Here is a 56,275-nt window from a genome sequence, read left to right as displayed (position 1 = left end):
AGCAGATATTTGAACGCGAAGACGTTGCTTACATAGGGTTGCTTGATGACCACTTCCTGAATGCCGCGTACATCGCCGACCTTCCAGTCGGTCTTCGGGCTTTCCGGATGGCTGTTATGGCATGCAACACAGGCTTGCCCCATGAGCACGGGCGTAATGAACCGCACGGTATCAGTCAGTCCGACGCGGGTGAGGTCGTTCAGCGTCTGCTGCGGATTGGCGCGCAGCTCGGCCAACGCTCGTCTCTCGAAATCGTCGAGCTCGTGGGATGCGCGGCTCTTGAACGGCAGGTCGGAGACGAAACGGTAGGTGATATTGGCCTGCTGCTCCTTGATGACGTCGCCGAGCTCCAGGGAAAGCGTGGCCGGCAGCGGAATGGCGCCTGATATATTGGCGTAATTGTGGGAGACAACCGTGCCTGCAGTTGCGCCGCTGGCGTGCGCGGCCAGGACGCGCCCCACGACATTGGCGGAATAATACGAGCGGATGCTTGATATCAGCGAGCTCATGTCGCGCGCCTGGCGCCTGAGCGTGTTTCCGGAGAGATCGCTGATGTCGAGCCAGACGGCAAGCGGCAGCCCGGCGAGCATTGCCAGAACGACGACAATCAGCCAATAGCCGCTGCGGCGCGCGGAGGTTTCCGAAATCACGGGAGCCTCTCATTATCTCATCTAAAACGCATTCACCCTTCGATCGTTACAAGAACATTTCGTTCCTCGCCCGGCAAGATCGGACCCCTTGTCGTCCAAGCAAAAACTTAGCCGAACTGGCGGCGGCGCTGAATTTGAAGATGCTGTTGCGCCGGTGGACGGAAAGAAAAGGCGGGAAACCGAAAAGAAGCGCCTGGAGCGCAGGTGCGAATGGCGTTCGGGCTGAAAGCGGCGTAGCCTGTCAGCCGGCAGTGCGGGGCCGCTCGAGCGGCCGTGGGAGGGACAGCCGGTGAGATCATGACGCGCGAGCAGCAAATCGGTGTCGTTATCGGTCTGATCATCGTGACTCTGCTGACGATGCTGCGCGCCGGCGATCCCGGGATGTTTAAGCTGATCCGCGGCGTGACGTTCGATGAGTATCAGCGGCTCGTTCCCAGGATCTTCGAGCCGATGCCGGTTCGTGTCATCGACATCGACGAGACTTCGCTCAGCGAATTCGGCCAATGGCCGTGGCCGCGGGATCGGCTGGCCCTGTTGGTGGACCGGCTCTCGGAAATGGGTGCCGCGGCCATCGCCTTCGATGTTCTCTTCTCCGAGCCGGATCGGTTGTCGCCGCGCAATGTCGTCCGTGAGGTGGTCGGGGTCGATCCCTCGCTTGCCGAAAAGCTACCCGACAATGACGAAATATTCGCCCGTTCGATTGCCGACAAGCCCGTTGTGCTGGGCTTCGGTCTTTCCAACGCAGGCAATTACCGGCCGCCCGTAAAAGCGGGCTTCGCATTCACGGGCGAAAGCCCCGTCTCGGCCCCGCCCCGTCTCGGCGCTTCGACGCCGCTCAGACCGCAACTGGAGGCCAACGCGGCGGGCCTCGGCCACATCAGCCTCAACCCGGGAAACCCTTCGCCGGTGGTGCGAGCGGTCCCGCTGTTCCTGACCGATGGGGAACAGCTCTATCCGAATCTCGCGGTCGAGGCGCTGCGCGTCGCGCAGGAAGCATCGACCTACGTGGTATCGGGCGCGCCCGACCACGCGGGTATCATGACATCGGCTAAGATCGGCGATTTCGTCGTGCCGCTGACGGCGGCGGGCGAGCTCTGGCTCTATGTCACTCCCGACCGGGCCGAGCGGTATATCTCCGTCCGTCAGGTGCTTTCGTCAGGTGGCGCCTCCGCAGAAGTCGAAGCCGCCATCGCCGGAAGCATCGTCTTCGTCGGCACATCGGCGGCCGGCTTGCAGGACATCCGCGTTACCGCACTGGGCGAGAACGTTCCGGGTGTCTCGCTGCATGCGCAAGCGGTGGAGCAGATCCTCTCCGGCCAATTCCTATCTCGGCCCGACTGGGCGGATGGCCTTGAAATCCTCGTCATCGCAGTGCTTGGATGCCTGCTCGTTGTGGTGACGACTTTCGTCAGCCCCGCCGTCGCGCTCGTCTGCGGTTTGCTAATTACCGCTATGGCGCTTGTCGCGTCGTGGCTCGCCTTTCTTTATGCAGGACTTCTCTTCGATCCGCTGGCGCCGATCATCAGCGGATCGATCACCCATTTTGCCGCGACCTCGTTCAAGATCCTGGTGATCGATCGAGAGCGACGCGAGGTGCGGCGCGCCTTCGGACATTATCTTTCCCCGTCGCTGCTCCACCGTATCGAGCATAATCGCGATGCATTGCGTCTCGGCGGAGACGATCGCGAGTTGACGATGATGTTCGTCGACGTCAGGAATTTTACCGAAATGAGCGAGCGGCTGGCGCCGACGGATGTCGTCGCTTTCCTCAACACGCTGCTCGATGCGTTGAGCCGTCATGTCGTGGCGAATGAGGGCACGCTCGACAAGTTCATCGGCGACTCGATCATGGCATTCTGGAATGCGCCCGTCGATGTGGCGGATCATGAAGCCAAGGCTGTTCGCGCAGCGCTTGCCATGCGCGAGACACTCGCTGAATTGAACGCCGGCGACGCCTTTGGCTTCGGGCCTGATCAGGAGGTCAGCATCGGTATCGGCATACATACTGGCCTTGCCTGCGTTGGCAATATGGGCGCCAAGACCCGCTTCAACTATTCGGCTGTCGGAGATGCCGTCAACGTTGCGGCTCGGATCGAGTCCTCCTGCAAGGAGGTCGGCTTCGATATCCTCATCTCCGACAGCACGGCACGGTCAGTGCCGGAAATGGCGCTGATCGAGGCCGGCGCGCTCCCGCTAAAGGGGAAGAGCAACCGCACACAGATCCTCGCCGTTGTCGGCGATGAGCGGGTCGCGGCATCTCAGGAATTTGCCTCGCTCAAGGTCGTCCATAACCAGTTGATGCAGGCCCTGCAATCACACTCAAGGAATAGCCGGAAGCTTATCGGTACGGCAAAGCTCAGGGCTGTGCAGGTGATCGGCGGTCTGGCTGAATTCTACGAGCGCGTATACCGCAGGGCCGATCATTTCCGCGAGGTGCCGGAGGAGGTCGAAAAAAGCGCCGCAGACTGACAGGCCTCAGCGACCGCGATTGAAATTATGACCCCTGTCGTGGTTCCGATCGTTGTCGTGATCGCGATCTCTATCATGGTGGCGCTCGTGCCCCCGATGATCCAAACCGTGATTTCCGGGCTTGCCGTCATCGTCATGCCGGCCATGGCCATCATGCTTGTCGGGCCTGTCCGGTTTGTCATGATGGGGCTTATCGTGGTGCGGCCTGTCATGATGAGGCTTGTCATGATGCGGCTTGTCGGGCTTGTTCGGTCGCTCCTTTTGCGGCTCGGCCTGTCTCTGTGGCGGATCCTGCCTTTGCGGAGCAGGCGCAACTGCCGGTGGAGGCCGCGTTCTGTCTTTTCTTTCCGGCGCAACGGAGGCCATATTGCAGCCGCCGAGCATGCCGATGCCGCCCGCAAGTCGCTGATTGCCGGAGAGGAAGGGTAGGGCGCGCTGATTTCCGAGCGTCGCGAGGATGCTGGGGTCGACCCGGCGCGCCGCGGACATATCGCCATTCGGCTTGGCCACCACGCAATCGCAGCGTTGCTGCAACTGCCGGCAGCCGCCGGGGCCGCAGAAACGGGCAGCACCATTCAGCAACACGATGGCGGTCGTGCCATCCGGGCCGACGTAGAAATCGAAAGCGGTGCCACGTACGCCGATCGTGCCGGCGGGAGTCAGGATCTGGTAGGCCGAGGAGTTGGAATTGCCGCTGACCCAGCGGAATGTGCCCTTTGCCGCCCTAATCGTCAGTTTCTTGACCGATTGGGAATCATCGAAGACATATTTGTCGATCACGACCGACGAACCCCAGCCGACCGCGAGCTTCGTGCCGTCACGAAACACGAATTGGCCAAGCCCCGATTGCGACGTCTTGATGCGTTCGTTGCGATGAACGCGGGTGTCGACCTCGATCGGCCCACTCTGTCCCGTCACCTGCGTCTTGACGACGACGGCCTGGCCGACCGGCTCGGCGGCGAGCGCCGGCCATGCGCCGTTTAACGCGATGCAAAGCGTCGCGACTGATACTGAGCGCCAACCCCACATGATACACATACCCCACAACATGTGATTGTTAACATTTTAGTAATTGCTTGTCTTCTAACCCTCTTGGGTTAGGCGGCCGGTCGACGGACAAGCAGAAACGCTGCCGCTTGCCTCATTCGCCTGAAGCGGCATTCTCTTCAGCGTGTCGAAACCAAAGCTCTCGCGCGTCGCAAAAGAACCGTTGTGCCGCATTTGGATTTGCGATTTGTATGAGCGCGGAGAACAAGCCCTTTCCCGAAGGAGAAGAAGGCGGATGCGGAAATATTCGGTTTTTGCCGTGGCACGGGAGGCCCTTCGCGGCCACAGGGGCTGGGAGAAGCAATGGAATTCGCCTGAGCCGCGCGCCGAATACGACGTCGTCATCATCGGCGGCGGCGGCCACGGGCTGGGTGCTGCCTACTATCTCGCCAAGGAGCATGGCATTACCAATGTGGCGGTGATCGAGAAGGGCTGGCTCGGTGGCGGCAATACCGGGCGCAACACCACCATCATCCGCTCGAACTATCTCTACGAAGAGAGCATGCACATCTACGAGCATTCGATGAAGCTCTGGGAGGGGCTTTCCCAGGAGCTCAACTACAATGTGATGTATTCGCCGCGCGGCGTGATGATGCTCTCGCACAATATTCACGACCAGCAGTCCTTCAAACGGCATATCCATGCCAACCGGCTCTACGGCATCGATAATGAATGGCTGACGCCGGAGCAGGCGAAGGCCTATTGTCCGCCGCTCGATATCTCGGCCAGCGCGCGCTACCCGATCAACGGGGCGGCACTGCAGCGGCGCGGCGGCACGGCCAGGCACGACGCGGTTGCCTGGGGTTATGCGCGGGCGGCCTCAGACCGCGGGGTTCACATCATCCAGAATTGTGAAGTGACCGGCATCCGGCGCGGTCCGGACGGACGGGTAACCGGGGTCGAGACCTCGCGCGGCTTCATCGGCGCCAAAAAGATCGCCGTCTCGGCGGCCGGCCATACGACAACCATCATGCAGATGGCTGGTGTGCGCGTGCCGCTGCAATCGAGCCCTCTACAGGCGCTGGTCTCCGAGCCGCTGAAGCCGATCTTTCCCTGTGTCGTCATGTCGAACACGGTGCATGCCTATATCTCCCAGTCCGACAAGGGAGAGCTCGTCATCGGCGCCGGCACCGACCAGTATAATTCCTATTCCCAGACCGGCGGGCTGCAGATCATCACGCACACGCTCGACGCCATCTGCGAGCTCTTCCCGATGTTCCGGCGCGTCAAGATGATGCGGCAATGGGGCGGCATCGTCGACAATACGCCGGATCGTTCGGCGATCCAGTCGAAGACGCCGGTTCCCGGGCTTTACGTCAATTGTGGCTGGGGTACCGGCGGCTTCAAGGCGACGCCGGGCTCGGCCAATCTCTTCGCGCATCTGATTGCTCGCGACGAGCCGCACAAATTCAACGCCGGGCTGACGTTGGAGCGCTTCCGCAGCGGCCGGCTCATCGACGAAGCGGCGGCGGCGGCGGTGGCGCACTGATGTGGACGGCGGCTTTCCTGACGATCGGGATCAGCGGCGCGGCAATGCCGGCCGGTGACGTCTTTCCCGGCGTCGGGGATTTCCGCCTGCAGGAGATCCACAGGGCTGCCGGCGAAAGCGAATGGCCCTTCGTTGCCGAGAGCGGCACGCTGCTTTGCGCGATGGTCCTGCGCCAGCCAGCCGTCTATTTCGTGCCTGATGTCGGCGAAACGCCGGGACGTGCCTTCGTGATCGACAACGATATCGCCAAGATGGCCTTCGCGAACATCGGCATGACCGGTGTGCTGGAGCCCTATGACAATTTCGAACAGCTTCTCAAGCGCCTCATCCCCTATGTGACGATGGGAAAGCGTCTCTGCAATCAACCTCCTGGAACCAATGTTTCCGGATCGGAACTCTAAGACGGGTAACACATGCTGCTGATCTATTGCCCCTACTGTCAGGAAGAGCGCTCCGAGCTCGAATTCCGTGGCGCGGGTGACGCGCATATCGCGCGGCCCGCCGACATCGCCTCGATCTCGGACGAGGAATTCGAGGCCTATTTCTTTCTGCGCGACAATCCGAAGGGGCTGATCTTCGAACGCTGGCGGCACATCCACGGCTGCGGGCGCTTCTTCAATGCGGCGCGCGATACGGTGACCGACAAGTTCATCGTGACCTACAAGGCGGGTGAGCCGAAGCCTGAGATCGGCACGGCGGCCCAGCAGCATGGGCCTGTCGAAACATATGAAGCCGTGGAAGGAGAGGCGCAATGAGCGGCGTGAACCGTATCGCCGGCAAGGGGCGCCTGACACCGGCCAGAACCGCGCGCTTCAGCTTCGACGGCAAGAGCTATACAGCGCTCGAAGGCGATACCGTCGCCTCGGCGCTGATCGCCAATGGCGTGCATCTTGTCGGTCGTTCGTTCAAATATCACCGGGCCCGGGGCATTCTGTCCGCGGGCGCCGAGGAGCCGAATGCGCTTATCGACGTTTCCCGCGATACGGCGCGCAAACAGCCGAACGTGCGCGCCACCGTGCAGGAAGTCTTCGACGGCATGATCGTCAGCTCGCAGAACCGCTGGCCCTCGCTTGCCTTCGACATCGGCGCGGTCAACAACCTGATGTCGCCGTTCTTCGCGGCCGGTTTCTACTACAAGACCTTCATGTGGCCGCGCGCCGCCTGGAAACACGTCTATGAACCATTCATCCGCCGCGCCGCCGGCCTCGGCGTCGCGCCGACGGAGGAGGATCCGGACCACTATGCCAGCCGCTATGCGCATTGCGACGTGCTGGTGGTCGGCGCCGGCGTGGCCGGGCTTTCGGCGGCGCTGGCTGCGGCCGAGACCGGTGCCCGGGTGATCCTTTGCGACGAGCAGGCGGAAGCGGGCGGCGCATTGCGTTACGGCGCCAGCATCAGGATCGACGGCGAGGACGGCAATAGCTGGGCGCAGAAGACCGTGGCGCGGCTGAAGGCGATGGACAATGTCGAGGTGCTGGTCCGCACGACAGCTTTCGGCTACTACAACCACAATTTCGTCGGTCTTGCCGAGCGCGTCACCGATCATATCGCCAAACCTACCCGCGATCTGCCGCGCGAGCGGCTTTGGCAGGTCCGGGCGAAGCGCGTGATCCTTGCCACCGGTGCGATCGAGCGGCACATGGTATTTCCGAACAACGACCGGCCGGGCATCATGCTCGCCTCGGCGGGGCGGATGTATCTCAATCATTACGGCGTCGCCGTCGGGACCAAGGTCGGCATCTACACGGCGCATGATTCGGCCTACGAGGCGGCCTTCGATCTGAAACGATCGGGTGTTTCGATTGCCGCCATCGTCGATAGCAGGCAGGCGCCGGGAGCGGCAGTGCTGGCGGAGGCGCGTGCGCTCGGCATCGATGTTCTGGCCGGCCAATCGGTCGTCAACACGTCGGGGCGGCTGCGCATCTCGTCGATGACGGTGGCTCGCAACGGCGGCAGTTCGCCGCGCAAGATCGCGGTCGATGCGCTGCTGGTTTCGGCCGGCTGGACGCCGTCCGTCCATCTGTTCTCGCAGTCGCGCGGCAAAGTGGCCTTCGATGCAGAAAGCCAGCGTTTCCTGCCCGGCTCCTATGCGCAGGACTGCCTCTCGGTCGGCGCCTGCAACGGCACCGACGATCTGCAGCGGACGATCGAGGAATCGCTTGCCGCCGGCGAGCTGATGGCGCAGGCCACCGGCAGAAGCAGCGGCGAGAAGATCGCAATTTCGGCCGAGCAGGCTTATGACTGGACGGGCGGCATGATCGGCGCTGCCGAAGGCGCCGGGCCGAAGACCAATGCCAAGGCCTTCATCGACTTCCAGCACGACGTCTGCGCCAAGGATATCCGCCTTGCCGTGCGCGAGGGCATGCATTCGATCGAGCATATCAAGCGCTTCACGACCAACGGTATGGCCTCGGACCAAGGCAAGCTCTCCAACATGCATGGCCTGGCGATTGCCGCCGAAATGCTCGGCAAGGAAATCCCGCAGGTCGGGCTCACCACTTTCCGTGCGCCCTATACGCCGGTCACCTATGGTACGCTGGTCGGCCATTCGCGCGGAGAGCTGTTCGATCCGACACGCAAGACGCCGCTGCACGCCTGGGAAGAAGCTCATGGCGCGGTCTTCGAGGATGTCGGCAACTGGAAGCGCGCCTGGTTCTATCCACAGGCCGGCGAGAGCATGCACCAGGCGGTCGCTCGCGAATGCCGGACGGCACGCGAGGCGGCCGGTATCTTCGACGCCTCGACGCTCGGCAAGATCGAGGTGGTGGGACCGGATGCGGCGGAATTCCTAAACCTCATCTACACCAATGCCTGGGATACGCTGAAGCCCGGCAAGGCCCGCTACGGTATCATGACCCGCGAGGACGGCTTCGTTTATGACGACGGCGTTGTCGGACGCCTGGCGGACGACCGTTTTCATGTGACGACGACGACCGGCGGCGCGCCGCGTGTTCTCCATCACATGGAAGATTACCTGCAGACGGAATTCCCGCATCTGAAGGTTTGGCTGACCTCGGTAACCGAACAATGGGCTGTCATCGCCGTGCAGGGACCGAAGGCGCGCGAGATCGTCGCGCCGCTGGTCGAAGGACTCGATCTTTCGAACGAAGCCTTCCCGCATATGAGCGTTGCCGAGTGCACGGTCTGCGGGGTGCCGGCACGGCTCTTCCGCGTCTCCTTCACCGGCGAAACCGGCTTCGAAATCAATGTGCCGGCCGATTACGGCCAGTCGGTGCTCGAAGCGGTCTGGGCCAATGCCGAACCGCTCGGTGCCTGCGTCTACGGTACGGAGACGATGCACGTTCTTCGCGCCGAGAAGGGTTACATCATCGTCGGGCAGGATACCGATGGGACCGTGACCCCCGATGACGCCGGACTTTCCTGGGCGGTTTCGAAGAAAAAGACGGATTTCGTCGGCATTCGCGGGCTGAAGCGGCCGGACCTCGTCAGGGACGGACGCAAGCAGCTCGTCGGCCTCGTCACCAAAGATCCGAAGCTGGTGCTCGAAGAAGGCGCGCAGATCGTCGCGAGCCCGAACGAGCCGAAGCCGATGACCATGCTCGGCCACGTCACATCGGCCTATTGGTCGGAAAATTGCGGCCGGTCGATCGCGTTTGCGCTCGTCGCCGGCGGCCGGGCGCGGATGGGCGAGACGCTCTATGTGCCGATGCCGGACCGGACGATCGCCGTCGAAGTGACGGATCTGGTATTCTTTGACAAGGAAGGGGGCCGCATCCATGGCTGATGTCGCAATTCGCAAACCGGCGCTTGCCGGACGTTTCGGCGGCTCCGCAGCGGTGCGGCTGACGACCGCTCCCACTGCCAGCCGGGTGGCGCTGCGCGCGCCGGCGGAATCGCTTGCAGCACTTTCCTCTGCTCTCGGCCTGGCGCTGCCGGATGCCCCGAAGACATCCGGCCGGGCCGGCGCCCGATCGGCGCTCTGGATTGGGCCGGACGAGTGGTTGGTGATCGACGAGGCCGGCGCCGATCTGATGGCAACACTTTCCGGTGCCGGCACGCTGCATTCGGCGACCGACGTTTCCCACCGCAATGTCGCGATCATCGTCTCGGGACCGGGTTCGGAGGCGACGCTTTCGGCCGGTTGCCCGCAGGATCTGTCGCTTTCTTCCTTTCCGGTAGGGGCTGCATCGCGCACGGTGTTCGGCAAAGCGGAAATCGTTCTTTTCCGTACGGAAGAAGACACGTTCCGAGTGGAGTGCTGGCGGTCGTTTTCGGATTATGTCTTCGGGCTGCTGAACGAGGCGGCTGAAGACGCGGGGCACTGAGTCTCAGCCATCGCGGGCGTGTGCTCATTCAAGGAGTAAGCGAATGCTGCACCATGCCTCCCTCGGCGTTTCCGACATCGAGTGGTCTGCGGCATTTTACGATGCCGCCCTCGCCGCGCTCGGTTATGTCAGGGTCTGGGACGATATCAGGCCGGGACAAACGGGGCAGGCCGTCGGCTACGGCCTTCCCGGCGGCGGAGATAAACTGGCGATCAAGCATCGCCCGGATGGCCAGCGTGCGCCCGGTCCCGGCTTTCATCTCGCATTTGCTGCTCCGAATCGGCAGGCGGTCGATCGGTTTCATGCGGCGGCAATCGCGCATGGCGGCAGTGACAATGGCCGCCCCGGCCTGCGGCCCCATTACGGTGAACACTATTATGCTGCGTTCGTCATGGATCTCGACGGACACGCTCTCGAAGCCGTGTTCAATTCAGCCGAGTAACAAAAGCAGTCTTGTTCAGACGTCCTCGGGACGGTCCTTCGGGTCGAATTGGATGATGGTGATCCATTTTGCCGTCAGCGCCGGCTTCTTCTCGTTTTCGATCTCGATCGTGACGTCATAGGTGGTCATCAGCATGCCGGCGCCGCGGAAGCGGGCTTCGGAAAGCAGGAACCGGCCGCGGACACGGGCGCCGCTTTTCACCGGCGTCATGAAGCGGACGCGATCGAAGCCGTAATTGATGCCGAGGGTCTGTTCGCGCACTTTCGGCAGGCAGTTGTAGTTCATCGTCGACAGCAGAGACAGGGTCAGGAAGCCGTGGGCGATGGTACCGCCGAACGGGCTCTCGGCCGCCGCGCGCTCAGGATCGACGTGGATGAACTGATGGTCGTCGGTCGCCGACGCGAAGGCGTCGATCATCGTCTGGTCGACGGTGACCCAATCCGAAAGGCCCGTCTCCATGCCGATCAATCCCCGCACGTCGGAGAGAGAAATTTCCGTGACCATGAATTCCTCGTGAAATTAGCCGCCGCGGCAAAGCCTTATCGTGCATTTGTGACGATTGCGACAAGGATTTGCGCAAGCGAGGGGAGGCGGTCAATTTTCTACGAAAAAGGCAATCGAGCGCGGCTCGACGATTGCGCGGCCACCGGTTTTCTTCACTCCATCCGGGGCCAACTGGCGCCAGTCCGGTTCGCCCTCAGAAGGCAGCGTGAAAAATTGGCGGCTCCCCGAGCGATTGAAAAGCACACCGAGCCGGGTCTGCCCGCCGCGAGAGGAGCGGTCACCGGTCGACAACAGCATGCCGAGGGTGGAGAGCGACGGCGTCTCCCATTCGGCAACGGTCATCGGCTCACCGGAGAGCGAAATCCATTCGACATCGCCGTTTCCTGACAGGAAGCCCGGTTCGGAGAAAACGGTGAAGCGGCGGCGCAGCCCGGCAACGAAGGCGGTGTGGGCAATGAGATCCCTGTCCAACGCCTTCCAGTCCAGCCAGGTGATCTCGTTGTCCTGGCAATAGGCGTTGTTGTTGCCGTGCTGGCTGCGGCCGCCCTCGTCGCCCGCCGTCAGCATGATGCTGCCGCGGGTGGCAAAGAGCGTTGAGATCAGCGCCATCACATCGTCCCGGCGGCGCTTGCGGATCGTCGGATAGACGGTTTCGCCTTCGACACCATTGTTCCAGGAATGGTTCTCGTTATGGCCGTCGCGATTGTGTTCGCCGTTGGCGTCGTTGTGCTTTCCGGCGTAGGAGACGAGATCGATCAGCGTGAAGCCGTCATGGGCGGCGAGGAAATTGACGCTGCGCGTTTCCTTGCCGCCGTTGCGGGAGAAGATGTCGGAGGAGCCGGCGAGTGCGGTTGCCAGCGCGCCGGTCTTCCAATCGTCGCCGCGCCAGTAGCAGCGCAGGTCGTCGCGAACCCGGTCATTCCATTCAAGGAAGGGCGGCGGGAAATTGCCGAGCTGGTAGCCGCCGGGGCCGATATCCCAGGGTTCGGCGATCATGATCCGGTCGGCAAGCACATCGTCGGAGAGGATCGCGGCCAGTGTTCCGTCGCGTTCGAAGCCCGTCGCGGTGCGGCCGAGCACGGGGGCGAGATCGAACCGAAAACCGTCAACGCCGGCGTTGAGCACGAAATGGCGCAGGCTGTCGATCACGAGGCGGCGAACTTCGGGATGATCGCAGGCGAGCGTGTTGCCGGTGCCTGTGTCGTTGACGAGTTCGCCCGGGCAATTCTGAGCGTGGCGATAATAATGCAGGTTGTCGAGGCCGCGCAGCGACAGCGTCGCGCCGTAACGGTCGCTCTCGCCGGTATGATTGAAGACGAGGTCGAGGATGACGGCGATACCTTCGGCATGGAGGGCCGCGACCGTCTCGCGCAGCTCCGTCATGCCGCCGGGGACGAGCCGCGGATCGAGCGCCATGAAGGCGACGGGATTGTAGCCCCAGCCGTTGGTGAGGCCGAGCGGCGGCAGATGGCGTTCGTCGATCCAGGCGGTGATCGGCATTAGTTCGACAGCGTCGACACCGATCCGCTTCAGATGCGCGACGACGGAAGGATGGGCAAGCGCTGCGACCGTGCCGCGTTGAGCCTCCGGTACGTCGGGATGAAGAATGGTGAAGGGCCGCACCGCCACCTCATAGATAAAGCCGCCCGGCTTGAACAGCGGCTTGCCGATCGCGGCTCGGGTATCCGTGGTGACAATCGCCTTCGGCATCAGATCCTGGCTGTCCTCGCCATAGATGCCGAGGCGGGGATCGTAGCGGAACGGCCTGTCGATCTCCTTGGCGTAGGGATCGATCAGCAGTTTGGAAGGATCGTACCAGAGGCCGTTATCGGGCGCATAGATACCGTCGGCGCGATAGCCGTAGCGCGCGCCCTCCTTCAGTCCGTCGACAAAGAGATGATGGAAGTAGTTGCTGTCGCGCGCCATCGGCAGGCGCGCGAATTCCCTGTGGCCGTCATCCTCGAAGAGGCAGAGTTCGATTTGTGCGGCATGATGCGACCACACGGCAAATTCGACGCCGGTCTCGAAGACGATCGCGCCGGCCTGCGCCGAACTGCTTCCCCGCATGTTTCCCCCCCGGATCAGGTGATCACGGTTGGCGCATCGCGTCCCGTGCGTTCACGAATGCTGGCTATGCTTTCGGCGGCGGCGATCAGATCGGCGAGCGCTTCCTGCGTTTCGATGTTGTGGCGAGTCGAATCCGGCTCGTAGCGCTCGATATAGACACGCAAGGTTGCGCCAGACGTGCCGGTGCCGGACAGGCGAAAGACGACGCGCGAACCGCCCTCGAAGAGCACACGGACACCTTGGTGGTCACTCACCGATTTGTCGATCGGATCGTGATAGGCGAAGTCGTCCGCCTTCTCCACCTTCAGGCTGCCGAAGCTCTTGCCGGGCAGGGTGGGAAGCTGGCTGCGGAGATTATCCACCAGGCCGTTCGCCGCATCGGTGTCGAGGCCTTCGTAATCATGGCGCGAATAATAATTGCGGCCGTAGGTCTGCCAGTGCTGGGTGACGATATCGGCGACGCTCTCGCCGCGCACGGCAAGAATGTTCAGCCATAGCAGCACGGCCCAGAGGCCATCCTTTTCGCGGACGTGACTGGAGCCGGTGCCGGAGCTTTCCTCACCGCAGATCGTCGCCATGCCGGCGTCGAGCAGGTTGCCGAAGAACTTCCAGCCGGTCGGCGTCTCGTACATGCCGATGCCGCGCTTTTCGGCGACGCGGTCGGCAGCACCCGATGTCGGCATCGAACGGGCGATGCCGGCAAGGCCGCCGGAATAGCCGGGCGCGAGATTGGCATTGGCGGCGAGGATCGCCAGGCTGTCGGAAGGCGTGACGAAGATGCCACGACCGATAATGAGATTGCGGTCGCCGTCGCCGTCGGAAGCGGCGCCGAAATCGGGCGCGTCATCGCCCATCATCTCATCGAAGAGCTCCTTGCAGTGCACCGGGTTCGGGTCCGGGTGATGGCCGCCGAAATCCGGCAGCGGCATGAAATTGCGCACCGAACCCGAGGGAGCGCCGAGACGATTTTCGAAGATTTCCTTGGCATAGGGGCCGGTGACGGCGCTCATCCCATCGAAGGCAATGCGGAAGCCGAGGCTGATCAGATTGCGGATGGCGCCGAAATCGAACAGCTCTTCCATCAGCGCGGCATAGTCCTCGACCGGGTCGATGACCGAGAGAATCGTGCCGCCGGGAAGCTCGTCCTTGCCGATGCGGTCGAGATTGACGTCGGCGAAATCGGCGATCTTGTAGCTGTCGATCGTCTTGGAGCGCGCATAGATCGCGTCGGTGATCTTTTCCGGCGCCGGGCCGCCATTGTTGATGTTGTATTTGATGCCGAAATCTTCGGTCGGGCCGCCGGGATTGTGGCTGGCGGAGAGGATGATGCCGCCGAAAGCCTTGTATTTGCGGATGATGTGAGAGGCGGCCGGCGTCGACAGAATACCGCCCTTGCCGACCATGACCTTGCCGAAGCCATTGGCCGCGGACATCTTGACCGCCTTCTGGATGACTTCGCGATTATAGTAGCGTCCGTCGCCGCCGATGACGAGGCACTTGCCCTGGTAGCCTTCCAGCGAATCGAAGATCGACTGGATGAAGTTCTCCGCATAGTTCGGCTGCTGGAAGACCGGAACCTTCTTGCGCAGGCCCGACGTGCCGGGTTTCTGGTCCAGATAGGGGGTGGTGGAGACGGACTTGATCATTTTAGGTCACATGCCTTTCGAGACGAGGCTTGAATAGAGGGCAGCGTAGCGTTCGGCGCTCTTCTCCCAGGAGACATCCGATTTCATGCCCTGCTTTTGCAATTGGGTCCAGAGTTTTCGGTCCTGGTAAAAATGCATCGCACGGCGGATTGCCTGTAGCATGCCCGTTTCCGTCACGGGGGCAAATTGTATGCCGGTTGCGACTTTCGCTGCAAGTGCGGCGTGATTGGCGTCGATCACGGTATCATTCAACCCGCCGGTGCGGGCGACGATCGGCACGCAGCCGTAACGCAGGCCGTAAAGCTGGGTGAGGCCGCAGGGCTCAAAACGCGAGGGGATGATGATCGCGTCGCAGCCGGCCTGCATCAGGTGCGACATCGGCTCGTTATAGCCGATCGAGACGCCGATGCGGCCGGGATGGCGGCTGGCGGAGGCGAGCAGCGCGCCTTCAAGCGCGGCTTCGCCGGAGCCGAGCACGACGAGCTTGCCGCCCATGGCGACGATCTCATCGGCGACGTTGGCGACAATATCCATGCCCTTCTGCCAGGTCAGACGGCTGATGACGCAGAAGATTGGGGCGTCGTCATTGTCGAGATGGAAGAATTCGGCGATCGAGCGCCGGTTCTCCTCGCGGTTCTTCAGCGTCGTCGGGCCGTAATGGGTGTGGACGACAGGATCGGTCGCCGGGTTCCAGATATCGGTGTCGATGCCGTTGACGATGCCGTGCAGATCGTCGATGCGGCTGGCGATGACGCCCTCCAGCCCCATGCCGAATTCCGACGTCAGGATCTCATCGGCATAGGTCGGGCTGACCGTGGTGATCGCATGGGCCGTCTTCAGACCGCCCTTGAGGAAGCCGACAGTGCCGTAATATTCGATGCTTTCGGTGGCGAAGGCATGGGCAGGCAGGCGCAGGCCGGGAAAGATCTCTGAACCGAATTGGCCCTGGAAGGCAATGTTGTGGATGGTCAGCACGCTCGGCAGTTCCGGCGTCGGGTAATAACGCATATAGACCGAGGTCAGCGCCGCCTGCCAGTCGTGGGTGTGGACGAGATCCGGCCGCCAGCCGGGCAGCAGGCCGGCGGCGATCTCGGAGGCGGCAAGCGACAGAGCGGCGAAACGGCGCCAGTTGTCCGGATAGTCCTTGCCGAGCGGATCGAGATAGGGCCCGCCCGGCCTGTCGTAATAGGCCGGCGCATCGAGGATGAGCAGATCGAGCCCCTCGTGCTCAACCTCGAGCACGGTCGCCCGCTCACCGAGCAGGTCGGGGAATTCGAGCCTGACGACTGGGTCGCGAATGACCTTCATGACGGCGGGATAGCCGGGCAGCAGGGTCTTGGTCTCGACCCCGAAGGCTTTCAGAGTAATCGGCAGGGCGCCGGACACATCGGCCAGACCCCCTGTCTTGATCAAAGGGAAGACTTCGGACGAAACCGAAAGAACTTTCATACGTCAGATATCCAGCTTGTCGATCATCGGTTGCGTGATCAGGCAGATGCCGCTTTCCGTCCGCCGGAAGCGCTTGGCATCGAGCTCGGGATCCTCGCCGACGACCAGGCCTTCCGGAATGACGACACCATGGTCGATCACCACATTCTTGAGCTGCGCGCGCCGTCCGATCTTCACGTTCGGCAAAATGACCGCACCTTCCATCTTGGAGAAGGAATTGGCCCTGACACCGGTGAAGAGCAGGCTATTGTTGAGCATGGCGCCAGAGATGATGCAGTCACCTGACACAACGGAGGAGGTGGCCGAGCCGCGGCGATCCTCGTCGTCATGGACGAATTTTGCCGGCGGGGTGATCTCTGCATAGGTCCAGATCGGCCAGGACTTGTCGTAGATGTCGAGTTCGGGAACGATCGCCGTCAGGTCGATATTGGCCTGCCAATAGGCGTCGATCGTGCCGACGTCGCGCCAATAGGGCTCGTGCTCGAAATCGGAACGGACGCAGGACTTGGCGAAGCGGTGGGCGACCGCCTTACCGTTCTTGACGATATAGGGGATGATGTCCTTGCCGAAGTCGCGGCTCGAGGCCGGGTCGGCGGCGTCGCGGCGCAGCGCGTCGAGCAGGAACTTGGTGTGGAAGACGTAGATGCCCATCGAGGCGAGGGCGAAATCCGGCTTGTCGGGAATGGGCGGCGGATCGGCCGGTTTCTCGACGAAGGCGATAATCTCGTCCTTCTCGTTGACATGCATGACGCCGAAGCCGACCGCTTCCATGCGCGGCACTTCCAAGCAGCCGATGGTGACGTCAGCGCCCGAATCGACGTGCTGCTGCAGCATCCATTCATAGTCCATCTTATAGACGTGGTCGCCCGCAAGAATGACCATGTATTCGACGCCGTAATCCTGGATGATGTCGATGTTCTGATAGACGGCGTCGGCCGTGCCTTCATACCATTGCGTCTCGGAGACGCGCTGGCTGGCCGGCAGAATATCGAAGCTCTCGTTGCGCTCGGGGCGGAAGAAGTTCCAGCCGCGCTGCATGTGACGGATCAGCGAATGCGCCTTGTATTGCGTCGCGACGCCAATGCGGCGGATGCCGGAATTCAGGGCGTTCGACAGGGCGAAATCGATGATGCGGGCTTTGCCGCCGAAATAGACGGCCGGCTTGGCACGCCGGTCGGTGAGTTCCTTGAGACGGCTCCCCCTACCGCCCGCCAGAACATAAGCCATTGCATCGCGGGCAAGTGGCTGAACGCGCTTTTCTACCATTTTCTCCTCCCACCAGTCACTAATTTTCAGGTTCAAGCATGATTGTCGCCAAGGGCGGCAGGGTGATCGAGCAGGTGATGTCGCCGCCGGCATCGACGGCCTGCACGCGCCCGCCATTGCCCTTGCCGCTGCCGCCGTAGATGTCGGCATCGGTGTTCAGGATTTCCCGCCAGCGGCCTGCGGACGGCAGGCGGATCGAGTAATTCTCGCGATAGACAGGGGTGAAATTGGTGATGACGGCGACCGGCTTCTGGCCCGGCGCCTTGCGCAGCCAGGCAAAGACGGAATTCTGGTGGTCGTCGGCGACCAGCCATTCGAAACCTTCGCCCTCGCAGTCACGCTCATGCAGTGCCGGCTTGCTGCGATAGGTGAAATTGAGGTCGCGCACCAGGCGCCGCATGCCCTCGTGCATACGATATTGAAGCAGGTTCCAGTCGAGTGCCTTCTCTTCGCTCCACTCGCTCCACTGGGCGAATTCCTGGCCCATGAACAGCAGCTTCTTGCCGGGATAGCCCCACATATAGGCGTAGTAGGCGCGCAGATTGGCGAACTTCTGCCAGTCGTCGCCCGGCATCTTGGCGATCAGCGAGCCTTTTCCGTGCACAACCTCGTCATGCGAGAGCGGCAGGACGAAATTTTCCGAATAGGCGTAGAGCAGGCCGAAGGTGAGTTCGTTGTGATGGTGCCCGCGATAGATGGGATCGCGGCTCATGTAGCTCAGCGTGTCGTGCATGAAGCCCATGTTCCACTTGAAGCCGAAGCCGAGGCCGCCTTCATGGACGGGTTGCGAGACCTTCGGCCAGGAGGTCGATTCCTCGGCGATGGTCATGACGTTGGAATTTTTGCCGTAGATGCGGATGTTGAGATCCTGCAGAAAACGGACCGCTTCGAGGTTCTCGTTGCCGCCATATTCGTTCGGGATCCATTCGCCGTGCTTGCGCGAATAATCGAGGTAGAGCATCGAGGCGACGGCATCGACACGCAGGCCGTCGAGGTGGAACTTTTCGGCCCAGTAGAGCGCGTTGTTGACGAGATAGGAAACGACCTCGGTGCGGCCGAAATTGTAGATCGCCGTGCTCCAGTCCGGATGGAAGCCCTTGCGCGGGTCTTCGTGCTCATAGAGTGCCGTGCCGTCGAACCAGCCGAGGCCGTGTTCGTCGGTCGGAAAATGCGCCGGCACCCAGTCGAGGATGACGCCGATTCCGACCTTGTGGCAGCCGTTGACGAAACGGGCAAAACCCTCCGGCTCGCCGAAACGGGCGGTCGGCGCGTAGAGGCCGGTCGTCTGGTAACCCCAGGAGGGATCGTAGGGGTACTCGGTGATCGGCAGGAATTCGATATGGGTGAAGCCCATGTCGGCGCAATAGGGGATAAGGCTGGAGGCGAGCTCGTCCCAGGACAGCATCGTGCCGTCCTGCCGGCGCTGCCAAGAGGCGGCATGCACCTCGTAGATCGAGATTGGCTGGCGGCGCTTGTCGGTCTCGCGCCAGTGCTTCAGATGGGCCCCGTCTTCCCACTCCTGCTCCAGCTCGGCGGCGGTGATCGAGGCGGTCTTCGGTCGCAGCTCGCTGCGCCGTGCAAAGGGATCGGCCTTCAGCGGCAGCAATACGCCATCCTGGCCGCGGATCTCGAACTTGTAGGCAACGCCGATCGGTACATCAGGGGCAAAGATTTCCCAGATGCCGCTGTCGGCACGGAAGCGCATCACGTGGCGGCGGCCGTCCCAATTGTTGAAATCACCGACGACCGAGACGCGCTGTGCGTTCGGCGCCCAGACGGCGAAATGGATGCCCTGGGCGCCGTCATGCTTGATGAGGTGAGCGCCCATCTTGTCGAATAGTCGCAGGTGCGAGCCCTCTCGGGCGAAATAATCGTCCATCGGTCCGAGCACCGGACCGAAGCTGTAGGGATCGGTAACAGCCCATTCGGCATCGCCGCGCCGGGCGCGGTAACGCACCGGCTGGACCTTTGTGAGGGAAACTGGGCCGGCGAAGAAGCCGTCGACGTGAAGCTGCTTCAGTTCGCCGATGACGCCACCGTCGAGCGTCATGGTGGTCACTTCCTCCGCGCCCGGGATGAAGCACCGGGCGACGAAGGCGTCGCCGGCCTGGTGCACACCTAGGACGGCAAAGGGATTGGAATGCGAGCCGGCAAGGATTGCCGTGATTTCATCTGCCGAAATTTCCCAGGAAAGCTTTACTTCAGGGACGGTTTTCGGCGTTTTCATCCGGCTCTCCAGATTTCGTTTGCATATTGCCTGATCGTCCGGTCGGAAGAGAACCAGCCCATCCGTGCCGTATTGTTGATCGTCTTGGTGTACCAGGCGGACTGGTTGGTCCAGATCTGGTCGACCTCGCGCTGGGCCTGGGCATAGGCGTCGAAATCGGCGGCGACCATGAACCAGTCGTGCGAATAGATGCCGTCGATCAGCGACGTATAGCGGTTGCGGTCATCGGGCGAGAAGACGCCGGAGCCGATGGCGGCAAGCGCCTGGGCGAGTTCGCGTGATCCCTCGATGATGGCGCGCGGATTGTGGCCATCGCTGCGGACCTTCGAGACTTCGTCGGCCTTGAGGCCGAAGATGACGATGTTGTCCTCGCCGACATTGTCGCGCATCTCGACATTGGCGCCATCGAGCGTGCCGATCGTCAGCGCGCCATTGAGGCCGAACTTCATGTTGCCGGTGCCGGATGCTTCCATGCCGGCGGTCGAGATCTGCTCAGAGAGATCGGCGGCCGGAACCATGACTTCGGCGAGCGAGACATTGTAGTTCGGGACGAAGACGATCTTCAGCAGGCCGCGTACCGACGGGTCGTTGTTAATCGTGCGGGAGACGTCGTTGATCAGCTTAATGATGAGCTTGGCATTGTAGTAACTCGGCGCCGCCTTGCCGGCGAAGAGTTTCACGCGCGGCACCCAGTCGAGCTCCGGATGCGAGCGGATCTGGTCATAGAGCGCGACGGCCTCGATGATATTCAGCAGCTGGCGCTTGTATTCGTGGATGCGCTTGATCTGGATGTCGAACATCGCCGATGGATCGAGCTTCACGCCCATGCGGCTGGCGACGAGGTTGGAGAGTGCCACCTTGTTGGCGCGTTTTATCGCTGCGAATTTCTGCTGGAAAGCCGGATCGGAGGAATGCACGTCGAGCGCACGCAGCTTCTCGGCATCATCGAGGAATTCGTCGCCGATCGCTTCGCGGATCAGGCCGGTGAGGCCGGGATTGCACTGCTGCAGCCAGCGGCGGGGCGTGATGCCGTTGGTCTTGTTGTTGATGCGGTCGGGATAAAGCTTGTGCAGGTCGGCGAAGACCGTGACCTTCATCAGGTCGGTGTGCAGGGCCGAGACACCGTTGATCGAATGCGAGCCGACGAAAGCGAGGTTGCCCATGCGCACACGGCGATCACCGCTTTCATCGATCAGCGAGATCGAGCGGATTTCCCCATCGGAGAAATTCTTGCCCTTACGGGCGTCGATCAGGATCTTGGCATTGATCGCATAGATGATCTGCATGTGGCGGGGCAGCAGACGCTCGAACAGCGGTACCGCCCAGCTTTCCAGCGCTTCGGGCAGAAGCGTGTGGTTAGTATAGGAGAAGGTGCGGCGGGTGATGTCCCAGGCCTGGTCGAAATCCATCCCGTGTACGTCGCAGAGCAGACGTACGAGTTCAGCGACCGAGACGGCGGGGTGAGTGTCGTTCAGCTGGATCGCCACCTTGTCCGGCAGCGAGGTGAAATCGTCATATTGCTGCAGATGGCGGCGCAGGATGTCCTGCAGCGAGGCCGACGAGAAGAAGAATTCCTGGCGCAGGCGCAGTTCCTGGCCGGCCGGAGTGGCGTCGGCAGGATAGAGAACCCGGGTCAGGCTTTCGGCCTTGTTGCTTTCGCGCAGCGCCCCGATGTGGTCGCCGGCGTTGAAGGCATCGAGCAGGATCGGATCGATCGGCTGCGCCGACCAAAGGCGCAGCGTGTTGACGCGCTTGCCGCGCCAGCCGACGGCCGGCGTGTCGAAGGCGGCGGCGATGACGCGCTCGGCCGGTTTCCAGACGTAGCGCGGCTGGTCGTCGTGGGTGGTGATGAATTCGACGGCGCCGCCGAAGCCAATTTCATAGGCGCTTTCGCGGCGCTCGAATTCCCAGGGATTGCCGTGGGCAAGCCAGTTTTCGGGCAGTTCCACCTGCCAGCCGTCGGCTAGTTGCTGGCGGAAGAGGCCGTGGACATAGCGGATGCCGTAGCCATAGGCCGGAACCTCGACCGTCGCCATGCTCTCCATGAAACAGGCAGCCAGGCGGCCGAGGCCGCCGTTGCCGAGTGCGGCGTCCGGTTCCAGGCCGGCAATGACGTTGACGTCGACGCCGAGCGAGGCGAGCGCATCACGCACCTCCTCCATCAGGCCGAGGTTCGAGATGGCGTCGCGCATCAGGCGGCCAATCAGGAATTCGAGAGAAAGATAGTAGACGCGCTTGGCGCCGGTCGCATAAACCTCGCGGGTGGAAGCCATCCACTTGTCGATGATGCGGTCGCGCACCACCAGGATGGTCGCGGTCAGCCAGTCATGCGGCTTTGCCACCTTGGCATCCTTGCCGATGCGGTAGGTCAGACGTTCGATAATTTCTTCAGCGAGAATTTCCGGCCTTGAACTGCGAGGGGCGGGGGAGGGGATGATCGGCTTGGAAACAGTGTTCATCGTCAGGTCTCGCCAATTTTAATTTGGTTTCAGGAGGTTATGCCTGATTCAATCAATTTGTCGCTTGCGCCGCCAACAGTTTATGCATCGTTACTAAGCACTTGCAACAAAGGATTTGGACAAACGAAAAATTTGCGAAACCTTCATATCCACGCGGGTCGAGGGGGTTGATTTCAATCGCTTTTCCCGATCTGATGCGCCGAACGAGCACAAGGAAAAGCCGCTCCGGTTTGTTCCGGTGCGGCTTTTCTGTGCCCTGTTCTCGGCGGTATCGTCAGTTCGTCAGACGTGTCACCTGAGCGGAAGCCTGCGCCCCGATCGCCTTGAAGGCAGCGAGGAGGTCTTCCATTTTTTCCGCTTGGAAGTAGTGAGCGTCATCGGAGGCGCAATAATCCAGCAACGCCTGTCCGCCCGCGGGCGCCATGAAGGCGATTGTATAGATTTCGATGCCCTTGGACTTGGCGTTATCGCATGTCGTCTTTGTCAGGGTGTCGTAAGAGCGGCCGCCACTACTATCGTTGTTGTTGTCGCCGTCCGTCATGAAGACAATGTATTTTTTGGGTATTTGTCCGGTCTTCTGTTTGTGAATGGCGTCCTCGGCGTCGTTTCCCGCAGCGTTCTTGGCAGTTAAGGACAAGGAGGCTGTGGCCATTGCGCCGCTGGAATTTGTGCCGCCATTTGCCTGAAGCGCATTGACATAGCTTGAGACGCCGACAGTCCCCCAGGCGAGACTGCTGGCTGGGTATTGATTGATATCGTAGGATACCGCGCCTGTGCGCACATATTCGGCATTGGGATCCGCGCTATTGAGTTGACCAAAAAGATTGCCGGCAGCGAGCTTCAGCGCCTCTATTTTGGTGTAGTAATTTGTGCGGCTGCCCGTGCATTTGTCGTAAACCCACTTATCTTTCTTGCTGTTGTAGTGGAGGTTGCAGTCATAGGTGTAGGTTTCTGTTGGGTCATCCACATTGACAGTCGCCGTGTTCTCTCCCATCGATCCTGATTTGTCGAGCGCGAGATACATCGAGATCGAGCCTTGAGTCTGGGAATGGCCGCCGACCGTCGTGCCCGAGGTCGAGAGATGCTGTGTCTTGAAGCCGACCGCCTGCATGAGCGGGTTGACAGTGAGGTCGTAACTCGGCGTAACCGTTACCTGGTAGGATGTCGACTTGCCTGATGTCGTTGCCTGGACATTAACGGCCGTCGTGTTCTTGATATCGGTTCCGCTTTGCAGGTAATTCGCCATCTGTCCCGCCACGAAATTCCGTGCAAATGTTTCTGCCTGCGACGTTTGGATGGTGCCGTTCGCTAGTGCGGTCGCGGTTGCGAGCGCCGCCGAATCGGCGGCTTCCTGCAATTGCTGTTTCGAGAGCAGCATATCGCCGACTTGGATCGCCATGCCGGCAGCGCCGAAAAGGACGGGGATCATGATTGCCGTCATGATACCGAAATTACCGCCTCGATCGCTGAACATGCGATGCAGGCAGGGATGCAAAAAGGAGGTGTTCATCATGTTCACCCAACTGGAAACCCTGTGAGGTGATTTAGGCATGCTGCTTCTTTCCGCCGTCCTTACGGCGTCAATACAATTTTAACGAATCGTCGGATTTTTCCAGTTTTGGGATTATTTCAGCGGGATCACGTCGACCGCCTGGACGGCGCGGTGGCCGCCATAGCTTTTCAATACGCCGATGACGGGAACGACGTCGGAATAGTCCCGGCCATAGGCGACGACGATGTGGTCCATGCCGGCGGGAATGTTGTTAGTCGGGTCCAGCTCGATCCAGCCGATCGTCTCGCCGCACCAGATGCGCACCCAGGCATGCATGGCGTCCGCCCCTTCCAGCCGTTCCTTGCCGGGTGGCGGGATGGTGCGCAGGAAGCCGGATACGTAGCCGGCCGGAATGCCGAGGCTTCTGAGAGCCAGGATCATCACATGGGTGAAATCCTGGCAGACGCCGCGCTTCAGCTTGAACGCCTCGAGCGGCGTGGTGTCCACCGTCGTTGCTTCCGGGTCGTAGGTGAAATCCTTGTTGATGCGGGCGCAGAGCGCATGAGCGATCTGCATGGCCGTCAGATCAGGCGTGGCGCAGCTTCGCGCATAGTCGGCGATCTCGCGCGCTTCGGTGAGGCGCGGACTGTCACCGAGGAAATGGTGCGGCGAATCCGGCGCCAGCGACCACATGCCTGATATCTCCTCCGGCAGGTTGGCAAGCAGCGGCGAGAAATCGGCGGCGATCGGCTGGCTTTCCACCTGCACGCGGGCCTGCATGCGAATGTCGAGCGTTTCGTGCGGCGCGCGCAGCAGGAAGGAGGTAGCGGGATGATGGAAGAAATCGACGAAATGCGACTGCTCGTCCGGCGAGGGCGAAATGGTAATCGAGCCGGCGATCAGCCGCTGCCGATTGGCCAGCGACAGCGGCATCAGGCGCATGATATGGCGGGCGCCGGAGGCCGGCGCGTCGTAGCTGTAACCCATGTGGAGGGAGAGATCGTAGAGCACGGCCATCACCCGAGATAGGTCTGGGCGAGCAGATCGGAGAGCTGCTCCAACTCGCGTTCCAGTCGCTGATAGACCTCGACGCCCATGCCCTCCGGCGTCATCACCGCCAGGCCGGAATGGAGCCGCATCGCCTCGCGGTAGAAGGGCGACATCTGGCCGTTGATCATGGCATTCGGCAGCTGCTCGACCTCGTGATGGATCTCGTTCACCTGGAAGAGGACCGAACGCGGGTTGAGCGGGTCGAGCGCCAAGAGGTCGGTGACAGTCAGCCGTGCGGTGTTGACGTTATAGCGGCGGCGATGAGTCATGACGCTGTCGCCGATCTCCAGCAGCATGTCGAGCGCGCCGTCAGGCGCTTCCGGGCCCGACATGTGGCCGAGCAGGCGCGTCATGTGCAGGCCGCGTTCGATATAACGGCCGAGCGATAGGAACCGCCAGCCGGTGAAGCGGTACATGTTTTCATGCATGAGACCGGCAAAGCCTGCAAGCTTCCGCAAGAGGATCGTCATCGCGTGGCTGGCGTCGTCGCCGGCAGCGACGGTGACGTGGAAGCGGCGGGCGGTCTTGGCGAGATCGTTGAGCGCCAGCCAGCCGTCCGGCGAGAAACGGTCGCGGATGTTGCTGGCCGAATAAACGGCGCTGTCAATGTTGCGCAGCAGCGTTTCCGGCACGGCGTCGGCGGTATCGATATCGACGGCGGCAAGATAATCGGAGACGTCGGCGAGCAGTGGCTGGCTCGGATCGGCAGCTTCGGCGAAACGGGCATGCCAGGCGCGCAGGATGCGCAGCGCCCCTTCGGCGCGCTCGATGTAGCGGCCGAGCCAGAACAGGTTGTCGGCCGCCCGGCTCGGCAGGCTGCCCGGCATGTTGCGGGTGAAGCTGCCTTCAGCGGGCAGCAGCGTGTGGCGCTCGACCGGTTTGTCGCTGACGATCCAGACATCGGCGGCGGCACCACCGGACTGCATGGCGATCGCCGCGACATCGGCGCCGGAGCCGATGCGGGCAAAACCGCCGGGCATGATCTGCCAGCCGTTTGCGGTGCGCGCGGCGAAGACGCGCAGCGACATCGGCCGCGGCACGAGCTTGCCGTCCACCCAGGCGGGTGTGGTCGACAGCGTGACAACTTCCTGGCCGACGAGCTTCGGGCCGTCGGAACTCAGCCAGTCGGTTATCGAATCCTTGGCAGCCGCACGCAGCGATGAGCCGAGCACGGATTCGCCGTTATCGTCGAAGAAGGGAGCGCGGGAATAGGCCGGGCCGATTACCATCTTTTCGATGTTTTTTGCCACGTGCTCGCGCTCTTCCTCCTGACCGCACCACCAGGTAGCGATCGAGGGCAATTGCAGATCCTCGCCAAGCAGATGGTGACAGATGGTCGGCATGAAGGCGAGAAGCGCCCGGGTTTCAAGAATGCCGGTGCCGAGCGCATTGACGATGGTGAGGCTTTCGGCGCGCAGCGCTTCCACGAGGCCGGGCGTGCCGATATGCGAATTCTGGTTCAACTCCAGCGGGTCGGCAAAAGCCGAATCGAGACGGCGCCAGAGCACGCCGATCGGCTTTAAGCCGGCGACAGTGCGCACCATGACGCGGCCCTTGACGACGGTCAGATCCTCGCCCTCGAGCAGCATGAAGCCGAGATAGCGGGCGATGTAGGCGTGCTCGTAGTAGGTCTCGTTGGCGGGGCCAGGTGTCAGCACGGCGATACGGTCGTCGCCGGAATGTTTCATATCCTGAAGCGCATCCCGGAAGGCGCCAAAGAAGGAGGCAAGGCGATGGACCGGGGTTTCGGCATAGATATCCGAGAAGGCACGGGTCGTCGCGACGCGGCTTTCCAGCGCGAAACCAGCGCCTGAGGGAGCCTGCGTCCTATCGGCGAGCACCCACCAGTTGCCGTCAGGCCCGCGGCCGATTTCGAAGGCGCAGAAATGCAGATAATGGCCGGATGCCGGCTTGATGCCGGCGAGCGGGCGCTGGAATTCGGGATTGGCGGCGATCAGTGCCGGCGGCAGGAACCCTTCCTCTACCAGCCGGTTGTCGCCGTAGATATCGGCGATGATCGCTTCCAGCAGGTCGGCGCGCTGGACGAGGCCCGCCGACAGCGTCTGCCATTCGCGCTCGTCGATCAGCACCGGGATATGCGAGATCGGCCAGGCTCGCTCGCCGGTGCCCTTGCTGCCATAGGCGCGATAGAAGACGCCGGCATCACGGAGATAGCGGTCGGCGCGGGCGAAGCGCTCGGCGAGATCCTTTTCCGGCATTGCGCTCAGATGCGAGAGGAAATTCTGCCAGACGGGGCGGACGGCGCCGTCGTTGTCGACCATCTCATCGGCGGTATCGGGAAGCGGCGCATAGTCGAAGGCCGCATTCTTGGCGATGCGGTCCTCTGCCTCTTCCCTGCGCTCCACTGCCGGCTTCTTGCCCATCAAAACTTAAGCCTCAAACCCTCGGCCTCAAACCCCGGCGGGCCGCCTCAGATCCAGCGTCAGCGGGAATTCCGGCGAACCCGTCTCGACGCGCGGAATGTATCCGCCCGCCGTATGCCCCCACGGCTCGAATCGGGTGAGCCGTCTTGCTTCCGCCTCGTTACCGTTGACCGGGAAGGTGTCATAGGTCCGGCCACCTGGATGAGCAACATGATAGATGCAGCCGCCGATCGAACGCTTCGACCATGTATCATAAATGTCAAAAGTCAAAGGGGTGTTGATCGGCAGGACGGGGTGCAGGCCCGAGGCCGGCTGCCACGCCTTGTAGCGGACGCCGGCGACCGACACGCCCGATGTACCGGTCGGCGTCAGCGGCAAGGTGCGGCCGTTGCAGGTGACGGTATAACGCGAGGCATTGTTGGTTTCGAGTCGCACCTGAAGGCGTTCGACGGAGCTGTCGACGTAGCGGGCGGTGCCGCCCGGCGCGCCTTCCTCGCCCATGACATGCCAGGGCTCCAGCGCCTGGCGCAGTTCCAGCTTCGAGCCCTCGTATTCGACTTCGCCGCAGAAGGGGAAGCGGAATTCGAGCTGGGCCTTGAACCATTCCGGGCTGACATCGAAGCCATTTTCGCGAAGGTCGGCAAGCACGTCGAGGAAGTCGGCCCAGACGAAATGCGGCAGCATGAAACGGTCAGGCAGGGTCGTACCCCAGCGGACGAACTTGCCGTCGACTGGATTGACCCAGAAACGGGCGATCAGCGCGCGCACCAGCAATTGCTGGGCAAGCGACATGCGTGCGTTGGGCGGCATCTCGAAACCGCGGAACTCGATGAGGCCGAGCCGTCCTGTCGGGCCGTCGGGCGAGAATAGCTTGTCGATGCAGATCTCGGCACGGTGGGTGTTGCCGGTGACGTCGGTCAGAAGATTACGGAACAGGCGGTCGACGAGCCAGGGCAGCGGCTGCTGACCGCGGCTGGGGTCGATCTGCGCCATGGCGATCTCCAGCTCGTAGAGGCTGTCGTGACGAGCCTCGTCGATGCGCGGCGCCTGGCTGGTTGGGCCGATGAACATGCCGGAGAAGAGGTAGGAGAGCGAGGGGTGGCGCTGCCAGTGGAGGACCACGCTCTTCAGGAGGTCGGGACGGCGCAGGAAGGGGCTGTTGTTCGGATTGGCGCTGCCGACGACGACATGGTTGCCGCCGCCGGTGCCGGTATGGCGGCCGTCGATCATGAACTTGTCGGCGCCGAGCCGGGTGGCGCGTGCCTCCTCGTAGATCGCCGTGGTGATGTCGACGCAGTCCTTCCAGTTGGAGGCCGGATGGATGTTGACCTCGATGACACCGGGATCCGGGGCGACGCGGATGACGTTGATGCGCTCGTCCTGCGGCGGCGGGTAACCTTCGATATGGACGGGAAGCTTGAGCTCGGCGGCGGCGTTTTCGGCAGCGGCGATCAGCTCGAGATAATCCTCGATGCGCTCCACCGGCGGCATGAAGATGCAGAGCCTGCCGTCGCGCGGCTCGACCGACATGGCGGTGCGCACGGCGCCGCGGAGTTCGCCGAGCGTCTGTTCGATCCGGCCGCGATTGCTCTCGTCGGCATGGAAAGAGGCTTCCGGCATGGCCCGGCCGGCCGGTACGAAGACATCAGGCAGCGGTTCGCGCGGGATCGTCGGATCGGCGGGGTGGATATAGGGGTAACGCGCTGGGGGAACATAGGGCAGCGTGCCGAGCGGCAGGCGGTAACCGATCGGACTGTCGCCCGGGACGAGGAAGATCTTGCCGCGGCGGGTGCGCCATTTCTCACTGACCCAGACTCGGCTTTCCGCTGCCCTGGCATTCCATGCCTGGACCGGAAGGATGTAACCGGTCGGAGTCGTGAGGCCGCGGGCGAAGACGCGGGCGATGCGATTGCGCTCCTCGGGATCCTTCAGCTTCGAATTCGCCGGATCGACATTTTCGGGAAGGCTGCCTTCCTTGATGATCCAGTCAGCGGGATCCTCATAGGCCGGCTGCACCATATCGGGCTTGATCGCCAGCTCCTTTGCGATCGCCGTCAGGAGCTTTTCGGCATCCTCGGCTTTGACGCCGGTATCCTTGCCTTCGGCGGCGACCAGGTCGAGGTTCTGCCAGACCGGTTTGCCGTCGCGGCGCCAGTAGAGCGAGAAGGTCCAGCGCGGCAGGCTTTCGCCCGGATACCATTTGCCCTGGCCATAATGCAGGAAACCGCCGGGGGCGAAGCGTTCGTGCAGCTTGCGGATCAGGATGTCGGCCTTTTCGCGCTTGGTCGGGCCGACCGCGGCGGTGTTCCACTCCTCGGACTGAAAATCGTCGATCGAAACGAAGGTCGGTTCGCCGCCCATCGTCAGATGTACGTCCTCGGCTTCGAGGACACGGTCGACTTTTTCGCCGAGTTCGTTGAGCTCCTCCCAGCTTTCATCGGAGAAGGGCTTGGTGATGCGCGGGTGCTCGGCGACGCGCGAGACCTTCATATCGAAGGCGAATTCGGTTTCGGCCTCGCCGAAATAACCGCCGGAAATCGGAGCGGCGTTGCGATAATGCGGCGTGGCGGCAAGCGGGATGTGGCTTTCGCCGGTCAGCAGGCCAGAAGTCGGATCGAGGCCGACCCAGCCGGCGCCAGGCAGATAGACCTCCGCCCAGGCATGCAGGTCGGTGAAATCGACTTCGGTGCCGGAAGGGCCGTCAAGCGCCTTCAGATCCGGCGTCAGCTGAATGAGGTAGCCGGAGACGAAGCGGGCGGCGAGGCCGAGATGGCGAAGGATCTGGACGAGCAGCCAGCTGGTGTCGCGGCAGGAGCCCTTGGCGCTTTCCAGCGTTTCCTCCGGCGTCTGCACGCCGGTTTCCATGCGGATGACATAGCCGATCTGTCTCTGCAGGCGGGCATTCAGGCCGACGATCATATCGACTGTCGGCTGGTCGGGCGACCAGTCGAGCGTCGGCAGCAGCGCCTTGAGGCGCGGACCGGCCGGCTCCGGCGTCATGTAGATCGACAGATCCTCCTGGATCGTTTCAGGGTATCCGAAGGGCCACTTGGTTGCCTCTTCCTCGACGAAGAAGTCGAAGGGATTGTAGACCGTCATGTCGGCGACGAGATCGACCTCGATCTTGAATTCGGTCACCGGGTCCGGAAAGACATAGCGGGCAAGGTAATTGCCATAAGGGTCTTGCTGCAGGTTGACGAAATGGTTGGAGGGCGTGACCTTCAGCGAGTGGCTGAGCACCCGTGTCTTCGAATGCGAGGCAGGTTTCAGCCGGATAATCTGTGGGCCGAGGCGGATCGGCTTATCATAGGTGTAATGCGTCAGATGATAGATGCTGGCTTTGATCGACATATTTCTCTTTTTATCCGGCTCGCATCGTCGTGCGGCTTGCTGTTCCCAAAAATCAGTGTGTGCAATGCAGCGAAAGAAAGCAAGGCGGAAAGGTCGTCGGCTTTTACGCTGCCTTGGCAAAGGTGACGGCCGCTTTCAGGCCCTTGCCGTCCGAACCCGCCTCCAGCGTCAGTGCGGCATTGAAAAGATTGGCGATTTCTTCGACGATCGGCAGACCGAGGCCGGCGCCTGGCGCATCGGAATCATTGCCGCGCGAAAAACGCCGGCGCACCGCCTCCAGCTTCTCGGGCGGAATGCCGGGGCCGTTGTCCTCGACTTCGAGGCGGATCGTCTCTGACGCGGCGATGATACGGACGGTGACCTCAGCTCCCTTGCCGGCATAGGCGATGGCATTGCCGGCAAGGTTGCGCAGCATTTCGCCGATCAGCAGCGGCTCGGCGCGGACCATCGCCGGGCTCTCGCCCTCGAAGCCGAGATCGATGCCGGCGACGGCGGCCGTCGGGATCTGTTCGCCGGTGATCTCCTGAGCAATGGCGGCGAGATCGATGGCGGAGGCGGTCAACGCCTCCTTGGCGGTGGCGGCGTCGATCTTGGCCATCAGCAGAAGTTGGGCAAGGATACGCTCGGCATGCGCCACCGCCTGGTCGCCCTTCAGTGCTGCCGCCTGGGCCTCATCAAGCGAGCCGGCACGGGCGGAAAGGGCAAGCTGGGTGCGGATGATCGCCAGCGGCGTGCGCAGCTGATGGCTGGCATTGCCGGTGAAATGGCGGAGCGCATCGAGCGCCGATTGCAGGCGGACCATGAAGGAATTTACCGTATCGACCAGTGGCTCGACCTCGCTCGGCACGGTCTGCTTGATCGGATGCAGGTCATCGGGGCTGCGTTCGCCGATGGCGTCGCCGAGCTTGTAGAGCGGGCGGAGCGCCACCGTGACCGAGATCCAGACGATGACGGCGGCGCCTGCGATCATGAAGGCGAGACGGAGTGCGGAGCGGACGAGGATCGCCTGCGCCAGCTGTCGGCGGGCGATGGTGGTTTCGGCAACCGTCACCACGAAGGGCACCGAGCGGATGCCCGTCGAGGCCGAGCGTTCGAGTGTGGCGATGCGGATCGGTTCGCCGCGAAAGCTATCGTCGGCGAAGGCGGCGGCATCGCCCGGCGTTTTCTTCAGGACCGGCAGGGACTGGTAGCCGGTGATGAATTGGCCCGGCGGGCCGTCGACACGGTAAAAGACGCGATCCTGCGCGGCCGAGGTCAGCATTTCAAGTGCGACATAGGGGATATCGACCTGCAGCGTGCCGTCCTCGGCGACGACGACGCGCTCGGCGATCGCCAGCGCGGAACCGGCGAGCACGCGGTCGGAGACGATATTGGAGGTCTGGACCGCCTCGCGATAGGTGTCGGCGAGTGCCAGCGTGCCGATGACGGCGGTGGAGACGAGCAGCCAGAAGAGCAGCCGGCGCCTGAGGGAATAGGCGGCTTTCATGAGGCCTCGGGCAGCTTGTCGAGATAATAACCGATGCCGCGGGCGGTCTTGACGGTCAGGCCGTGCGGCGACAGGCGCTTACGCAGGCGGCTGACATATTGCTCGATGGCATTTGCGGAAATGTCGTCGTCGAAGGCCGTCAGCGATTGAATGATCGCCTCCTTGGCGACGACCTTGCCGGCCCGCATGAAGAGGATTTCGAGCAGGCCGAGTTCGCGGGCGGGAATATCGAGTGGCGTTGCGCCTGATGAAAAGGTGCGGGAATTGAGATCGAAGGAGATGCCGCCGAAGCCGACGGTCGCCGAACGCAGCCCGGCCTGGCGGCGCAGCAGCACGCGCACGCGGGCCTCGAATTCGGCGATATCGAAGGGCTTGATCAGATAATCGTCAGCGCCGAGATCGAGCCCCTTCACTCGCTCTTCCGGCGTGCCGCGCGCGGTCAGGATGAGGACGGCCGCCTGGTTCTGTCGGGCGCGCATGGCGCGCAGCACGTCGAGCCCATCCATCTCGGGCAGGTTGAGGTCAAGGATCACCAGATCGAAATTTTCAGCGGCGATGACCGCATCGGCGGACGCTCCGTCATGGACGACATCGACGGCATGGCCCGTGCCGCGCAAGATCGCCGACAGGCCGTCGGCCAGCGCGATATTGTCTTCGGTGAGCAGGATGCGCACGGATGTTTCCCCTGTTTTTCAAGGGAGATTACAGAGATGAAGCAGGGATGTCACAGCGATTTTCAGGCTTACAGCGACGCGCGTCCTTCAGACGCGCAAAGGACGCTGTAACACTTTGAATCTACGCATCGTGCCTTCCGAAAATCGATTCCGATTTTCGGGCCGATGCGCTAGTGAACGGCCGGGAAAAGCTCGACCTCAGCTCCCGGTCCTTTCGATACGCTCGCGCTGCGTCATCGCGGCGGCGAGGAGTTTCTGGAAGCGGGGATCGTCGCGGATGTTGTCGAGATCGGAATCATTATCGAACCATTTGATGTGGTAGACGGAGCTGTTCGGCAGCAGCTTCTCCAGCAGATCGATCGCCTGGTCGACGTCGCCGAGGACGGAGTAGACGCAGGCGAGATTATACTGCGCGACGATGTCGTCGGGATCGATGGCGATCGCGCGGTCGGCCCAGTCGCGTGCCCTTGCCGCATCGCCGAGATGGGCAAGCGCCAGCGCGCCGCGATGGGCGGGGCCTGAATTTTCTGGATTGAGGTTAAGGGCGCGTTCGGCGCGCAACAGACCGAGGCGCGCCCAGTTTTCCGTATCCAGCACCCTTCCGAGCGAGCGATAGGCGGACATCAGATGGATCGGCGAGACGTAGTCATCAGAGCGGATTGCGGCGGCGCGGGTGAAATATTGCACGGATTCGGCGAAGTTGCCGTGCATGAAGAAGAACCGGGCATAGTGGAAGTTCGCCTCGAAGAGGTTCGGGTCGAGCGCCAGGGCACGTTCGAAGGCCGCCGCTGCCCTATCGTCATAGCCGCTCTGATGCAGGGCGAGACCATGGGAAGCGTGGGCTTCGGGAAGGTCAGGATCGAGCGCCAGAGCGCGAGCACTCATCTCGAGGATTCGCCTCAGCGGCACGTCATCAGGCGCCCAATCGCGGATCGCCGCGTCGCAATCGGCGATGCCGGCATAGGCGCGGGCATAATCCGGATCGAGCTCCACCGCCTTGCAGAACATGCGCCTTGCGAGCTCCAGATAGGATTTGGTCCAGGTGTGAGAGAGCTGGCGGCCTCTGAGATAATAGGTATAGGCCTCGACATTAGCGGTCGGCTCAGTCGCGATCGCCTTCTTCTCCTCCGGCAACAGACGCACCTTCAACTGGCCGACGATCGCATGGGTGATCTCGTCCTGGATGGCGAAGATGTCGGTCATGTCGCGGTCGTAACGCTCGGCCCAGAGATGGTCGCCATTGGCGGTGTCGATCAGCTGGCCGGAAATGCGCACGCGATTGCCGACGATGCGCACACTTCCCTCGAGCACGTAGCGCACGCCAAGCTCCTGGGCGAGGCGCTTCACCTTTACCGATATGCCCTTGTAGGTGAAGATCGTATTGCGCGGCACGACGTGCAGGCTGGAGATCTTGGAGAGATCGGTGATGATGTCTTCGGTGATACCGTCGGAGAAATAATCCTGGTCGGCATCGCCGCTCATATTGGTGAAGGGCAGCACCGCGATGAAGCAGGTGTTGCGGTTCTGCGCGACCAATCTGGCGGAGGAAGGCGGCGCTAAGCTGACGGTGTAGACCTGAACGGGCTGCCGGATGTTCTTCAGCATATGTTCGCCAATGAATTCGAAGCCGAGATTGAGGCGCGAGCCGACCTGCTCGCGCACCGAGGCCGACACGGCGATGCCGCCCGGCGCTGCGATGCGCTCGAGCCTGGCGGCGAGATTGACCCCATCTCCGAATATGTCGCCGTTCTCGACCACGACGTCGCCGAGATTGATGCCGATGCGAAATTCGACGCGCTCGTCCTTGGGCACGTTCTCGTTGCGGGCCGCCATGCTGCGCTGGATTTCGGCGGCGCAGGCGACCGCATTCACCACGCTCTGGAATTCGGCAAGGATACCGTCGCCGGTGAGTTTGACGATCCGGCCCTTGTAATCCGAAATACGAATGTCGACCAGCTCGCAGCGATGGCGGTTCAGCGCCTGCAACGTGCCGGATTCATCGATGCCCATCAGTCGGCTGTAGCCGACGACGTCTGCAGCAAGAATAGCGCTCAGTCGTCGTTCCATGACCCCTCCCATGGATCTTTCCAGTTTAGTCTAGCTTTTCATAGAGTTTTTGTCGCGTAGAGTCGTCCCCCGAATAATAAATTCGGGCGCTCTCGACGTTTTTAACGCGGCAGCGCGACCATATAGCGTCGTCGATCTTCATCAATACTCTAAACGGGTGAAGGACGGAGCCAATCCCTAATCCTTTGTGATGAAAAGACAATTCACATCGGAGAAAAATGGAATGTTCTGCTTTGGCCGACACTTTCTGAACCGACATCATAAAGCCGATCGCTGATCAATTTAAGGCTTGAGCCGGACCCAGGAGCATGGATTGGAAGACGAAACGCGAGAATATCCAACGCGGTATGCAATGTGATTCGCGGTTGCTTCAGCGATTGCCATGAGGCGAGCGAAGGGTATTGTGGCGACGTTTCATGCCCGACGGGGATTTGAATGACAGGTTCGGCCCGGAATTTTCTGGAGTTTCAAGATATTCCGGAGGCCGGGCTTCGGTCGATCATCGGTCGCGCCAGTGAGCTTGCCAAAGCCTGGGATGAGCGCACGATGCCGCAGAGCCTTGCGGGCAAACGCGTCGCCCTGATTGTCGATGACGGCGGATGGCGCAATACAACCGCCTTCGATCTCGGCATCCAGGCGATGGGCGGCATCTGCGCGCATGTGCCGATCGGCTTCAATACCAGGGAGGAAACCGGCGATCTCTCCGGGTATCTCGGCAACTGGTTCGACATGCTGGTGATCCGCACGAAGGAATTTGCGACATTGAAGGCGGTGGCGGCAGCCTTGCCGGTGCCTGTCATCAATGCGCGCACATGCTACAACCACCCTTGCGAGACGCTCGGCGACCTTGCCTATATCGACAGCCGGCGTGGCTCCATCGACGGGTTGAAGGTGGTCGGCGTGGCGGCGGACGCAAATATCCTTCGCTCCTGGGCCGAAGCATCGATCGCGTTGCCGATCGAGGTGGTGCAGGTCTATCCCGAACGCTGGCACATCAGCGATACCGCGCTGCTCAATGGACGCTTCCGTGTGAGCACCGATATGGGCGAACTATCGGATGCCGACGTCGTCATCACCGATTCATGGCCGGGTGACGCTGCCGAGGAGGCGCTTGCCGGTTACCGGATCGGGACCGATGTGCTCGATCGTTTGCGGGAGGATGCGATCTTCCTGCCGTGCCCGCCGGTTACGCGCGGCCAGGAGGTGGCGGCCGAGGCGATGGAACATCCGCTCTGCCGGAGCCGCGCCGCCAAGGCTTTCCTGTTGCACGCGCAGAATGCCCTGATGGAGTGGGCAGGCGCCTAGTCCGGAGCCCTTGCTCCTCCTGGCGCGCTCAGGCATTGTTGCTGCATGAGGAGAGTTTTCATCTTGCTGCTGGCGTTCTGGCCGGGCTTTGCGCTCGCCGATCCGGTCTTCTATCCGGCGAAGTCGGGCAATGCCGATGCGCCGGTGCTGACGGTTTATTCCTCGCTCGACGAGCCGCTGGCGCAACCGATGATCCGCGGTTTCCAGGACGCCAATCCCGATATCGCAGTCAAATATGAGGACATGCTGACCGGCGACATCTACGACCGGATCGTCAGAGAGACGGATGCCGGCAAGAAGACGGCGGATTTCGCCTTTTCCTCGGCGATGGACCTGCAGGTGAAGCTTTCCAACGACGGATATGCACAGGTCAGCAACCTGCCGATGAGTGCTGCATGGCCGAAATGGGCAAACTGGCGCAACACCGCCTATGCGCTGACCTTCGAGCCGGCGGTATTCGTCTATCACAAGCCGAGCTTTGCGCATGAGCCGGTGCCGAGTTCGCGGGCTGAATTCGTCGACTATCTGAAGCGCAAGGGCAACGAGGTCTACGGGCGGATCGGTACCTATGACATCGAGCGTTCCGGCGTCGGCTTTCTTTTCATGGCGCGCGACCAGGAGCAGTTCGGCGACATCTGGTCGGTGATCGGGGCTATGGGGGCTGCCGGCGTCAAGCTTTATTCGACGAGTTCGGCGATCCTCGAACGCGTTGCCGACGGGCGCTTCGTCCTCGGCTACAATATTCTCGGCTCCTATGCGGCCGACTGGGCCTCGCGCTATCCCGATGTCGGCATCGTGCTGCCGAAGGATTATACCGTGGTGATGTCGCGGATCGGGCTGGTGCCGCAGGCCGCCGCCGAGCCGGAGCTCGGTCGGCGTTACCTTACCTTCTTCATGTCGAGGGAAGGGCAGACGATCATGGCGCGCGAGCTGCAGATCCCGGCCGTCAGCCCCGAGGTCGCGGGGGAGAATACCGCCAATACGCTGCAGGAACTGCTGGGCGCCCAACTGCGGCCGGTGCCGGTCAGTCCCGGGTTGATGGTCTATCTCGACCAGGTGAAGCGGGCGCGGCTGATTGCGCACTGGAACGAGGTTCTGCGGACGCAGTGAAGGCGTCAGCTTTCAGCCTGATCACCCTCTTTACAGAGCTTTGGGTCGCTCCGCCCGTACCTCTCGTCGGATGAGGCTCGCAGCCGTACTTCGGCGGCGGGTAATACACTCGCCATTGGCAATGAAGAGCCGGGATTTAGATCGGCACCTGCCAATTACGGCAAAAAAGTGTCGTCTCCTTCTGGATATCTCGCCGATGTCAGCTAAATGACAGGTTGTTGTGGTCGCTTTGGCTACTTCTTCTCCGTGGAGGCGGAGAGCTGAAGCCTTGGGAGGGTATTCCGCTCGTCATTCAGGACGCTTGCGTCCGCTGACCGGCCATTCCTCCCGATTCCCAGAGAACAACAGGCGGTTTGCTCAGCCGCCGACGGAGGACACATCGTGAAGCATACGTTCATCGCAACCCTTCTTGCAGCGACCATCGCGCTGCCGGCCTATGCGGCCGACTACACCATCATCGCGCCGGCCGCGCCCGGCGGCGGCTGGGACCAGACGGCCCGTTCGCTGCAGACCGCGCTGCAGCAGGAGAAGATCTCCGGCAACGTGCAGGTCCAGAACGTTCCCGGCGCCGGCGGCACCATCGGCCTTGCGCAGTTCAGCAGCCAGGCTGCCGGCAACCCGAATTCGCTGATCGTCGGCGGCTATGTCATGGTCGGCGCGATCCTCACCAACAAGTCGCCGGTGACGCTCAAGGACGTTACGCCGATCGCCCGCCTGACCGGCGAATATGAGGCCGTCGTCGTTCCCGCTGCATCCGAGATCAAGACCATGGCCGATCTTGTTGCGGCGCTGAAGAAGGATCCGGGTTCGGTTTCCTGGGGCGGCGGTTCGGCCGGCGGCACCGACCATATCACCGTCGGCCTGATCGCCAAGGCCTCCGGTGTCGATCCGACCAAGATCAACTATGTCGCCTTCTCCGGCGGCGGTGAAGCGCTCGCCGCAATTCTCGGCGGCCAGGTCACGGCCGGCGTCTCGAGCTATAGCGAGTTCGAATCGCAGGTGAAGTCAGGCACGCTCCGCCTTCTCGCCGTCTCCAGCGAAAAGCGTATCGACGGCGTCGATGCCCCGACGCTGAAGGAAGCCGGCACCGACGTCACCATACAGAACTGGCGCATGGTCGCCGCTGCTCCCGGCCTGTCGGCAGAACAGGTGGCAAGCGTCACCGCCGATTTCGAGAAGCTGCACAGCTCCGCCACCTGGCAGGAAACGCTGAAGACCAAGGGCTGGGCCGACACCTATCTGTCCGGCGATGCCTTCAAGGCGCAGCTCGAAAAGGATATCTCGGCCACTGAGAGCATTCTCAAAGACATCGGACTTGTTCAATGAGCGAGGATAACACCTCCTCGGCAACCGAGCGCCGCCCTGATTGGGCGGCGTTCATCATTGCCGTTTTCCTCTTCGTCGTCGCCGGCGTGATGGCCTGGGATGCCTTGCATCTGAAAACGATCGCGCAATACGATCGCATCGGTCCGGCGACAGCGCCTCAAATGGTGGCATTTGGCCTCTTCTGTCTCGGGATATGGACCGCCTTCGAAGCCTGGCGCGGCGATTTTCCGGAGCGCGACCGGCAGGAAGTCGCACCCGTCATCTGGATCGTCGCCGGTCTTGCCGGCCAGATGCTGCTCCTGCGCGTCGCCGGCTTCTCGATCGCAACAGGCATCCTCTTCGCGCTGACGGCACGCGGCTTCGGCAAACGCAAGCTCTGGATCTCGCTGCCGCTTGGTATCGTCCTCAGCTTCGTCGTCTGGGCGATCTTCTCGCAGCTGCTGCAGCTGACGCTGCCAGCCGGGCCGCTGGAACATCTGTTCTTCTGACCGCGCGGGACGCGCTGTCAGCTCTTTTGATTTTGCGCGGCGCCCGGTTGCGAAACGCACGGCCGGGAATGCCGCTTGGGACACCAAGATGAGCACATTCGAATTTCTATGGCAGGGTATCCTGGTTGCGATGCAGCCGATGAACCTGGTTTATGCGCTGGTCGGCGTGACGCTCGGCACCGCCGTCGGCGTGCTTCCCGGCATCGGCCCGGCACTCACCGTGGCGCTGCTGTTGCCCGTCACCTACAAGCTCGATCCCGGCGGCTCGCTGATCATGTTCGCCGGCATCTATTACGGCGGCATGTATGGCGGTTCGACGACCTCGATCCTGCTCAACACGCCGGGTGAAAGCGCTTCGATCGTCACCGCGCTCGAGGGCAACAAGATGGCGCGCGCCGGGCGCGGCGGACCGGCGCTAGCGACAGCGGCGATCGGCTCCTTCGTCGCCGGCCTGATCGCCACACTGGGGCTTGCCTTCATCGCGCCTTATATCGTCAAGCTGGCGCTGGTCTTCGGTCCGCGCGAATATTTCGCGCTGATGGTGCTTGCCTTTGTCACCGTCTCCTCGGCCTTCGGCGATTCGGCATTGAGGGGTCTGACCTCGCTGTTCATCGGCTTTGCGCTCGCCATGGTCGGCATCGACCAGCAGACGGGGCAGGCCAGGCTTACCTTCGGCATTCCCGATCTGCTCGACGGTGTCGAGGTGACGACACTGGCGGTGGCGATGTTTGCGATCGGCGAGACGCTCTACATCGCCGCGCAGGGCAACCGGATCGCCGAGAAGGTCGAGGCGGTCAAGGGTTCGCTCTGGATGACCGCTGAGGACTGGGCGCGCTCGTGGAAACCGTGGCTGCGCGGCACGCTGATCGGTTTTCCGATCGGCGCAATGCCGGCGGGCGGCGCCGAAATCGGTACCTTCCTCTCCTATGCCACCGAAAAGCGGCTGGCGAAAAACCCGGAAGAGTTCGGCCATGGTGCGATCGAAGGTGTCGCCGGCCCTGAAGCGGCGAACAATGCATCGGCCGCCGGCACACTGGTGCCGCTTCTGACGCTCGGCCTGCCGACGACGGCGACGGCGGCAATCATGCTTGCCGGCTTCCAGCAATACGGGCTGCAGCCGGGGCCGCTGCTGTTTGCCACCAATCCGCAGCTCGTCTGGGGGCTGATCGCTAGCCTGCTCATCGCCAATGCGATGCTCTTGGTGCTGAACCTGCCGATGATCGGGCTCTGGGTGCGGCTGCTGACTGTTCCGAAGCCGTGGCTCTATGCCGGCATCCTGCTGTTTGCGACGCTCGGGACGATCGGCGCCAATCCGTCGGTGTTCGAGCTCGGCATGCTGCTCGCCTTCGGCCTGCTCGGCTATGTGATGCGGCTCTTCGGCTATCCGATCGCGCCTGCCGTCGTCGGCCTGATCCTCGGGCCGCTTGCCGAACAGCAGCTGCGCCGGGCGCTGGCAATCAGCCAGGGCGATGTGACGACGCTGGTGATGTCGCCGATCGCGGCAGGCCTGCTCATCGTTGCAGCCGCCGCCTTCCTCATCCCGCTGATCCTGCGGCTGCGCGGCAGAGGGCAGGTGCTCTCGCAACTGGCGGCAAACGAAGACTAGCGCATCGGCCCGAAAATCGGTTCCGATTTTCGGAAAGCACGATGCGCAGATTTCAAAGTGTTAGAGCGTCCTTTGTGCGTCCGAAAGGACGCACGGCGCTCTAAGAACAAAAAGACCACCCACCCCTGCCTCGAGGTCGGCCATGGAGACATGCGCCGGCCTCCTGTTTTTGCATGGCTGAGGTGATTTTCTGAGCATTGTGGAGGTCTGTGCGCGATGCCATCTATGAGTGGTCAATCATAGAGCAAGAGGAAAAGGACAATGTCCGCAGTTCGCAATTCAGTCCGCACCGGCTTCTTTGGCCGCGCATTCGCCGTTCTTGGTGCTGCAAACGCCGTCAGCGCTGCTGTCGAAGCCGGTCGCCGCCCGCGCGCTAACGACCTCACCACACTCGGTATCGACCCGGCCTCCTTCGGTCAGGTCTCCCGCTAACACCTTCAAGTCATGCATGAATGAATTAGCCCGCAACCGGATGGTCGCGGGCTTTATTTTTAGCTGCAAGGGCGTCGCACACTGCGGCTTCCTGCATCGTCAGGCGTGAAGCTCCTCCTGCCGGGCGCCGTGATCTTCCACCTTTTCGCGCCTGTTGTGGCGGATGGACGACCAGAGGGACAGGCCGATCAAGGCCGCGCCGCCGAGGCCGGTGATAACCTCGGGGATATGGACCAGGGTCTGCGCATACATGATCACCGAGAGGATCAGGATGGCGTAGAAGGCGCCATGCTCGAGATAGCGGTATTCGGCAAGCGTTCCCTTCTCCACCAGCATGATCGTCATCGAGCGCACGTACATGGCGCCGATGCCGAGACCGATCGCGATGACGAAGAGGTTCTGCGTCAAGGCGAAGGCGCCGATGACGCCGTCGAAGGAGAAGCTGGCATCCAGCACCTCCAGATAGATGAAGGCGCCGAGGCCGCCCTTGGCGGCAGCACTCATCGTCTGCTGCGACGCATCGAGCAGCTCACCGACAACCTCGACCGCGAGGAAGGTGAGCAGGCCGTAGATGGCGCAATGGACGAAGACACTGGCTTCCTCGCCACCTATCAACCAGGAGAACACAAGCATCAGTGCGAGCACGAAGGCGATCTCGATGCCCCTTATGGTGGCCGAGCGCGCCATCACCTTTTCCAGGCCGCGAAGCCAATGGATTTTCTTCTCGTGGTCGAAGAAATAGCTGAGGCCGACCATCATCAGGAAGGTGCCGCCGAAGGCCGCGATCGGCAGATGCGCATCGTTCATGATGCGGGCATATTCCTCGGGTTCGCGGGCGGCCAGCACCAGAGCATCCCAGGGACCGATCCGTGCCGCGATCGCGACGATCGCCAGCGGGAAGACGATGCGCATGCCGAAGACGGCGATGATGATGCCCCAGGTGAGGAAGCGCTGCTGCCACACCGGCGTCATCTCCTTCAGCTTGTTGGCGTTGACGATGGCATTATCGAAGGAGAGCGAGATCTCCAGCACCGCAAGCACCGTGCAGATGAAGAAGACAGTCGCCATGCCGCCGATCGTACCGGTCGTCTGCCAGCCGAGCACCGCGCCGAGAACGAGGCCGAGGGCAGTGACGATGAAAGCCCAGCGGAAATAGCTGAGCGAAGAGTTATGGGTCACGGGTTGATTCATGGCCGCACCTCGCGGCCGCAAATCGTGTTGAAGAGAGTCGATGTATGGGAAAAACGCGGCACGCCACAACGGGCACGCGGGTCAGGCATGGTGAGCTTGTTCATCGATGAAAAATCCGCCGGCTAAGCTGCAGGCGGTACCGACATCACGAGAGCGCCGTAAAAACTCTCGCCAGAGGGGCCCGGCACCAAAGTTCCCCGTCAGCCGATGTCTGGAAGGCTGCGGGATAGGCTCTAGGTAATGAACTTCGCGGGCCAGTCAAGGCCGGTCATCACACCGGGATTGGGTGATTTTTTTTGGAACCATCCCGACGCCCGCCCGTTAGGCTCTGGTTGAGCTTAAAAAGGAGGCCGATGATGCACACTTCGACCCATCTTCCCGACAAACGCACGGAGGCGTCCGACCGCATGAAGCGGGCGAAGCCGAACCGCATGCAGAAGGCGCAGGTGCTGCCGCCGCATCATGTCGACCTGACACTGACGCCCGGCATCTACCACGACATTCACGTGCCGGCCCATGTTACCGGCGCTGATCTTTCCAAGGGCGGCCCCGACATCAAGGGCAATGCAGGGACCAAGAAATAACGGGTATTCCGGAAGCCTCCGGCGCGAACGGTAGATTTGAAACAGGGTGAGAAACATATGACGATCAACTTTGTGCCCCGCGAGATCTTCATCCGGCACGAAAATGAATGGCAGGCCGTACGTGAGGCGGCGGACGAACGCATCAATATCGGCAAACGCCAGAAGCCGCTCTCCGTCGGCGGCAAGGCATTGGTTGGGAAAAGCGATCCTTCGGCCACACGCGCTGAACGACCAACAGCCGAATGACCAACTGAAGCACACGTGATACGAGCGCCCGGCGTGATGCCGGGCGCTTTGTTTTTATTTGTGTTCATCGCGATCGACACGCTGTCCGGAATTATAGCCGAACCATTTTTCGAGCTTGCCGAAGGCGAAGAGCACGCAGATGGCAGCGAGCGTGGTGAAGAAGGCGATCGGCCAATAGCCGAAGCCCATGGCGAGGCCGATCGCGCCGGAGAGCCACATGCCGGCGCCCGTCGTCAGCCCGTGCACCCGACCTCTTGCAAAGACTATCATGCCGGCGGCGAGGAAGGCGACGCCGGCGGTGACGGCTTCTATGACGCGCAGCGGATCGATGCGCACCTGATCGTCATCGGTAAAACCCGGCATGTGCACTGCCTCGATCGAGATGATGGCAAAGAGGGCAGCGGCAAGACTGATCAGAATATGCGTGCGGAAGCCCGCCGGGCGGTCGCGGGCCTCACGTTCGAAACCGATCAGCCCGCCGAAGACGATGGCGCCGAAGAGGCGGGCGAAGATGACGGGATAGTGGATACGCGACGCCGGTATTATGTCGGCGATAATCAGATCCATGGATTTTTCCCCCAGAAAGATGGAATTTTTCGCTGGCTAACGTCTGGGCGCGGAATTTGTTCAGCTTTTCCCTCTTGCGTTTCGGCAGTGCCGTTGGCCTCTCCGGTGCGCGCCGGTTCGTTCAGGTCATTGGAAGGAAAGTTCGGCGAACCAGGCGTCATCCTGTCGCCGCGCCAACCTTTCGGAAAGGATTGAGCAGCGATAATCCCCGCCTCACGGGAATCGGACAGATGGCCAAGACAGCGACACGAGGCCGCCGCAAGGCGCCGGCAAGAGGAAAGAGCAAAGCGCGCAGCAGCGGGGGCGGATTGCTGCCCTGGGCGGTGATCGGCATTGCCGCGATCGGCGGCATCGTCGCCCACGACCATTGGAAGAGCATTCAGCCGATGCTTGCAAGGCAATCGGCGCCGATCACACGGGACACGGCGGAGCCGAGGCCTGTCGTCAAGAAGGACACGCCCCCGAAGCAGGTGGCGCTTGCCGCACCCACGCCGAAAGTCCCAGTACCGCAGCCGCTGCCGCCGGCCGCGATCCCGACGCCAATGATCCAGCCGATAAAGGCAGTGCCGTCGCCGGCCTCCGCTGCTGTTTCGGAAGCCAGGACAGTCGCCTTCGGCTATTGCGGGCAGGGCGCCCATATCAATTGCGTCGGCGACGGTGGCGTCTTCTGGTACAAAGGCGAGAAGATCGTGATTGCCGACATGGCAAGCCCGGCGGTCGACCGGGCGCGCTGTGACGGCGAGCGCCGGGTGGCCTTTGCCGCAAAGTCGCGGCTGCTGGCGCTTCTGAACGCCGGACCCTTCATCATGAATGCGGCGGGCAAGGCCGAGTCCTCCGGCGCGCCGCGCGTCGTCTCGCGCGATGGGCGCTCTTTCGGCGCGCAGCTGATCAATGAGGGCCTGGCACGCAAGCCAGGGGCCACCGGCAGCGCCTGGTGCGCCTGAGGGCGGCTACTTACCCTTCTTCACCAGCTTGCCGCCAGTGCGGAAGCTGCCGGTGAAGGAGGAGTCCTTGCTTTCGGCGGTGCATTCGATCGCGATCGGCTTGCCGGCATAGGGATTGCCGAAGGTGCAGAAGCCGGCAACCTTGACCTCTCCGGTCATCTTGTTGCCGACACCCGTGGTGACGAGGCTGAGCGGCAGGCGGGCATTGCCGTTGGAGGCAGGCTTGATGCCGCTGCCGTCGCCCTGGAAGCCCAGCGCCTTGCCATCCGAGGTGAAGATGAAGGTCACCACGCCATTGGCCAGCGTGACGCTGGCAAGCTCGTTCTTGCAGCCCTTGGTGGCGTCGAACTTGGCGACGACCAGCTTGGCGCATTTGCCGGAAAGCGTAATGACGCCGGGCGCACCAGGAAAGGTCTCGGCGGGTGCGGCGGGCGCGGCAGAGGCCGGCAAGGCGAGGACCGCGGAAAAAAGGGCGGCAGCGGCAAGCGCGGATAACTTCATTTCGATCTCAAACCCCATATCGCGGCGAGGCGAATCATTACCTCACCCTCGGTTCGCCATGGCATGGCTCTGTGTCCGAATTTGGCGCGCCGTTATTGCTGAGGTGAAAAAATTTTGTCGGCCGCGGGGCTGGCTCGACGATCGGCGGCAGATCAGTAAAAAAGCTGGTTGCGCTTGCTGGTTACAAGATCCGGCAACGACATAGACTGCCGGACATCGGCAACGAACCGATGTGACACGACAATGGCAAGGCACTCGTCGAGGTGCCGTCTTGGACGCACGTCTGGTCAAGGGGAATGGGCCCAGGCAGGGAAGTCCAGGCCCATTCTTTCCCGATCGGAGGTCAGTCAGATCAGGAATTTGTAGCTGCCGGTCCAGGGCATGATGCAGAAAAGCGTGAACGGTTTTCGGATGACATCCTGTTCTAGCCGGCAGCCCTTTATCAGAACGCGCGCTGCAGGCGGAAGAAGCCCGAGGTAACGTCGCTAGCATTGTCCGGATCGAGGTACTGAACCGAAATCTTCGTGGAGAGGTTGTCGACGATCTGGTAGTCGATCGTCACGCCGGCCTTCCAAGCGTCAACGTCGTCGTTGAACTCGCCAGCAGTGATGCCGTAGTTGTTGTAGTACTGAACAGCCGGGGTGATCTTCAGCTTGTCAGTCGCCTTGATGGCGTATTCAGCAGCGATCGCCCATTCAGCCTTGTTGTAATAGGCGTTCGGGTTGCTTGCGTAGACAACTGCGAGGCCGAGCGTGCCCGGACCGACAGCAACCGTACCCATTGCACGGACGGCACCTTCTTCGTTGTCGGTATCGTAACCGGCAGTGATCTGGTAGCTGAATGCACCAGCCTTGCCGCCGAGACCGACTGCAACGCCGACGTTGTTGGCGGTTTCGCCATCGTAGAACGGGCTGTCTTCCAGCTCGTCAACGCTGATGCCAGCGTAGAAAGCGTCGGTTTCGTACTGATAACGGATGGAGTTGTGCAGCGTGACCGGAGAACCGATATCGTCCGTTTCGCCGGAGAGACCATCGTCCCACCAGCTGTAGAATAGACCAGCGCGGAAGCCGGCGATGTCGAGGTAAGCGGAGTCCAGCTGGGCCTTCTGGGCCGAAGCGTTGTCAGCATTGAACTGCATGACGATGACGCCGGTCAGCGGACCATATTCGGTGTCGCTCTTGGCGGTAAACTGAACCTGACCACGCGTACGGGCATCCCAGTCCGAGTCGTTGGCGACAGAACCACCGCCGCCGGCGCCGATCGAGCTGGCGTTTGGAGCAACATCAACCTGGAAACGGATGTAACCGTTGATCTTGAGGCAGGTTTCGGTGCCCGGGATGTAGAAGTAGCCGGTGCCGTAGGCGTCGCAGACGCGAACGTATTCAACCGGTTCCGGCTCGGCAGCAACGATAGCGTCGGCAGCCTGAGCGCCGGATACTGCTGCAAGTGCTGCAGCGGAGCCGAGAAGAAGGCTCTTAATGTTCATGGAATAACCTCCAGTTCAGATGCAGAAGGATGAAGACCGTTGCCATCGGCAGTCCCTACGTATCTTCAACCCGTGTGAGCGAAGCGGCGCCTTTTGACCCGGTGCCTGCCTCGCCGCGGTAGTTACACAGCGGCATGTTGCGTCGCAATAACGATGTCGATCGTGACAGCAGGGCGGGGCTGCTATGTTGCTGAAATAACACGCGTTTTGTCACAAACTCGTCATCTGTCCGTCACAAAACCGGCAGCTCTGGATGCTTGACCAACGAGGGGCTGAAACTTGAATACGCTAATGCAAGTGACGAGCGCGTGAGCATGTTCTCATATGCGATCGCGCCGTCGCTGCAATGCGCGCGAGCCGACCGCAATCCGTTAGCGACGACGTGTGGCAAGCAGATCTGGAGCTTTGGTGCTGCCCGGAACGGGCTTCGGACGCTCGACGCAATTTTACGGCAAGGAGATAGTTGCATTAGGGATGGAAGCGGGACGCAGGGATGCATCCAAAATGTTGTTTCACCGAACCTCGGCATTTCGGGTACTTCTTCAATAAGCAGAACGGCTTGCCGCACGCACTATGAGGACGGTGCAGATCGGAAAATCTAAAAAGCAAACGGCCTCTCGATTTTTCGAAAGGCCGTTTGCTTTTTAGTGAATTAGGATGGTGGGCGTGACAGGGATTGAACCTGTGACCCCTACGATGTCAACGAATGTCCCGCCACCGGAAACCCGGAAACTCCTTGCAGTGCGCCCTATGTAATTGGCAACTGCGGCATCACTTTCCATGTTTGTTCTCTTTTGCAGGTTCATCGGTGACAGTGGGAACTACGTATAGCCCTATTTCAAGCGCGTCTGCGGATTGCCGCAGATAGTCGGGGCTGTATCGAGCATACACCTTGCGAGTGATGTTGGGGTTGCTGTGCCCCAGATATTGAGCGATTTCTTCCATAGGCCGGCCGGCTTCTGCAAGCCATACTGCAGCCGTGTGCCTGAATACGTGAGCCGACACATCCGCAACGCCCGCTTCCCGAGCAGCTGTCGCGATGCCCCTCTTAAGGCTTTTCACGTTATCCCCAGCCCATTCTATGACGTGTTCCGACATCGACCCTTTCTGGGCTTCTCGTAGAGCGGCCAAGAGGCTTGAGTTGATCGGGATTATCGCGCGGCCCTTGCGCTTTACCGGATCTTCCGGGTCGCGGAGGTATATCAGCTTCCTTGAAAGATCCACGCGATCCCACTTCAGCTCCAGGATAGCGGTCACCCGCGCCGCTGTGGCAATCATCAGGTGGATTGCCAGCTTCAGATGAGGCGTCTTGGCGTGCGCGAGGATCTTCGAAACCTCGTCTCTGGTGAGATACCGGTCTTTGGCCTCGGGTTTCGTCGGGCGCTCGATGTCTGGCGCGAAGGCAATGAGCTTGTTCGATGCAGCCCACTTCAGGACCGTTCGCAGGTGGCCTAGTTCGGTATGGATGGTGCCGTCCGATATATGGCGACCCTGCCAAACCTCCTTGCGGCGCTGCTCCGTATGAGCGCGGCAATCTTCCTTGGTGATGCTCTCGCCGTGGCGCTTGCCAAATCTCGGCCCTAGCGCCTTCCATGTGTGCTTCATGGTTTCGAGAACGGCCTTGCCATAGTTGTCGGCCGTATATGCGGTCCAGAGATCGGCGACAGTTCTGCCGGCCGGTCTGGTTACTTCTGCATAGAGGGCTGGCGCAAGGAGGTAAGCTTCGCTCGGGTCGTCGGTGGCAAGCGTGTAACGGTGGCGCTTTCCATCTCTTTCGAAGGTGAGAGCGAGCTTGCCTCTAAGTCGAGTGATCCGCCATTCTGCCGGCATTGAAAATTCTCCACATCTTCGCCCCTGATGCGCATCAACTTCCCACCGAGGCGGAAATAAGGCAATTGTCCCGAGTACATCAAATTGCGAATATGTCGTTCCGAGCAGTGCCAGTGTTTGGCAAGCGTGGCCGGAGTGTAAAGCGTGCTCATTCCACCACCCCTTCCTCTTCCTTCAGGTCGTCGCTTGCATCCTTCTGTGGAAGGAGAGGCGCATCGCCGCTGTCGTCGACATAGGCTAGGATCACGCGAATAATTCTGTTCGCCTCAGCCCGCGTGATATCGTATGGAATACCTTCGATATTAACGATGACATCCTCCCTGATTTGCACTGGGACGGTATTGCCCTCATCGAACCAGCCGATGCTCGATCCTTTTCGCATCTTACTCCTCCCTTGGGATAAGCGCGCGGATGGCGCGGAAGTCAGATGGCCCGAACCAGTCAACTATCCGGTCGTGCTGACATGCCATATCGGTCCAGCCGTTTTCGTCAGCCCAACCGGTGTTGAACGGCTTCAGCGCCGCCTCCAGTTCCGCTATTCTGCGGTCTGCCTTCTCGCATCTGGCGCGGAGTGCGGCGATCTCGTCGGCGGCGGATTCTGGGCGCACCGCTCGACCGACTGACTTCCAATAGGACGCTCCGTCTCTGTCTGTATTAAACCAGCTGCCGTCAGACCTCTGGACTTTCCACGCCGCCGGCTCGCACAGCTCGGCTTCACCATCCCTTCCGTTGCCGGGATCGTCCTTGAGTTGCTTGCTCCGCATTTACGCAGCTCCTTCTACAAGCGCGTCCAAGCCGACGCGGAGAATGTTCCTGGCAGCGTTCACGTCACGGTCATTGACCGATCCGCAGTCGTCGCAAGCCCATTCTCTTATTGCCAAACCTGCGATACCTCTCGGCCTCGACGCGGGGAGACACCCACACGTCGAGCAGGTTTGCGATGTGTAGGCCTCAGAAACTTCAAGGAAGCGCCCGCCATTCATAATTGACTTGTACGAGAGCATCGTTTTGAAGCTTGCCCAGCCGGCGTCGTTCACGGACTTCGCCATATTGGTCTTGGCCAATCTCGACGGGCTAACATCGCCAACGATGATCGTCCCGTATTCCTTCACCAAAGCCGAACTGGCCTTGTGGAGAAAGTCTTTCCGGCGGTTCGCCGCCTTTGCGTGTATGGCGAGGGCGCGCTTCGTCTTCCTCGCGCGCTGACTGGTCGCCAGTGCTTCCTCGCTCTTTCGGTAGAAAGGACGTGCCTCTATCTTCCCGCCGTCAGAAAGCGTTGCCATGGTCTTTAGACCAAGGTCGACCCCAACGGCTTGGGCGAAGTCCTGGTCAGCAACATCAACTTCGATCGGGACGTTGATGTACCAGCGGCCTCTGGCATCGCAATTGAACGATCCATCGCAGAGCTTAATTCCTGGCTGAAGCTCGCTGCGGGTATGCATCACGTCGTAGCGCGCGCTGCGGAAGATGAAGCTAGAGCCATAGAACCTTATGGAATTTGCATGGAAAGGTACCCACCCGAGGGACCGCTTTCCACGAAATCGGAGCTTTGGAAGCCGCTTCTGACGACGCGACTTTTCGTAGGTCTCGCATATCTTGCAGACCGTTTGAGAGCTTATGCCGAGCATAGTCCCAGCGCCGGCAGTCAACTTCTGAAGATCGTAATTGGAGAGCCACTTGCGCCGATCGTTGGCAGCTTTGGCTTGGGTTTCGTTACAGAAATTCCAGACGTAGTTGACGGCTCGGGATTGCCTTGTCAGCTCAGCGGCGTGCTTATCGCGAAGACGGAGCTTTATGGTTATCTTCGCCTTCACCTTCACAGCCGGCAATTCCGTCTCTATGGTCATCACCGTGGCTCCTTCACGCCAAGAACTTCGCGGATCTCCTTTTTCGCATCGTAACGGCCGCTTTCGTATGCCTTTTCGAGAAAGGCTATAAGGCTGTCACGGCGAGAGATTGCCTGTTCGTTGTTCTCGAATGACTGCTCTCCATAGCCATACGGTCCAAGCGGGCCAACTCGGCAGACCGTCCATTCTTCATCGGATTTCGCCGCAATATTGTTTTTCCAATATGTCACGCGGCAGAAAGCATAGCGCTGGTCGTGGCTGGTCATCATACGTTCCTCTCATCTGCGGGCTTAAACAGCGCCCTCGGCGGAAGCGGGGTCTTCGTCTGCCTCTTGGCTGCGCTCTCCGATACCGGGAAGCCGCGGCCGGGGATCTTCTGCTTGGGAGCGATGGCGCCGGTCGCCTTGTCGCGTGACCGATCGGCCTTGCGGATGCTGCGAATATCTGTTGCCGACTTAGCGACATGGCAGACACGGCAGATTAGGCGCCCGTTGGCAACCGTAGGCTCTCCACCTAAAGCGCACGGAAGGATATGGTCTACCTCTCCCTCGCCAGGCTTGAGAACTGCAGAGCATGCTTCGCAGTAGCCGGCGGCGCGGGCGATGATGATGGCTTTGGTCTTGCGGTTGAATTCAAGCCTGCTCATTGCCGAACCCTCAGCATCCGGGTCATCTCATTTCGCTGCTCAACCAACAGCGCGCGGTTTCGCCTATGCCGCCGCCGGTTCTTCTCGATCAACTTCTTGCGCTCGATGATTTCCGGCATGACGCGGGCCATGCGCTTCCGGTTCTGAAATTCCACCCACGCGCGGAGGCACTTGGTGATGAGCTTTGAAAAGGAGGTCATGCTTCGCTCCCTTCGTCTTTGTCTCCTGCGCGGGTGTTCCACATCTTGATAACGTCCATCCCCGGGCGCGGCGTGAAATCAAATCCGCAGCGAATGCAGTCGATCGCATAGGGCTTTCCGCTTCCCGGCCATTCGTAGCTCGGGTAAACGCTTTCATCATCGCCGCAGAAGGGACAGGGCCTCGGCTTCTCGCTCATGCTGCCTTCTCCTCTTCGTGAGGCTCTGTCCAGACGACGCCCTTTTCATCGCCCCACTGGATGATGAATGTGATCAGGTCGGCCATCTGCGATTTCGTCAGCTTCGAAGACCTGAAGCCGGTCGGGAAAGGCTGGCCGTTCAATCCCATTTCGAACTGAACGGCGTGGCCGCAGGCATGCATGAAGAGCGTCTTCCAGACTTCCGGGGTGTGCCGGCGACCGTCTGGCATCGAGCGGCTGACATCGGAGAGCATCGCCCAGAGCTTCGAATTCTGGTCGACCGATCGGCCGGCCTCGCGGATGGTCAGAACAGCGCCTTGCGGGGCCTTCTCGATGAGGGAGACGGCGAACGCCTTTTGGCTGTGACCGTGCAGGATGACAGTTTGGGCCATGTCAGCCTCCAGCCATGGGTTGACGCAGCGCTTCACGATCGGAGATTGATCCGGGGAACGAATCCCCTTCAGCCGGCGGCGGTGCAAACTTCGCCTTCAGCTCGTCCTTCTTGTCGACGAAACGCTTCTTGTTGCCGTCGTCGAAACCGAGGATGGTCTTGACGTTATCCTTCCAAAACAACTCGAGACCACGGCTTGACGAGATCGCCTCCATCTCCTGCCAGAGGCTTTCCATCGCAGGGCTCGGGGGCACCGGCGCGGCTGCTGGCTGCTTCTGAGGGGCAGGGCGCGGACTGCGAACGAGCGACCACGGATCAACAGACCAGCTTTTCCAATGCTTCTTGCCGTTGGACTCGTATGTCTCGCAGGGGACCCACGGCGTCACGATGCTGTAGAGGTAGCGACCGATGCCCCATTTGACGGCGGCTCGCTTCAAGGCATCCGAGATGGCGCCCTTTTCGGCTTCAACGTCGCTGTCGCCGGCCCCGTCAGCCTTCGTCACCCACTCGCCATCGACACGGATGGAGAGATAGCAAATCGTCCTGGTGCCGTGGAACTCATAGCGGTCCTGCCAGTTTTCGGAGCCGCACACGTCGTCAAGCCGGTCCATCACGTCGCGGGCGTCGATGTAGGCAAGCGCCATGGCTTTGGTGCCGTCCTTCGTCACGGATTGGGCGCGCCAGCTAATCGCGTCACGCGGGAATTCGGCAAACAACTGCTTCAATTCTTCGGTGGTAGGCATCACAGCACCTTCTCTTCGATTACTTCAAAACCTGCGATCGAGCGGACGCCACCACGGACGGCCTTGTCGGCCTGATCCTGGATCCACGTCATCAGTTCTTCGTTGCGATCGAGCCAAACCCATTTCGCAGCAAGCTGCCGGTCGACCATCTGGGCGCGGTGGACGGTGCGGAGCCCCGTGGCGCGTCCTTCGCCCTTTGCGTGGGCGCGGGCCTTCTCGGCTTGGGACGCCGCTGCATCGGCCTGCTTGGCCTCCTGAACGAGCCGTTCGGCGTCTTCGGCCTGCTGCAGGTTGGCGGCGTCACGCTGGCGCATGGCCTCCATGGCTTCACGCTGCTTGCGTTCGGCTTCCTCACGGGCAACACGGGCGGCTTCCTGCTGCTGGCGGTCCAGTTCGAGCAGGTAGGGCTTCAGAGCCTTGTTGCAGGCTTCCTCGGCCTTGAGCGCGATACCAGTGACGGACTTGTTGTTGCCGATCAGTTCGTTGTAGCGGGCCTGAATTTCGTCGATCGCCTGCTTATGGGGTGCGCCTTCAATAACTCGCTGCGTCTCGGCAGCCTTGATCGCATCCTTGATGCGGGCCTTGAGTGTGTTCAGAGCGTCGGCCTGCTCCTGCGTCTCGATGGGCGTCCCGTCCAACCATAGGCGCGCTTCGTCGTAGAGATCGGTGATGTTGATCTTGACCGCATCGAAGGCGGTAAGCTCTGGGCCGCCGTTATTGCCCATTACGGCCCGCGGATTTTCTGTTAAGGTATCCATCATGCAGCCCTTTCGTGCTTCGGCGCATGCCGGCGGTTGAAATCTTCGTCGATGTCGGCGCGATCGCAGTAGAAGAACCCATCGGCATCGCGCTGATGAGCCCATCTCAAAAGCAATGCGGCGCGCGCTGGCGTTGATGTCTTGGCCTCGAGGCGGTATTCCTCGGCCATCTCGAAAGCCTTGAGGGCCAATGCGCGATATTCAGCGGGGCTCATGGCGCGTTACCTCCTGATTGGTACGATCGTCGGTTCTGTACTGGCTCTCCATCCAAGCGGCAGATCCGATCATCGCCACAAAGCCTAGAAACAGGCAGACAATCGCCTGGGTCTTGAGTGAGAAAATGACGACCGGCGACGGGGTGACGGGCTGCACGGCGCATGCTTCAGCGGGGCAACCGCATTCACGCTCGGAACGGAATTGGCAAAGGCTCATGACGCGCCTGTCGGATTGAGGGCTGCATCACATATGCTGGCGATCCGATCCATCTCGGCCAAGCCGTTGCGGTTGTCGTAATCACCGTTTTGGAGCCATCCAGAGACAGCATGCAGCGCGCCACGCAGTCGTTCATTTTCCGCCTCACATTCCGGCAAGTCGGCCGGTGACGGGAAGGAATAGGGTAATCCGGCCTTAAGGCAGTCGTGCGCCTCCTGCCATTTGTAGGCCAGCATCTGCGTATCGCGGCAGATGACCCTCAGCCTCTCGTTCTCATCCCGCAACCGGTCACGTTCCTCGGCGGTGGAGGAATCCGGCGCTGGAACAACGAGTTCGCACAGCCCGTCATCTCGATTGCGCCAGTCTCCAGCTTTGATAGATATGCCGTTGCCGTCTTCAATCTCGACGAAGATCGCACCTTCTGGTGAAGGCATGCCGGTGAAGACGAAGTGGTAATTTTTCACGGTTTCACCTCCACCGGAATTGCTGTGAAGAAGCGGTCGCTTTTGCCGTTCGGTCGAACTGTCATCGGGTCAAAGCCCATCTTGGTGCCCAAGGACGCCCATGCTCGATTGGCGTTCTCTTGAGGGCTAGTAGGCATTCCGCACTGGAGCATGATGGCCGGGACCGGCTTGCAAGCGTCCAGCAGGGCGTTAAGATCGGCCTGCGTCATTTCGAATTCGACACGTTCGCTCATTGACCAGCATCCTCCATCTCAACCTTGACGGCGGATTTCTCGGTCGCAGCTTTAAGCGCGAGGCAAAGAAGATTACCGGCCATATGGGTAGATCCGTTGAGACGCTCGGAAAGGTCATCGCCATAAGCATTGCTCAGTCTGGAGCTGACCACGACGAGCTCATTCGCTGCCGCGTCTAGGCGAACAGAGAGCTTATCCATGCCGACCTCGGAAAGGATTGCGGCGATATTATCGATAGATCGTGCAACACTTAACGCGGTGGCTCGCATATCGTGAACAGCGTCCAGAAGTTTAATGCTATCGCTCATCGGCTTCCCCTCATATCGGCGCCCATCACGATCAGCTTGAGAAGACCGGGGCGCGGCTTGAACATGTCTTGTGGAATGGGATTGCGGGCGCTGAAGAAGCAGCGATAGATGTCATCCTCGACGCCATCGGACCACGGTTCGATGTATCCGTTATCTCCGCCGGCAGCGTGAACCAGTTCGGAGATCGAGCCGATGAAGGCTTTCGAAAGCTCCTTGATGATTTCAGCGTTGTCTTCCTGAGTGCCTTGGATGACTGAGAACTGAGCTTTGGCGGCATCGAGAGCGGCTTGCATGGAGGTGAACTGGTCCATCACACTTCCTCCGGCGGGAACAGAACGCTGCGCAGACGATCGCGAAGCTCACGGTTGACTGGCTGATCCAGTGCTATCGAGATATAATCCCACTGCAGCGGGTGAACGGACATGTGCTTGACCATGGCCTCCAGAACGGCGATCTGGTCAACGCCAGACATTCTGGCGAAGATTGCCCCGATGTCGTCAGCGCTTGCCGTGATGAAGATCGGACGAGAACTGTCGATCCTAACTTCGATGCTATCTACCATTGCCGTCATCGTCTCATTCCTCTAGAGCCTGGGGTTTACCGGGCGGGTGGTGGTGGCTAAGCGCAGTCGCGAAGGATGTTGACGATGATCAGGAAATCGCGAGACGGCTTCTGAGCGCCGGGGTGGCGGCTGTAGATGTCTTGCTTCCAAGCCTTCGGGATTTCCGTGTCAGCGCGGCCTTCAAGCGCGGCCTCGTAGATGCCAAGAACGCGGTCGACAGGGATCGCGGGATTTACCTTGCTCGCCGTAGCGTTGCCGCGTGCATCTGAGATCATCTGGCGCAGGTCGCCGATCGTGAGCGTCTCCGTGCGGGCTTTCAATTGTGCTGCGCTTCTGTTCATCTTCATCCCTTGCGTTGTTCGATCAGCTTTGAATGGCCCCGGAGGACCGTGGCGGAGGTCAGGTGGTTGCCTTGGCGATGGCATCGGTGACCATCTCAAGAACCGCGCTAAGGGCCTCGTCGTCGCTGGCGGTGTCGCCTTTCATCTCGTACTTCGGGAGGATTGAAGCGACGGCCTGCAGAGCTTCCAAAAGCTCTTCTTTTCCGGAGAATTCCCAGCCAGCACGTGTGGCGAGCGATGCTGCTCGTATGGCAGCCCGCAGTTCGGAATTCCGTATGCCTCCAGACGTGGCGTTCGGGTCGCTCCCTTCCAAATAAGCTAGAACACGGGGCAGCACGGCCTTCTCAAACGCCTCAAGCCGTTCAAGGCCAGACTCAAGCTCTGCGATCCTGTCGGCAGCCGCTTCCGGGTTTTTGGCGCACAGCTCCGTGTCGAATGCTACGTGTCGGTCTTCACTCATCGTCTCACTCCGGTTTCCAGATGATCCGCCGTGGCGGGTGTCTGGGGTTTGATCACTTTCGAAATCCTCCGCAGTGGCGGGTCTGAGTTGGTTGGTTGCGTAGAGAGCCGCCGACAGTCGGTTTATGATGTTGACGACCTGCTGACGCTTCTCGAATTTGATCTCGTCGACGAGGGTAGACAGCGCCCATCCGGCTTCACGAGCAGCAGACTGCAATGCGCTATCGGTCGCCACAGATGCTTCGAACTGGTCGTCGAAGAAACCTTCCGGCCCCACTGGCGGATTATCGGCGGATGGTGGAGATACCGGCTGGCCCCCAACACCAAGAAGATCGGCGTCAAGACCACAAATCGGGCACGGCAGGAAATTGTCCGTCATCTCAGACCGGCGGTTCCACTTGTCGGCCGAGATAACATGAGCATTGGGATGATAAGCCGGGACGCCAGCGCCACAATCTAGGCAACCGACGCGCCATCCATCGCGGATAAACATCCCATCAACTTTGTCTGACCCGCAAAACGGGCAGGGCTTCAACTCGATCTGCTTGCTGCTCATCGTCTCGTCCTGCCGTG

At 61.3% G+C, this 56,275-nt stretch carries 55 protein-coding genes and 1 pseudogene (1 of these 56 cut by a window edge); 16 read left to right on the top strand and 40 right to left on the bottom strand.

What is annotated here, in order from left to right:
- On the bottom strand, positions 1-590 hold the 5' portion of the coding sequence (locus HFO71_RS24335; RefSeq protein ID WP_245006971.1) for an adenylate/guanylate cyclase domain-containing protein. The gene continues 940 nt to the left of window position 1, outside the view; 590 of the gene's 1,530 nt are visible here — the first part of the coding sequence; its start codon is at positions 588-590; its stop codon lies beyond the left edge, outside the window.
- A gap of 357 nt (positions 591-947) precedes the next feature.
- Between HFO71_RS24335 and HFO71_RS24330 the strand changes: the two genes are divergently transcribed.
- Complete coding sequence (locus HFO71_RS24330; protein WP_221968315.1) at positions 948-3,119, top strand: CHASE2 domain-containing protein; 2,172 nt, start codon at positions 948-950, stop codon at positions 3,117-3,119.
- Positions 3,120-3,125: 6 nt separating this feature from the next.
- Here the strand turns inward: HFO71_RS24330 and HFO71_RS24325 are convergent, their stop codons facing one another.
- On the bottom strand, positions 3,126-4,148 hold the full coding sequence (locus HFO71_RS24325; protein WP_017962120.1) for a FecR family protein: 1,023 nt from the start codon (positions 4,146-4,148) through the stop codon (positions 3,126-3,128).
- A 253-nt stretch (positions 4,149-4,401) separates the two neighbouring features.
- Here HFO71_RS24325 and HFO71_RS24320 point away from each other — a divergent pair, with 253 nt between their 5' ends.
- From HFO71_RS24320 to HFO71_RS24295, 6 genes are read left to right on the top strand one after another with little or no spacing between them, the layout of a single operon-like run.
- Complete coding sequence (locus HFO71_RS24320) at positions 4,402-5,655, top strand: sarcosine oxidase subunit beta family protein (protein WP_017962119.1); 1,254 nt, start codon at positions 4,402-4,404, stop codon at positions 5,653-5,655.
- Complete coding sequence (locus HFO71_RS24315) at positions 5,655-6,056, top strand: hypothetical protein (RefSeq protein WP_017962118.1); 402 nt, start codon at positions 5,655-5,657, stop codon at positions 6,054-6,056. The genes HFO71_RS24320 and HFO71_RS24315 overlap by 1 nt, the downstream gene beginning before the upstream one ends.
- 12 nt (positions 6,057-6,068) lie before the next feature.
- Complete coding sequence (locus HFO71_RS24310; protein ID WP_017962117.1) at positions 6,069-6,410, top strand: sarcosine oxidase subunit delta; 342 nt, start codon at positions 6,069-6,071, stop codon at positions 6,408-6,410.
- Positions 6,407-9,400: a sarcosine oxidase subunit alpha gene (locus tag HFO71_RS24305; protein ID WP_131641695.1), complete on the top strand. Its 2,994-nt coding sequence runs from the start codon at positions 6,407-6,409 to the stop codon at positions 9,398-9,400. The genes HFO71_RS24310 and HFO71_RS24305 overlap by 4 nt, the downstream gene beginning before the upstream one ends.
- Positions 9,393-9,941, top strand: coding sequence for a sarcosine oxidase subunit gamma (locus tag HFO71_RS24300; RefSeq protein ID WP_077979485.1), 549 nt, complete (start codon positions 9,393-9,395; stop codon positions 9,939-9,941). Before HFO71_RS24305 ends, HFO71_RS24300 begins: the two co-directional genes overlap by 8 nt.
- Positions 9,942-9,984: 43 nt before the next feature.
- On the top strand, positions 9,985-10,383 hold the full coding sequence (locus tag HFO71_RS24295; protein ID WP_077979486.1) for a VOC family protein: 399 nt from the start codon (positions 9,985-9,987) through the stop codon (positions 10,381-10,383).
- A 15-nt stretch (positions 10,384-10,398) separates the two neighbouring features.
- Here the strand turns inward: HFO71_RS24295 and HFO71_RS24290 are convergent, their stop codons facing one another.
- The 14 genes from HFO71_RS24290 to HFO71_RS24225 all read right to left on the bottom strand — a co-directional run bounded on the left by HFO71_RS24290 (position 10,399) and on the right by HFO71_RS24225 (position 34,505).
- On the bottom strand, positions 10,399-10,887 hold the full coding sequence (locus HFO71_RS24290) for a MaoC family dehydratase (protein ID WP_027667785.1): 489 nt from the start codon (positions 10,885-10,887) through the stop codon (positions 10,399-10,401).
- Positions 10,888-10,977: 90 nt separating this feature from the next.
- A complete protein-coding gene (gene glgX / locus HFO71_RS24285) occupies positions 10,978-12,954 on the bottom strand; it encodes a glycogen debranching protein GlgX (RefSeq protein ID WP_221968317.1) in 1,977 nt (658 codons plus the stop codon).
- A 14-nt stretch (positions 12,955-12,968) separates the two neighbouring features.
- Entirely contained in the window at positions 12,969-14,600 is a 1,632-nt protein-coding gene (locus tag HFO71_RS24280) for an alpha-D-glucose phosphate-specific phosphoglucomutase (protein ID WP_168343371.1), read from the bottom strand.
- A 6-nt stretch (positions 14,601-14,606) separates the two neighbouring features.
- The gene (glgA, locus tag HFO71_RS24275) at positions 14,607-16,049 is read right to left on the bottom strand and encodes a glycogen synthase GlgA (RefSeq protein ID WP_131664426.1); all 1,443 of its coding nucleotides are present in this window, start codon (positions 16,047-16,049) and stop codon (positions 14,607-14,609) included.
- 3 nt (positions 16,050-16,052) lie between these two features.
- A complete protein-coding gene (glgC, locus tag HFO71_RS24270; RefSeq protein WP_027667781.1) occupies positions 16,053-17,315 on the bottom strand; it encodes a glucose-1-phosphate adenylyltransferase in 1,263 nt (420 codons plus the stop codon).
- Positions 17,316-17,334: 19 nt separating this feature from the next.
- Complete coding sequence (gene glgB / locus HFO71_RS24265) at positions 17,335-19,542, bottom strand: 1,4-alpha-glucan branching protein GlgB (protein WP_221968320.1); 2,208 nt, start codon at positions 19,540-19,542, stop codon at positions 17,335-17,337.
- Positions 19,539-22,001: a glycogen/starch/alpha-glucan phosphorylase gene (locus HFO71_RS24260; protein ID WP_221988535.1), complete on the bottom strand. Its 2,463-nt coding sequence runs from the start codon at positions 21,999-22,001 to the stop codon at positions 19,539-19,541. Before HFO71_RS24260 ends, glgB begins: the two co-directional genes overlap by 4 nt.
- 274 nt (positions 22,002-22,275) lie before the next feature.
- Positions 22,276-23,511: a pilus assembly protein gene (locus HFO71_RS24255; protein WP_168258658.1), complete on the bottom strand. Its 1,236-nt coding sequence runs from the start codon at positions 23,509-23,511 to the stop codon at positions 22,276-22,278.
- Between the two features lie 114 nt (positions 23,512-23,625).
- The gene (locus tag HFO71_RS24250; RefSeq protein WP_131621727.1) at positions 23,626-24,513 is read right to left on the bottom strand and encodes a transglutaminase family protein; all 888 of its coding nucleotides are present in this window, start codon (positions 24,511-24,513) and stop codon (positions 23,626-23,628) included.
- A complete protein-coding gene (locus HFO71_RS24245) occupies positions 24,510-26,927 on the bottom strand; it encodes a circularly permuted type 2 ATP-grasp protein (RefSeq protein WP_077979493.1) in 2,418 nt (805 codons plus the stop codon). The genes HFO71_RS24250 and HFO71_RS24245 overlap by 4 nt, the downstream gene beginning before the upstream one ends.
- 27 nt (positions 26,928-26,954) lie before the next feature.
- Positions 26,955-30,278 (bottom strand): transglutaminase family protein, encoded by a 3,324-nt coding sequence (locus tag HFO71_RS24240; protein WP_221988533.1) that lies wholly within the window; start codon positions 30,276-30,278, stop codon positions 26,955-26,957.
- Between the two features lie 103 nt (positions 30,279-30,381).
- Positions 30,382-31,764, bottom strand: a complete 1,383-nt coding sequence (locus HFO71_RS24235; RefSeq protein ID WP_221968322.1) for a sensor histidine kinase — start codon at positions 31,762-31,764, stop codon at positions 30,382-30,384.
- Entirely contained in the window at positions 31,761-32,438 is a 678-nt protein-coding gene (locus HFO71_RS24230; RefSeq protein ID WP_027667773.1) for a response regulator, read from the bottom strand. The genes HFO71_RS24235 and HFO71_RS24230 overlap by 4 nt, the downstream gene beginning before the upstream one ends.
- 198 nt (positions 32,439-32,636) lie before the next feature.
- Positions 32,637-34,505, bottom strand: coding sequence for an adenylate/guanylate cyclase domain-containing protein (locus tag HFO71_RS24225; RefSeq protein WP_077979656.1), 1,869 nt, complete (start codon positions 34,503-34,505; stop codon positions 32,637-32,639).
- Positions 34,506-34,940: 435 nt separating this feature from the next.
- Here HFO71_RS24225 and HFO71_RS24220 point away from each other — a divergent pair, with 435 nt between their 5' ends.
- From HFO71_RS24220 to HFO71_RS24195, 6 genes are all read left to right on the top strand, one after another.
- Positions 34,941-35,810: an ornithine carbamoyltransferase gene (locus tag HFO71_RS24220; protein ID WP_168256381.1), complete on the top strand. Its 870-nt coding sequence runs from the start codon at positions 34,941-34,943 to the stop codon at positions 35,808-35,810.
- A gap of 63 nt (positions 35,811-35,873) precedes the next feature.
- Positions 35,874-36,920 carry an ABC transporter substrate-binding protein gene (locus HFO71_RS24215; protein ID WP_132612326.1) on the top strand — a complete coding sequence of 349 codons (1,047 nt, stop codon included), beginning with the start codon at positions 35,874-35,876 and terminating at the stop codon, positions 36,918-36,920.
- 381 nt (positions 36,921-37,301) lie between these two features.
- The gene (locus tag HFO71_RS24210; RefSeq protein ID WP_026158883.1) at positions 37,302-38,246 is read left to right on the top strand and encodes a Bug family tripartite tricarboxylate transporter substrate binding protein; all 945 of its coding nucleotides are present in this window, start codon (positions 37,302-37,304) and stop codon (positions 38,244-38,246) included.
- Positions 38,243-38,734: a tripartite tricarboxylate transporter TctB family protein gene (locus tag HFO71_RS24205; RefSeq protein WP_020051630.1), complete on the top strand. Its 492-nt coding sequence runs from the start codon at positions 38,243-38,245 to the stop codon at positions 38,732-38,734. The genes HFO71_RS24210 and HFO71_RS24205 overlap by 4 nt, the downstream gene beginning before the upstream one ends.
- A gap of 88 nt (positions 38,735-38,822) precedes the next feature.
- Complete coding sequence (locus HFO71_RS24200) at positions 38,823-40,340, top strand: tripartite tricarboxylate transporter permease (protein WP_025396018.1); 1,518 nt, start codon at positions 38,823-38,825, stop codon at positions 40,338-40,340.
- A gap of 261 nt (positions 40,341-40,601) precedes the next feature.
- Positions 40,602-40,772 (top strand): hypothetical protein, encoded by a 171-nt coding sequence (locus HFO71_RS24195; RefSeq protein WP_017962095.1) that lies wholly within the window; start codon positions 40,602-40,604, stop codon positions 40,770-40,772.
- Positions 40,773-40,871: 99 nt separating this feature from the next.
- On the opposite strand, the gene HFO71_RS24190 is transcribed toward HFO71_RS24195, so the two are convergent.
- Complete coding sequence (locus HFO71_RS24190) at positions 40,872-41,963, bottom strand: DUF475 domain-containing protein (protein ID WP_025396017.1); 1,092 nt, start codon at positions 41,961-41,963, stop codon at positions 40,872-40,874.
- Positions 41,964-42,316: 353 nt separating this feature from the next.
- Between HFO71_RS24190 and HFO71_RS24185 the strand changes: the two genes are divergently transcribed.
- Positions 42,317-42,547: a hypothetical protein gene (locus HFO71_RS24185; protein WP_017962093.1), complete on the top strand. Its 231-nt coding sequence runs from the start codon at positions 42,317-42,319 to the stop codon at positions 42,545-42,547.
- A 57-nt stretch (positions 42,548-42,604) separates the two neighbouring features.
- The gene (locus HFO71_RS24180) at positions 42,605-42,793 is read left to right on the top strand and encodes a hypothetical protein (protein WP_221968407.1); all 189 of its coding nucleotides are present in this window, start codon (positions 42,605-42,607) and stop codon (positions 42,791-42,793) included.
- A 54-nt stretch (positions 42,794-42,847) separates the two neighbouring features.
- Here HFO71_RS24180 and HFO71_RS24175 read toward each other — a convergent pair whose 3' ends face one another.
- On the bottom strand, positions 42,848-43,360 hold the full coding sequence (locus HFO71_RS24175; protein ID WP_017962091.1) for an MgtC/SapB family protein: 513 nt from the start codon (positions 43,358-43,360) through the stop codon (positions 42,848-42,850).
- A gap of 230 nt (positions 43,361-43,590) precedes the next feature.
- Here HFO71_RS24175 and HFO71_RS24170 point away from each other — a divergent pair, with 230 nt between their 5' ends.
- Positions 43,591-44,304: a hypothetical protein gene (locus HFO71_RS24170; RefSeq protein ID WP_221968324.1), complete on the top strand. Its 714-nt coding sequence runs from the start codon at positions 43,591-43,593 to the stop codon at positions 44,302-44,304.
- 6 nt (positions 44,305-44,310) lie between these two features.
- Here HFO71_RS24170 and HFO71_RS24165 read toward each other — a convergent pair whose 3' ends face one another.
- The 22 genes and pseudogenes from HFO71_RS24165 to HFO71_RS24065 all read right to left on the bottom strand — a co-directional run bounded on the left by HFO71_RS24165 (position 44,311) and on the right by HFO71_RS24065 (position 56,258).
- Complete coding sequence (locus HFO71_RS24165) at positions 44,311-44,805, bottom strand: hypothetical protein (protein WP_172643807.1); 495 nt, start codon at positions 44,803-44,805, stop codon at positions 44,311-44,313.
- Positions 44,806-45,247: 442 nt separating this feature from the next.
- A complete protein-coding gene (locus HFO71_RS24160) occupies positions 45,248-46,291 on the bottom strand; it encodes a porin (protein WP_168256376.1) in 1,044 nt (347 codons plus the stop codon).
- 771 nt (positions 46,292-47,062) lie between these two features.
- Complete coding sequence (locus HFO71_RS24155) at positions 47,063-48,121, bottom strand: tyrosine-type recombinase/integrase (RefSeq protein WP_221988531.1); 1,059 nt, start codon at positions 48,119-48,121, stop codon at positions 47,063-47,065.
- A 50-nt stretch (positions 48,122-48,171) separates the two neighbouring features.
- Positions 48,172-48,273: pseudogene (locus HFO71_RS36480) on the bottom strand (hypothetical protein); the annotation flags it as partial.
- Positions 48,270-48,503, bottom strand: coding sequence for a hypothetical protein (locus HFO71_RS24150; RefSeq protein ID WP_221988530.1), 234 nt, complete (start codon positions 48,501-48,503; stop codon positions 48,270-48,272). The gene HFO71_RS24150 and the pseudogene HFO71_RS36480, both read right to left, overlap by 4 nt.
- A gap of 1 nt (position 48,504) precedes the next feature.
- Entirely contained in the window at positions 48,505-48,885 is a 381-nt protein-coding gene (locus HFO71_RS24145) for a hypothetical protein (RefSeq protein ID WP_221988528.1), read from the bottom strand.
- Positions 48,886-49,968 carry an RNA-guided endonuclease InsQ/TnpB family protein gene (locus tag HFO71_RS24140; protein WP_221988526.1) on the bottom strand — a complete coding sequence of 361 codons (1,083 nt, stop codon included), beginning with the start codon at positions 49,966-49,968 and terminating at the stop codon, positions 48,886-48,888. It lies immediately after the preceding gene.
- Entirely contained in the window at positions 49,968-50,234 is a 267-nt protein-coding gene (locus HFO71_RS24135) for a hypothetical protein (protein WP_221988525.1), read from the bottom strand. The genes HFO71_RS24140 and HFO71_RS24135 overlap by 1 nt, the downstream gene beginning before the upstream one ends.
- Positions 50,234-50,614 carry an HNH endonuclease gene (locus HFO71_RS24130; RefSeq protein ID WP_221988524.1) on the bottom strand — a complete coding sequence of 127 codons (381 nt, stop codon included), beginning with the start codon at positions 50,612-50,614 and terminating at the stop codon, positions 50,234-50,236. The genes HFO71_RS24135 and HFO71_RS24130 overlap by 1 nt, the downstream gene beginning before the upstream one ends.
- Entirely contained in the window at positions 50,611-50,814 is a 204-nt protein-coding gene (locus HFO71_RS24125) for a hypothetical protein (RefSeq protein WP_221988523.1), read from the bottom strand. The genes HFO71_RS24130 and HFO71_RS24125 overlap by 4 nt, the downstream gene beginning before the upstream one ends.
- Positions 50,811-51,011 (bottom strand): Lar family restriction alleviation protein, encoded by a 201-nt coding sequence (locus HFO71_RS24120; RefSeq protein ID WP_221988522.1) that lies wholly within the window; start codon positions 51,009-51,011, stop codon positions 50,811-50,813. Before HFO71_RS24120 ends, HFO71_RS24125 begins: the two co-directional genes overlap by 4 nt.
- Positions 51,008-51,403, bottom strand: coding sequence for a recombination protein NinB (locus HFO71_RS24115; RefSeq protein ID WP_221988521.1), 396 nt, complete (start codon positions 51,401-51,403; stop codon positions 51,008-51,010). The genes HFO71_RS24120 and HFO71_RS24115 overlap by 4 nt, the downstream gene beginning before the upstream one ends.
- A gap of 1 nt (position 51,404) precedes the next feature.
- Positions 51,405-52,145 carry a Rad52/Rad22 family DNA repair protein gene (locus HFO71_RS24110; protein ID WP_221988520.1) on the bottom strand — a complete coding sequence of 247 codons (741 nt, stop codon included), beginning with the start codon at positions 52,143-52,145 and terminating at the stop codon, positions 51,405-51,407.
- Positions 52,145-52,906, bottom strand: coding sequence for a hypothetical protein (locus HFO71_RS24105; RefSeq protein WP_221988519.1), 762 nt, complete (start codon positions 52,904-52,906; stop codon positions 52,145-52,147). Before HFO71_RS24105 ends, HFO71_RS24110 begins: the two co-directional genes overlap by 1 nt.
- Positions 52,903-53,118 (bottom strand): hypothetical protein, encoded by a 216-nt coding sequence (locus tag HFO71_RS24100; protein ID WP_221988518.1) that lies wholly within the window; start codon positions 53,116-53,118, stop codon positions 52,903-52,905. The genes HFO71_RS24105 and HFO71_RS24100 overlap by 4 nt, the downstream gene beginning before the upstream one ends.
- Before the next feature lie 213 nt (positions 53,119-53,331).
- The gene (locus HFO71_RS24095) at positions 53,332-53,799 is read right to left on the bottom strand and encodes a hypothetical protein (RefSeq protein ID WP_221988517.1); all 468 of its coding nucleotides are present in this window, start codon (positions 53,797-53,799) and stop codon (positions 53,332-53,334) included.
- A complete protein-coding gene (locus HFO71_RS24090; protein ID WP_221988516.1) occupies positions 53,796-54,032 on the bottom strand; it encodes a hypothetical protein in 237 nt (78 codons plus the stop codon). Before HFO71_RS24090 ends, HFO71_RS24095 begins: the two co-directional genes overlap by 4 nt.
- Entirely contained in the window at positions 54,029-54,340 is a 312-nt protein-coding gene (locus tag HFO71_RS24085) for a hypothetical protein (RefSeq protein ID WP_221988514.1), read from the bottom strand. Before HFO71_RS24085 ends, HFO71_RS24090 begins: the two co-directional genes overlap by 4 nt.
- Positions 54,337-54,651 carry a hypothetical protein gene (locus HFO71_RS24080; RefSeq protein WP_221988513.1) on the bottom strand — a complete coding sequence of 105 codons (315 nt, stop codon included), beginning with the start codon at positions 54,649-54,651 and terminating at the stop codon, positions 54,337-54,339. The genes HFO71_RS24085 and HFO71_RS24080 overlap by 4 nt, the downstream gene beginning before the upstream one ends.
- On the bottom strand, positions 54,651-54,911 hold the full coding sequence (locus HFO71_RS24075) for a hypothetical protein (RefSeq protein ID WP_221988512.1): 261 nt from the start codon (positions 54,909-54,911) through the stop codon (positions 54,651-54,653). The genes HFO71_RS24080 and HFO71_RS24075 overlap by 1 nt, the downstream gene beginning before the upstream one ends.
- Positions 54,912-54,958: 47 nt before the next feature.
- Entirely contained in the window at positions 54,959-55,243 is a 285-nt protein-coding gene (locus HFO71_RS24070; RefSeq protein WP_221988511.1) for a hypothetical protein, read from the bottom strand.
- 58 nt (positions 55,244-55,301) lie between these two features.
- Complete coding sequence (locus HFO71_RS24065) at positions 55,302-56,258, bottom strand: Lar family restriction alleviation protein (protein WP_221988510.1); 957 nt, start codon at positions 56,256-56,258, stop codon at positions 55,302-55,304.
- Between the last annotated feature and the right edge of the window lie 17 nt (positions 56,259-56,275).

The sequence above is a fragment of the Rhizobium laguerreae genome, from assembly GCF_019778565.1.
In the GTDB taxonomy this organism is placed as follows: domain Bacteria; phylum Pseudomonadota; class Alphaproteobacteria; order Rhizobiales; family Rhizobiaceae; genus Rhizobium; species Rhizobium laguerreae.
The sequence above is the reverse complement of the archived record's forward strand: the minus strand, read 5'-3'. Positions and strand labels throughout refer to the sequence as shown.

What these genes read in the sequence shown, in the direction of transcription:
- HFO71_RS24330 (WP_221968315.1), top strand. Translation starts at nt 948, where the DNA reads ATGACGCGCGAGCAGCAAATCGGTGTCGTTATCGGTCTGATCATCGTG.
- HFO71_RS24325 (WP_017962120.1), bottom strand. Translation starts at nt 4,148, where the DNA reads ATGTGGGGTTGGCGCTCAGTATCAGTCGCGACGCTTTGCATCGCGTTA.
- HFO71_RS24320 (WP_017962119.1), top strand. Translation starts at nt 4,402, where the DNA reads ATGCGGAAATATTCGGTTTTTGCCGTGGCACGGGAGGCCCTTCGCGGC.
- HFO71_RS24315 (WP_017962118.1), top strand. Translation starts at nt 5,655, where the DNA reads ATGTGGACGGCGGCTTTCCTGACGATCGGGATCAGCGGCGCGGCAATG.
- HFO71_RS24310 (WP_017962117.1), top strand. Translation starts at nt 6,069, where the DNA reads ATGCTGCTGATCTATTGCCCCTACTGTCAGGAAGAGCGCTCCGAGCTC.
- HFO71_RS24305 (WP_131641695.1), top strand. Translation starts at nt 6,407, where the DNA reads ATGAGCGGCGTGAACCGTATCGCCGGCAAGGGGCGCCTGACACCGGCC.
- HFO71_RS24300 (WP_077979485.1), top strand. Translation starts at nt 9,393, where the DNA reads ATGGCTGATGTCGCAATTCGCAAACCGGCGCTTGCCGGACGTTTCGGC.
- HFO71_RS24295 (WP_077979486.1), top strand. Translation starts at nt 9,985, where the DNA reads ATGCTGCACCATGCCTCCCTCGGCGTTTCCGACATCGAGTGGTCTGCG.
- HFO71_RS24290 (WP_027667785.1), bottom strand. Translation starts at nt 10,887, where the DNA reads ATGGTCACGGAAATTTCTCTCTCCGACGTGCGGGGATTGATCGGCATG.
- glgX (WP_221968317.1), bottom strand. Translation starts at nt 12,954, where the DNA reads ATGCGGGGAAGCAGTTCGGCGCAGGCCGGCGCGATCGTCTTCGAGACC.
- HFO71_RS24280 (WP_168343371.1), bottom strand. Translation starts at nt 14,600, where the DNA reads ATGATCAAGTCCGTCTCCACCACCCCCTATCTGGACCAGAAACCCGGC.
- glgA (WP_131664426.1), bottom strand. Translation starts at nt 16,049, where the DNA reads ATGAAAGTTCTTTCGGTTTCGTCCGAAGTCTTCCCTTTGATCAAGACA.
- glgC (WP_027667781.1), bottom strand. Translation starts at nt 17,315, where the DNA reads ATGGTAGAAAAGCGCGTTCAGCCACTTGCCCGCGATGCAATGGCTTAT.
- glgB (WP_221968320.1), bottom strand. Translation starts at nt 19,542, where the DNA reads ATGAAAACGCCGAAAACCGTCCCTGAAGTAAAGCTTTCCTGGGAAATT.
- HFO71_RS24260 (WP_221988535.1), bottom strand. Translation starts at nt 22,001, where the DNA reads ATGAACACTGTTTCCAAGCCGATCATCCCCTCCCCCGCCCCTCGCAGT.
- HFO71_RS24255 (WP_168258658.1), bottom strand. Translation starts at nt 23,511, where the DNA reads ATGAACACCTCCTTTTTGCATCCCTGCCTGCATCGCATGTTCAGCGAT.
- HFO71_RS24245 (WP_077979493.1), bottom strand. Translation starts at nt 26,927, where the DNA reads ATGGGCAAGAAGCCGGCAGTGGAGCGCAGGGAAGAGGCAGAGGACCGC.
- HFO71_RS24240 (WP_221988533.1), bottom strand. Translation starts at nt 30,278, where the DNA reads ATGTCGATCAAAGCCAGCATCTATCATCTGACGCATTACACCTATGAT.
- HFO71_RS24235 (WP_221968322.1), bottom strand. Translation starts at nt 31,764, where the DNA reads ATGAAAGCCGCCTATTCCCTCAGGCGCCGGCTGCTCTTCTGGCTGCTC.
- HFO71_RS24225 (WP_077979656.1), bottom strand. Translation starts at nt 34,505, where the DNA reads ATGGAACGACGACTGAGCGCTATTCTTGCTGCAGACGTCGTCGGCTAC.
- HFO71_RS24220 (WP_168256381.1), top strand. Translation starts at nt 34,941, where the DNA reads ATGACAGGTTCGGCCCGGAATTTTCTGGAGTTTCAAGATATTCCGGAG.
- HFO71_RS24205 (WP_020051630.1), top strand. Translation starts at nt 38,243, where the DNA reads ATGAGCGAGGATAACACCTCCTCGGCAACCGAGCGCCGCCCTGATTGG.
- HFO71_RS24200 (WP_025396018.1), top strand. Translation starts at nt 38,823, where the DNA reads ATGAGCACATTCGAATTTCTATGGCAGGGTATCCTGGTTGCGATGCAG.
- HFO71_RS24195 (WP_017962095.1), top strand. Translation starts at nt 40,602, where the DNA reads ATGTCCGCAGTTCGCAATTCAGTCCGCACCGGCTTCTTTGGCCGCGCA.
- HFO71_RS24190 (WP_025396017.1), bottom strand. Translation starts at nt 41,963, where the DNA reads ATGAATCAACCCGTGACCCATAACTCTTCGCTCAGCTATTTCCGCTGG.
- HFO71_RS24185 (WP_017962093.1), top strand. Translation starts at nt 42,317, where the DNA reads ATGATGCACACTTCGACCCATCTTCCCGACAAACGCACGGAGGCGTCC.
- HFO71_RS24180 (WP_221968407.1), top strand. Translation starts at nt 42,605, where the DNA reads ATGACGATCAACTTTGTGCCCCGCGAGATCTTCATCCGGCACGAAAAT.
- HFO71_RS24175 (WP_017962091.1), bottom strand. Translation starts at nt 43,360, where the DNA reads ATGGATCTGATTATCGCCGACATAATACCGGCGTCGCGTATCCACTAT.
- HFO71_RS24170 (WP_221968324.1), top strand. Translation starts at nt 43,591, where the DNA reads ATGGCCAAGACAGCGACACGAGGCCGCCGCAAGGCGCCGGCAAGAGGA.
- HFO71_RS24165 (WP_172643807.1), bottom strand. Translation starts at nt 44,805, where the DNA reads ATGAAGTTATCCGCGCTTGCCGCTGCCGCCCTTTTTTCCGCGGTCCTC.
- HFO71_RS24160 (WP_168256376.1), bottom strand. Translation starts at nt 46,291, where the DNA reads ATGAACATTAAGAGCCTTCTTCTCGGCTCCGCTGCAGCACTTGCAGCA.
- HFO71_RS24155 (WP_221988531.1), bottom strand. Translation starts at nt 48,121, where the DNA reads ATGCCGGCAGAATGGCGGATCACTCGACTTAGAGGCAAGCTCGCTCTC.
- HFO71_RS24150 (WP_221988530.1), bottom strand. Translation starts at nt 48,503, where the DNA reads ATGCGAAAAGGATCGAGCATCGGCTGGTTCGATGAGGGCAATACCGTC.
- HFO71_RS24145 (WP_221988528.1), bottom strand. Translation starts at nt 48,885, where the DNA reads ATGCGGAGCAAGCAACTCAAGGACGATCCCGGCAACGGAAGGGATGGT.
- HFO71_RS24140 (WP_221988526.1), bottom strand. Translation starts at nt 49,968, where the DNA reads ATGACCATAGAGACGGAATTGCCGGCTGTGAAGGTGAAGGCGAAGATA.
- HFO71_RS24135 (WP_221988525.1), bottom strand. Translation starts at nt 50,234, where the DNA reads ATGACCAGCCACGACCAGCGCTATGCTTTCTGCCGCGTGACATATTGG.
- HFO71_RS24130 (WP_221988524.1), bottom strand. Translation starts at nt 50,614, where the DNA reads ATGAGCAGGCTTGAATTCAACCGCAAGACCAAAGCCATCATCATCGCC.
- HFO71_RS24125 (WP_221988523.1), bottom strand. Translation starts at nt 50,814, where the DNA reads ATGACCTCCTTTTCAAAGCTCATCACCAAGTGCCTCCGCGCGTGGGTG.
- HFO71_RS24120 (WP_221988522.1), bottom strand. Translation starts at nt 51,011, where the DNA reads ATGAGCGAGAAGCCGAGGCCCTGTCCCTTCTGCGGCGATGATGAAAGC.
- HFO71_RS24115 (WP_221988521.1), bottom strand. Translation starts at nt 51,403, where the DNA reads ATGGCCCAAACTGTCATCCTGCACGGTCACAGCCAAAAGGCGTTCGCC.
- HFO71_RS24110 (WP_221988520.1), bottom strand. Translation starts at nt 52,145, where the DNA reads ATGCCTACCACCGAAGAATTGAAGCAGTTGTTTGCCGAATTCCCGCGT.
- HFO71_RS24105 (WP_221988519.1), bottom strand. Translation starts at nt 52,906, where the DNA reads ATGATGGATACCTTAACAGAAAATCCGCGGGCCGTAATGGGCAATAAC.
- HFO71_RS24100 (WP_221988518.1), bottom strand. Translation starts at nt 53,118, where the DNA reads ATGAGCCCCGCTGAATATCGCGCATTGGCCCTCAAGGCTTTCGAGATG.
- HFO71_RS24090 (WP_221988516.1), bottom strand. Translation starts at nt 54,032, where the DNA reads ATGAGCGAACGTGTCGAATTCGAAATGACGCAGGCCGATCTTAACGCC.
- HFO71_RS24085 (WP_221988514.1), bottom strand. Translation starts at nt 54,340, where the DNA reads ATGAGCGATAGCATTAAACTTCTGGACGCTGTTCACGATATGCGAGCC.
- HFO71_RS24080 (WP_221988513.1), bottom strand. Translation starts at nt 54,651, where the DNA reads ATGGACCAGTTCACCTCCATGCAAGCCGCTCTCGATGCCGCCAAAGCT.
- HFO71_RS24075 (WP_221988512.1), bottom strand. Translation starts at nt 54,911, where the DNA reads ATGACGGCAATGGTAGATAGCATCGAAGTTAGGATCGACAGTTCTCGT.
- HFO71_RS24070 (WP_221988511.1), bottom strand. Translation starts at nt 55,243, where the DNA reads ATGAACAGAAGCGCAGCACAATTGAAAGCCCGCACGGAGACGCTCACG.
- HFO71_RS24065 (WP_221988510.1), bottom strand. Translation starts at nt 56,258, where the DNA reads ATGAGCAGCAAGCAGATCGAGTTGAAGCCCTGCCCGTTTTGCGGGTCA.